The organism is Calditrichota bacterium (genome assembly GCA_013112635.1).
Classification (GTDB): domain Bacteria; phylum Calditrichota; class Calditrichia; order Calditrichales; family J004; genus JABFGF01.
The window spans coordinates 115,344-173,014 of record JABFGF010000006.1 but is presented as its reverse complement, the minus strand read 5'-3'; the positions used below and the strand labels follow the sequence as shown (position 1 = coordinate 173,014).

Annotated in this window: 54 protein-coding genes and 1 pseudogene (2 of these 55 cut by a window edge); 20 read left to right on the top strand and 35 right to left on the bottom strand. The window is 36.7% G+C overall.

Going from position 1 to position 57,671, the window contains the following annotated elements:
• From ccsA (HND50_16005) to HND50_15975, 7 genes are all read right to left on the bottom strand, one after another.
• Positions 1-2,189 carry the 5' portion of a cytochrome c biogenesis protein CcsA gene (ccsA, locus tag HND50_16005; protein ID NOG46746.1) on the bottom strand. The gene continues 37 nt to the left of window position 1, outside the view, so only the first 2,189 of its 2,226 coding nucleotides appear in the window; its start codon is at positions 2,187-2,189; its stop codon lies off the left edge, out of view.
• On the bottom strand, positions 2,186-2,587 hold the full coding sequence (locus HND50_16000) for a cytochrome c maturation protein CcmE (GenBank protein ID NOG46745.1): 402 nt from the start codon (positions 2,585-2,587) through the stop codon (positions 2,186-2,188). The genes ccsA (HND50_16005) and HND50_16000 overlap by 4 nt, the downstream gene beginning before the upstream one ends.
• Positions 2,588-2,664: 77 nt before the next feature.
• A complete protein-coding gene (locus HND50_15995) occupies positions 2,665-2,793 on the bottom strand; it encodes a CcmD family protein (protein ID NOG46744.1) in 129 nt (42 codons plus the stop codon).
• Positions 2,794-3,438: a cytochrome c biogenesis protein CcsA gene (gene ccsA / locus HND50_15990; protein ID NOG46743.1), complete on the bottom strand. Its 645-nt coding sequence runs from the start codon at positions 3,436-3,438 to the stop codon at positions 2,794-2,796. It abuts the gene before it with no gap.
• Positions 3,439-3,606: 168 nt separating this feature from the next.
• Complete coding sequence (locus tag HND50_15985) at positions 3,607-4,266, bottom strand: ABC transporter permease (protein ID NOG46742.1); 660 nt, start codon at positions 4,264-4,266, stop codon at positions 3,607-3,609.
• Complete coding sequence (locus HND50_15980) at positions 4,259-4,873, bottom strand: ABC transporter ATP-binding protein (protein ID NOG46741.1); 615 nt, start codon at positions 4,871-4,873, stop codon at positions 4,259-4,261. The genes HND50_15985 and HND50_15980 overlap by 8 nt, the downstream gene beginning before the upstream one ends.
• Before the next feature lie 217 nt (positions 4,874-5,090).
• Positions 5,091-7,457 carry a T9SS type A sorting domain-containing protein gene (locus HND50_15975; GenBank protein NOG46740.1) on the bottom strand — a complete coding sequence of 789 codons (2,367 nt, stop codon included), beginning with the start codon at positions 7,455-7,457 and terminating at the stop codon, positions 5,091-5,093.
• Between the two features lie 126 nt (positions 7,458-7,583).
• On the opposite strand from HND50_15975, the gene HND50_15970 reads away from it, so the two are divergent.
• The 9 genes from HND50_15970 to HND50_15930 all read left to right on the top strand — a co-directional run bounded on the left by HND50_15970 (position 7,584) and on the right by HND50_15930 (position 14,435).
• Positions 7,584-8,174, top strand: coding sequence for an RNA polymerase sigma factor (locus HND50_15970; GenBank protein ID NOG46739.1), 591 nt, complete (start codon positions 7,584-7,586; stop codon positions 8,172-8,174).
• Complete coding sequence (locus tag HND50_15965; GenBank protein ID NOG46738.1) at positions 8,167-8,319, top strand: hypothetical protein; 153 nt, start codon at positions 8,167-8,169, stop codon at positions 8,317-8,319. The genes HND50_15970 and HND50_15965 overlap by 8 nt, the downstream gene beginning before the upstream one ends.
• Positions 8,312-9,079 (top strand): hypothetical protein, encoded by a 768-nt coding sequence (locus tag HND50_15960; protein NOG46737.1) that lies wholly within the window; start codon positions 8,312-8,314, stop codon positions 9,077-9,079. Before HND50_15965 ends, HND50_15960 begins: the two co-directional genes overlap by 8 nt.
• Positions 9,080-9,089: 10 nt before the next feature.
• Positions 9,090-10,364 carry a tetratricopeptide repeat protein gene (locus HND50_15955; GenBank protein NOG46736.1) on the top strand — a complete coding sequence of 425 codons (1,275 nt, stop codon included), beginning with the start codon at positions 9,090-9,092 and terminating at the stop codon, positions 10,362-10,364.
• A gap of 97 nt (positions 10,365-10,461) precedes the next feature.
• Positions 10,462-11,532, top strand: coding sequence for a HEAT repeat domain-containing protein (locus HND50_15950; GenBank protein ID NOG46735.1), 1,071 nt, complete (start codon positions 10,462-10,464; stop codon positions 11,530-11,532).
• A gap of 187 nt (positions 11,533-11,719) precedes the next feature.
• Positions 11,720-12,805 carry a CDP-glycerol glycerophosphotransferase gene (locus HND50_15945; protein NOG46734.1) on the top strand — a complete coding sequence of 362 codons (1,086 nt, stop codon included), beginning with the start codon at positions 11,720-11,722 and terminating at the stop codon, positions 12,803-12,805.
• An 88-nt stretch (positions 12,806-12,893) separates the two neighbouring features.
• Complete coding sequence (locus HND50_15940; protein ID NOG46733.1) at positions 12,894-13,517, top strand: hypothetical protein; 624 nt, start codon at positions 12,894-12,896, stop codon at positions 13,515-13,517.
• Positions 13,518-13,687: 170 nt separating this feature from the next.
• A complete protein-coding gene (locus HND50_15935) occupies positions 13,688-14,077 on the top strand; it encodes a hypothetical protein (protein NOG46732.1) in 390 nt (129 codons plus the stop codon).
• Complete coding sequence (locus HND50_15930; GenBank protein ID NOG46731.1) at positions 14,070-14,435, top strand: hypothetical protein; 366 nt, start codon at positions 14,070-14,072, stop codon at positions 14,433-14,435. The genes HND50_15935 and HND50_15930 overlap by 8 nt, the downstream gene beginning before the upstream one ends.
• Before the next feature lie 26 nt (positions 14,436-14,461).
• On the opposite strand, the gene HND50_15925 is transcribed toward HND50_15930, so the two are convergent.
• The 12 genes from HND50_15925 to HND50_15870 all read right to left on the bottom strand — a co-directional run bounded on the left by HND50_15925 (position 14,462) and on the right by HND50_15870 (position 24,250).
• Positions 14,462-15,532, bottom strand: a complete 1,071-nt coding sequence (locus HND50_15925; protein ID NOG46730.1) for a hypothetical protein — start codon at positions 15,530-15,532, stop codon at positions 14,462-14,464.
• Between the two features lie 165 nt (positions 15,533-15,697).
• On the bottom strand, positions 15,698-16,117 hold the full coding sequence (locus HND50_15920) for a hypothetical protein (GenBank protein NOG46729.1): 420 nt from the start codon (positions 16,115-16,117) through the stop codon (positions 15,698-15,700).
• A gap of 31 nt (positions 16,118-16,148) precedes the next feature.
• On the bottom strand, positions 16,149-16,343 hold the full coding sequence (locus HND50_15915) for a hypothetical protein (GenBank protein ID NOG46728.1): 195 nt from the start codon (positions 16,341-16,343) through the stop codon (positions 16,149-16,151).
• Complete coding sequence (gene speD, locus HND50_15910; protein NOG46727.1) at positions 16,343-16,693, bottom strand: adenosylmethionine decarboxylase; 351 nt, start codon at positions 16,691-16,693, stop codon at positions 16,343-16,345. Before speD ends, HND50_15915 begins: the two co-directional genes overlap by 1 nt.
• A gap of 144 nt (positions 16,694-16,837) precedes the next feature.
• A complete protein-coding gene (locus HND50_15905) occupies positions 16,838-17,527 on the bottom strand; it encodes a PspA/IM30 family protein (protein ID NOG46726.1) in 690 nt (229 codons plus the stop codon).
• 111 nt (positions 17,528-17,638) lie between these two features.
• A complete protein-coding gene (locus HND50_15900; GenBank protein NOG46725.1) occupies positions 17,639-18,049 on the bottom strand; it encodes a hypothetical protein in 411 nt (136 codons plus the stop codon).
• Between the two features lie 96 nt (positions 18,050-18,145).
• Entirely contained in the window at positions 18,146-19,234 is a 1,089-nt protein-coding gene (locus HND50_15895) for a hypothetical protein (protein ID NOG46724.1), read from the bottom strand.
• A gap of 110 nt (positions 19,235-19,344) precedes the next feature.
• Positions 19,345-20,139 carry a hypothetical protein gene (locus HND50_15890; GenBank protein ID NOG46723.1) on the bottom strand — a complete coding sequence of 265 codons (795 nt, stop codon included), beginning with the start codon at positions 20,137-20,139 and terminating at the stop codon, positions 19,345-19,347.
• Between the two features lie 59 nt (positions 20,140-20,198).
• Positions 20,199-20,570, bottom strand: a complete 372-nt coding sequence (locus tag HND50_15885) for a GxxExxY protein (protein ID NOG46722.1) — start codon at positions 20,568-20,570, stop codon at positions 20,199-20,201.
• Positions 20,571-20,681: 111 nt separating this feature from the next.
• Positions 20,682-21,587 (bottom strand): DUF350 domain-containing protein, encoded by a 906-nt coding sequence (locus tag HND50_15880; GenBank protein ID NOG46721.1) that lies wholly within the window; start codon positions 21,585-21,587, stop codon positions 20,682-20,684.
• A gap of 63 nt (positions 21,588-21,650) precedes the next feature.
• On the bottom strand, positions 21,651-22,496 hold the full coding sequence (locus HND50_15875) for a hypothetical protein (GenBank protein ID NOG46720.1): 846 nt from the start codon (positions 22,494-22,496) through the stop codon (positions 21,651-21,653).
• A gap of 68 nt (positions 22,497-22,564) precedes the next feature.
• A complete protein-coding gene (locus HND50_15870) occupies positions 22,565-24,250 on the bottom strand; it encodes a polyamine aminopropyltransferase (GenBank protein ID NOG46719.1) in 1,686 nt (561 codons plus the stop codon).
• A 188-nt stretch (positions 24,251-24,438) separates the two neighbouring features.
• On the opposite strand from HND50_15870, the gene HND50_15865 reads away from it, so the two are divergent.
• The 3 genes from HND50_15865 to HND50_15855 are packed head-to-tail and all read left to right on the top strand — an operon-like array spanning position 24,439 to position 29,206.
• The gene (locus tag HND50_15865; protein ID NOG46718.1) at positions 24,439-28,347 is read left to right on the top strand and encodes a hypothetical protein; all 3,909 of its coding nucleotides are present in this window, start codon (positions 24,439-24,441) and stop codon (positions 28,345-28,347) included.
• Between the two features lie 39 nt (positions 28,348-28,386).
• Positions 28,387-28,749 carry a response regulator gene (locus HND50_15860; GenBank protein NOG46717.1) on the top strand — a complete coding sequence of 121 codons (363 nt, stop codon included), beginning with the start codon at positions 28,387-28,389 and terminating at the stop codon, positions 28,747-28,749.
• A gap of 10 nt (positions 28,750-28,759) precedes the next feature.
• Positions 28,760-29,206 carry a chemotaxis protein CheX gene (locus tag HND50_15855; protein ID NOG46716.1) on the top strand — a complete coding sequence of 149 codons (447 nt, stop codon included), beginning with the start codon at positions 28,760-28,762 and terminating at the stop codon, positions 29,204-29,206.
• A 2-nt stretch (positions 29,207-29,208) separates the two neighbouring features.
• Here the strand turns inward: HND50_15855 and HND50_15850 are convergent, their stop codons facing one another.
• On the bottom strand, positions 29,209-29,766 hold the full coding sequence (locus HND50_15850; GenBank protein NOG46715.1) for a rhomboid family intramembrane serine protease: 558 nt from the start codon (positions 29,764-29,766) through the stop codon (positions 29,209-29,211).
• The gene (locus HND50_15845; protein ID NOG46714.1) at positions 29,759-30,592 is read right to left on the bottom strand and encodes an NAD(P)-dependent oxidoreductase; all 834 of its coding nucleotides are present in this window, start codon (positions 30,590-30,592) and stop codon (positions 29,759-29,761) included. The genes HND50_15850 and HND50_15845 overlap by 8 nt, the downstream gene beginning before the upstream one ends.
• Positions 30,593-30,942: 350 nt before the next feature.
• On the opposite strand from HND50_15845, the gene HND50_15840 reads away from it, so the two are divergent.
• The 8 genes from HND50_15840 to HND50_15805 all read left to right on the top strand — a co-directional run bounded on the left by HND50_15840 (position 30,943) and on the right by HND50_15805 (position 45,520).
• A complete protein-coding gene (locus tag HND50_15840) occupies positions 30,943-32,109 on the top strand; it encodes a hydrogenase small subunit (protein NOG46713.1) in 1,167 nt (388 codons plus the stop codon).
• Positions 32,106-33,092: a hydrogenase 2 operon protein HybA gene (gene hybA, locus HND50_15835; GenBank protein NOG46712.1), complete on the top strand. Its 987-nt coding sequence runs from the start codon at positions 32,106-32,108 to the stop codon at positions 33,090-33,092. Before HND50_15840 ends, hybA begins: the two co-directional genes overlap by 4 nt.
• Positions 33,085-34,224 carry a Ni/Fe-hydrogenase cytochrome b subunit gene (gene hybB, locus HND50_15830; GenBank protein NOG46711.1) on the top strand — a complete coding sequence of 380 codons (1,140 nt, stop codon included), beginning with the start codon at positions 33,085-33,087 and terminating at the stop codon, positions 34,222-34,224. The genes hybA and hybB overlap by 8 nt, the downstream gene beginning before the upstream one ends.
• A 205-nt stretch (positions 34,225-34,429) precedes the next feature.
• Positions 34,430-36,127 (top strand): nickel-dependent hydrogenase large subunit, encoded by a 1,698-nt coding sequence (locus tag HND50_15825; protein ID NOG46710.1) that lies wholly within the window; start codon positions 34,430-34,432, stop codon positions 36,125-36,127.
• Between the two features lie 29 nt (positions 36,128-36,156).
• Positions 36,157-36,723 (top strand): HyaD/HybD family hydrogenase maturation endopeptidase, encoded by a 567-nt coding sequence (locus HND50_15820; GenBank protein NOG46709.1) that lies wholly within the window; start codon positions 36,157-36,159, stop codon positions 36,721-36,723.
• Between the two features lie 320 nt (positions 36,724-37,043).
• The gene (locus HND50_15815) at positions 37,044-44,177 is read left to right on the top strand and encodes a T9SS type A sorting domain-containing protein (GenBank protein NOG46708.1); all 7,134 of its coding nucleotides are present in this window, start codon (positions 37,044-37,046) and stop codon (positions 44,175-44,177) included.
• A 221-nt stretch (positions 44,178-44,398) separates the two neighbouring features.
• Positions 44,399-44,638 carry a hypothetical protein gene (locus tag HND50_15810; GenBank protein ID NOG46707.1) on the top strand — a complete coding sequence of 80 codons (240 nt, stop codon included), beginning with the start codon at positions 44,399-44,401 and terminating at the stop codon, positions 44,636-44,638.
• Between the two features lie 315 nt (positions 44,639-44,953).
• Positions 44,954-45,520 carry a GPP34 family phosphoprotein gene (locus tag HND50_15805; GenBank protein ID NOG46706.1) on the top strand — a complete coding sequence of 189 codons (567 nt, stop codon included), beginning with the start codon at positions 44,954-44,956 and terminating at the stop codon, positions 45,518-45,520.
• Positions 45,521-45,559: 39 nt separating this feature from the next.
• On the opposite strand, the gene hypE is transcribed toward HND50_15805, so the two are convergent.
• The 14 genes and pseudogenes from hypE to HND50_15735 all read right to left on the bottom strand — a co-directional run.
• Positions 45,560-46,618 (bottom strand): hydrogenase expression/formation protein HypE, encoded by a 1,059-nt coding sequence (gene hypE, locus HND50_15800; protein NOG46705.1) that lies wholly within the window; start codon positions 46,616-46,618, stop codon positions 45,560-45,562.
• A gap of 56 nt (positions 46,619-46,674) precedes the next feature.
• A pseudogene (locus HND50_15795) lies at positions 46,675-47,028 on the bottom strand (four helix bundle protein).
• A gap of 25 nt (positions 47,029-47,053) precedes the next feature.
• Positions 47,054-48,154: a hydrogenase formation protein HypD gene (hypD, locus tag HND50_15790; GenBank protein NOG46704.1), complete on the bottom strand. Its 1,101-nt coding sequence runs from the start codon at positions 48,152-48,154 to the stop codon at positions 47,054-47,056.
• Positions 48,155-48,261: 107 nt separating this feature from the next.
• Positions 48,262-48,576: a HypC/HybG/HupF family hydrogenase formation chaperone gene (locus HND50_15785; protein NOG46703.1), complete on the bottom strand. Its 315-nt coding sequence runs from the start codon at positions 48,574-48,576 to the stop codon at positions 48,262-48,264.
• Between the two features lie 60 nt (positions 48,577-48,636).
• Positions 48,637-50,913, bottom strand: coding sequence for a carbamoyltransferase HypF (gene hypF / locus HND50_15780; GenBank protein NOG46702.1), 2,277 nt, complete (start codon positions 50,911-50,913; stop codon positions 48,637-48,639).
• 11 nt (positions 50,914-50,924) lie between these two features.
• On the bottom strand, positions 50,925-51,593 hold the full coding sequence (hypB, locus tag HND50_15775) for a hydrogenase nickel incorporation protein HypB (protein NOG46701.1): 669 nt from the start codon (positions 51,591-51,593) through the stop codon (positions 50,925-50,927).
• 9 nt (positions 51,594-51,602) lie between these two features.
• Positions 51,603-52,241, bottom strand: coding sequence for a hypothetical protein (locus tag HND50_15770; GenBank protein ID NOG46700.1), 639 nt, complete (start codon positions 52,239-52,241; stop codon positions 51,603-51,605).
• Positions 52,242-52,943, bottom strand: a complete 702-nt coding sequence (locus tag HND50_15765) for a hypothetical protein (GenBank protein NOG46699.1) — start codon at positions 52,941-52,943, stop codon at positions 52,242-52,244.
• Positions 52,936-53,301, bottom strand: a complete 366-nt coding sequence (hypA, locus tag HND50_15760) for a hydrogenase maturation nickel metallochaperone HypA (GenBank protein ID NOG46698.1) — start codon at positions 53,299-53,301, stop codon at positions 52,936-52,938. The genes HND50_15765 and hypA overlap by 8 nt, the downstream gene beginning before the upstream one ends.
• Positions 53,302-53,498: 197 nt before the next feature.
• Entirely contained in the window at positions 53,499-53,963 is a 465-nt protein-coding gene (locus HND50_15755; protein ID NOG46697.1) for a hypothetical protein, read from the bottom strand.
• Between the two features lie 2 nt (positions 53,964-53,965).
• Positions 53,966-55,309 (bottom strand): HAMP domain-containing histidine kinase, encoded by a 1,344-nt coding sequence (locus tag HND50_15750; GenBank protein NOG46696.1) that lies wholly within the window; start codon positions 55,307-55,309, stop codon positions 53,966-53,968.
• Between the two features lie 203 nt (positions 55,310-55,512).
• The gene (locus HND50_15745; GenBank protein NOG46695.1) at positions 55,513-55,899 is read right to left on the bottom strand and encodes a response regulator; all 387 of its coding nucleotides are present in this window, start codon (positions 55,897-55,899) and stop codon (positions 55,513-55,515) included.
• The gene (locus HND50_15740) at positions 55,892-56,344 is read right to left on the bottom strand and encodes a hydrogenase maturation protease (protein NOG46694.1); all 453 of its coding nucleotides are present in this window, start codon (positions 56,342-56,344) and stop codon (positions 55,892-55,894) included. The genes HND50_15745 and HND50_15740 overlap by 8 nt, the downstream gene beginning before the upstream one ends.
• Positions 56,345-56,438: 94 nt before the next feature.
• Positions 56,439-57,671, bottom strand: the 3' portion of a protein-coding gene (locus HND50_15735) for a Ni/Fe hydrogenase subunit alpha (GenBank protein ID NOG46693.1). The gene runs 72 nt beyond the window's last position; the window shows 1,233 of its 1,305 coding nt (coding positions 73-1,305); its start codon lies beyond the right edge, outside the window; its stop codon occupies positions 56,439-56,441.

Genomic DNA, 57,671 nt, shown 5'->3' with positions numbered 1-57,671 from the left:
GTAATAAATCCTATAAACAAGAGACCAGTTCCCAACCACAAAATATTAATTAAAGGCTTTTTAGAAACCTCAACGGCTAGCATTTCTTTCTTGCCGGCTGAAGTCTCATTTTGGTCAGTGTTAGAAACTGCCAAAACTAGAATCTGCTCTTCAACTGATAAGCCATCAATAGTAACTTGCCGGTTTGTCCCGGGAAAAGTGGCTGGCAAATCTTCTTTTTCTTTCCCTTTCATTCTGATTCCAGGCTTAATACTTTCAATAATTTGACCGTTTTTATCCAAAACATCAATCTTGGCAAGAATGGTCATATCACCGGCGCCCATTTCATGCATGTTCATTTCATATTCATTGAAACGAATGCCATATTCTTCGAAAGAGACAGTGCTTGCTTTTTTTATTTGAAATTTATCGCCACTCTGTTGTTTTGCATCTCCTTCAATAATCTGAATTGGAGAGATATACAAATCTTCCAACAAAGAATTTGTAACGGACGGTGCAATCATATACGCGCGGCTGTACTCACTCCAGTAAAAACGGGCAAATGATTCCTGATCCTGGTTAATGGTAAGCAAAACTTTATCTTTGCCATTTGCTGCCGTTTCCTTGCCATTATATCGTAATTCATACCCCAAAACGGATGTGTGTTCATGCATTGGCAATGTAATTTTTTGAGACTCATCATATACAGATGATGTAATAATTCCAATAAACATTAAACCAATACCAACATGAGCCAAATACCCACCAAAAGCATATGATTTTTTTGATGCCATTTGAAAAACGATTTGACCATTTATTATAATCACAAAAACAGCCGCAATAGAAATAATTAGAGGTAAAATATCGCGCATACCTAAAAAGAAAATAACCACACCAGTTGTCAACGCTAAAACAAAATGAATTAAAACACTTTTTATTTTGGCAAGATTGTCTCTCTTCCAGCTAAACACCGGAGCCAAGGCAATTAATAATCCTAGGGCAATAGCCAACGGTCCTCCAATACGGTTGTAGGCATCCGGGCCAACACTGCTGGCATTATCCTGGAACCATGCTGATAAAAGCGGCCAAGATGTTCCTACGAAAGTAAAAATTGCCAATAGTAAAATAAGCATCATTCCAAAAGCAATAAAAAGTTCTCGGGTAAAAAAGCCTGTATCAAGATTGGCCCCTTTTACACCCCGAACCCTGAAAATGTATGTTATAAAACCAATCCCTGTAAACAAAAACAAGAAAGCAATCAGATATAATTCAAGTTCAGACTCTCCGAATGAATGCACGGAAAAATCAGTTAAAACGCCACTTCTGGTAAGGAAACTGCCATATAACACTAAAATAAAAGTACTGATAGCCAGGAACAGATTTAAGCGCTTCATACCTCCCTGTCTTCGCTGAATTACAATTCCATGGAAAAGGGCTAATGATACAAGCCAGGGAATTAATGAACTGTTTTCTACAGGATCCCAGCCCCAGTAACCGCCCCAACCAAGTGTTGTATAAGCCCAATATCCACCAAGTATAATCCCCGTTCCAAGTGAAAGGGCCACATAGAGTGCATAAGGGTAAGCGGTTTTGATCCAATCGTCATGCTTGTTGCGAATAAGGGCCGCCATGGCAAATGAAAAAAGAATCATTGTTGAAGAATATCCGGAAAACAAAATGGGGGGGTGAATTACCATAAATGGATCCTGCAATAGCGGATTTAGTCCATTTCCATCAAATGGAATTGCGCCTTGCTGAAAACCAAGAGGATTGACATCCCAGACATACATAAATGGGTTTTTTTTGATCAATATTAAAACGATAAAAGCCTGGATCAAACCCATAAAGCTCATCACCAAAGGCTCTTCTTCATTGCGATTGCGGATAATGATTATTCCATAAATAGCTCCAAAGAGGAGCCATAATAAAAATGTGCCTTCCTGACCGGCCCAGAATGTAGATATCAAATAAAAGATTGATAAATCTTTTGATGAGTATGAAAATACATAAATCCACTCAAAGTGATGATTAAGAATTCCATACATTAAAATTATAACCTGAAGCAAAATTAAAGCCGATGCTCCGAAGTACCCGGAACGTGCAATTTTTAGCATTGGCTCTTCCTGGCGCAGATAATATAAATAATTAGCCGCGATACTGATTAGGAGAAGTACAAAAGTGAGAGATGTTAACGTTATTCCAAAAATCATACCTGGCTCTCCTTTGTAGGAATGCTCTCAGGATGAGCACCTTCTTCTTCATATTTGGATGGACATTTTACAAGTATGTTTGTTGCATGGAATTTCCCATTTTTAAAAGAGCCCTGGCACACAACTTCGATTGCCTGATCAAAATTACCCGGTTTAGCTCCGTCATAAATTACATCTATTTGTTTACCGGCCTCGTCCTTTAATGTAAATTTGAACAGGTTCTCTTCGATATCAAAATTTGCATCGCCAACCCGTTGGCCTTTTACCTGCACAGATTCGCCGGATTCAATGGCTTCTGCGATAGAAACATATGGCGTAATAGTTCCTTCAAACGAACTAATTGCCAGAAATGCAAAGGCAACTATTATTACAGTTCCTATTATATATTTTGTTTTCATTTTTTACCTCTGATATTGGTTTTGTCTTTTTTTGTTTAAAAACTATAAAACTAATAATTACATTTTTAATAAAACTACTATTCCGATAACTTTTCGTCCAACCGTTTTTTTAGTTGAGAAATTTTACTTTGTAATGAGAGTAAATATCCAAAAATACCCACCCATACAATTAAAATTATACCCAATACAACGTAAATATCCGACATTTAATTCTCCTGATTAACTAATTTTTCAAAATTTCGTGAAATCTGTATCAAAGATTTTTTAAGGTGCATCATCCAGAAAAAAAGCATTGTAAAACCACCCAGCGATGAAAGGAAAACGGTAAGCATTTGTCCATTCATTTTCATCTTTGCTTCCTGGTTTATCAATGGGTCCGGATGTAATGATTCATAAATTCTTGGAATTATAAAAACAAAAAACGGCACGGTTACAAATGCCAAAATTGAATATACAGCCGATAAACGCGCGCGGGTTTCTTCCTGTTCCACAGCAGAACGCAGTGAGAAATATGCGCCGTAAATAAGTAATAAAATAAAAATGGAGGTCTGGCGTGGATCCCAATTCCAATAAGCACCCCAGCTTTCCTTTGCCCATAAAGCCCCGGTTACCGTGGCCAACAAACAGAAAATAACACCAAGCTGGCTTGCTGCTTCTGCATACAAATCAAACATTATATTGCGTTTCCGTAGATACAATACGCTGTAAAAAGCCCCGATAAAAAAAGCAACTACCGTTACCCAGGCAGCCGGCACATGGAAATACATTACACGTGTAAATTCGCCTAACCCCTTCGCCAATGGTGCATATAAATATGCGGCCACAATTACCAGGCTAAGTAAAACAAACAGAAATCCCTGCCAGGCGTATGTTAGATATTTTTTGTTCAATTTATTGATCCTGTTTTTCTATTTTTTTCACAACTAATTTTAATATTTAAAGACTTTAACATTGTAAGAATAAAACCCTGGAGCCCCGTTCTTTCCAGCATCAATATTACAATTATCAATCGTAAATTGTCAGTCGTTCCAAATAAAATCAAATAACATAATGGCTGCTGTTGATACAATTACACAATATGCAAACAAAGCTTCAATTTCCGGGATCATGATCCCAACATCCATTTTTTTAAAAGCTATCCGTGTTGCGCTTATTCCTAAAATCAATACCGGTAATAAAATTGGAAAGGCAAGCACGCTAAACAAAGCCCCGCGCGATGAAGCTTTTGCAATCAATGCCGCAACAATTGTCCCGCCGGCCGTTAAACCAAAGGCGCCTAAAAAGACAGTCACCAAAAATAATGGAAAACTTTTAACCTCAAAATTAAAGACACCAATATAAAGCGGTATAATCAAAATTAAGACAGCCGTTAATAAAACAATGTTAAACAAAAATTTACCAAGCAAAATTTCCGTTGGGCCGGCAATTAATTTCAAAGTATCTGCCGTGTGCGATTCTTCTTCTTTTAGAAAAACATGCGAAAAACCGGACATCGCCGAAAACAGAATAATTATCCACAATAATGCGGCCAAAATATCGATAGAAATTGTAAAGTTACCAATTGAAAAAGATACCGCCGTCAAAGTTACAACCGCAAATAGCAAGATTGAATTAATGGCAGCTTTAGAGCGGATTTCCTGCTGAAAATCTTTTAAAAAAATTGTTAAACTATTACGCATCTACTTGTACCACCTGGTCTGCCAGTTTCAAATCGTTTTCATCATTTGTGGCAAAAATTAAAATTTTTTCCTGCTTTTGATTCTTCATAATCTCGTAAACTTTATTAATGCCATCCTTATCAAGATTTGAGGTCGGCTCATCAAGAAACAGAACATCCGGTGATGAAAGCAATGCAAAGGCATATTTCAAACGCTGCTTCATTCCTGAAGAATAGGTTTTTACAGGATCGTGCGCCCTGCCTTTTAAGCCAACCTGGTTGATTAAAGAAAAAGCGGAATCATCACCATTTTTTATTGATTTTAGCCGTGCTAAAAATTTCAGATTTTCAAAAGCAGTCAGTTCTTCATACAATTGCAGATAGGGGCCAACCAATGAAAAATGATCTTTAAAAAATTCCGGTTTTATAGTTTTATCATTTTTGCTAAATACAATCTCACCTTTATCCTGCCGGGATAATGCACACAAAATTCGGATTAAGGTTGTTTTTCCGGAACCATTATGTCCGGTAAAAGCAAGGCTTTGCCCTTGGCTAATTTCAAAAGAAATATCTTTTAGAATTCTTTTGCCGGAAAACGATTTTTGTATACCCTGTACAGCAAGTTTCATTGATTTATTCGTTATTTTTGATTTTCTAATATACGAAATGGATCAATCGAATTCATATTTAATTTGGGAAGGTACAAACACAAAAGCTGGATTTTTAGAGGATGTGGAATTGTAATTTTACAAGAATCTCTACGGCGAAACAGAATTATTATTTCACAAAAAAGATTTCTATGGAATAACATCTTGTTATGAATAAACTTAAATTTAATTCATCTGTTCACTTGATCAAAAGAATCTTTCGAGATTGATTGTATTTTGCAGATTTCAATTGGATAAAGTATTGCCCGGAGCTAACACTGCTTCCATTTTGCGAACCTCCATACCATTTAAAACTGTGTTCACCGGCCTGGTTGTTTTTAATTACTTCATACCAGACTTTTCTGCCCATCATATCAAAAATAGTTAGAACCACATCCTGCTTTTGAGGCAGGTTATATTTTATAATTAACTCTCCGTTAAAAGGATTCGGGTAGGCAACAATTTTGAAACCTTGTGGCAAAAAATCATCATGGGTTATTGCTGTCGGCGAATTTGACAATCCCGGCGTAGGTGATAAAAATTTCAAGTTATCTGAAGCATCCGGGTGTCTTCCATAAGAGATGTCAGCAGTCTGTGCGCCAAAAGAAAATGAATCCACGATGGTTACGCCATCCGGGGCAACAAGGGCAACAAATTCTCCGGCGGAACTCAATTTGAAATTTGTGTGAAATACGCCTTGCTGCTGGTCTTCGTCGCACCAGGCAATTAAAAAACCGTTGCCGGGAATTGTTGATGAATCAACCGGGAAGGCCCATTTTGTAAGATTATCTTTTTTATCGGTCAGGAAATAACCGGAGAGATCAACATCACTTGGCGATGTGTTATATAGTTCGAGCCAATCATCCGCCTCACCAGCTTCATCCTGCAATCCTGTTTGGTTTACAGCCAGAATTTCATTGATAAAAATATTTTCATTACCAGATGTGAAAGTTGAAACATTGATCGTCTCTAATTGGGGATAAAATTGAATATTGCCGTTATTATCTTTGGCAAAAATAACAAAATCAATACTACCGTTTTCACCAAGTGGTGGCAAAATAACCTGCCAGCGATCGAAGTCTTCTACTTTTTTAGAATTTTGCACGGGACTTGCTTTAAATGCTGATTTTATAAATTCGTCAGCACCATTTAATTTGTAATGAAGTTCAACCAATTCAAATCCGGGATGTGCAAAAATCGATGCAGATATTTTAATGCTGTCGCTTGGTAAAACCGCTACTTTACTGTACTTAACATTGTAAATATTTGGGTTTGCATCTTTATATGAAATCTGAGCAGGCAAAGATTGATTACGCATATTTACAAACTCACGAATTCCCCGTTTTACATGCAACGATGAAAAATGGCTCGCAGTAAATGAATTCGTAAAATCATCCGTTGTGAATCCATAATCTTTTGTTCGGAAAGTATCCTCCGTTGCCGGTTGAAGAATCTGGTTATACAAACCCGAAAGTCTGTCTTCCCAAAGAGACAAAGCGTAAACGTTTTCAGAAAAGAAAGAAATAAAATGGGAATAAAGGTTTCGGTATTGATCATTGACCAGCAATCGATCTGTTAAAGGCCGGGACCTATCATTAATTTTGGGCCAATTGTAAATATCCACAGTTGCCCAATCAATATTGAACCAATCTATTCCCATCGTATTATCATAATCATAGGGAATCCAGTAAAACTTATCGATAGAAGGCTGATGATAAAGATAAATATTATTCACATTAGACCAATAATCATCCCAACTGCCAAGCAAAACATTCATAGCCATATATTTTAAAACCGAAGGCACATCCAAAACTTGTTCCAACTCCCTGGCAAAATTGCTATCTGTGCTATTATTTATAACATCGATCAAATTTGCCAGTTTAGAATAATCATCTAATTCTTCATTTGTTTTAAGGTCATAAACCTGCCGGCTGCCCTGGTAAAACTTATATGAGTCCGGATCATCTCCTTTATAAACTAAATCTACCGGCCATAAACATTTCCATAAATTGCCAGTATCATCGGAAAAATTCTTCTTTAAAAACTCTTTATCATAGTGCTCCACTGAGATATATAAACCATAATATGAACCGTTAATATAAACCTTTGCATGTGAAGCTCGTGATGATTTTACGCCAATCTCCTGAAAGAAATCCCATGCCAGTTTGGCCCTGATAATTGATGGATCATTATGTTCGCCGTTGAGATTCATTTTATCCACATTATAAAATTCACGTCCGGATTTAAAGTGTTCAAAATCCAGCTTAAATGATTTTTTTTGTGAATTACGTGATGTGTTTCCACGGATGCGAATACCAACGGAATCAATTGTTTCATCAATTAAAGCATTTTTAAAATGGAGAGAAGCATAATGCAGTGAATCGCTCGAGGGATTGTCAAACATATAATCAACAGCATCTTGCGATGTTGTAATATTTACAACAGCCATTTCAGTGTCGTCGTATAATTTCCAGCTTTCATCCTGGTCACCCGAGTAGGCGGATTCGACTATTGGCGAAGCAAATATTGTAGATAAAAATAAAAAGAATAAAATTGAATATTTCATAACCACCTAAGAATTCTCGTTTCAGTTAATAGAAATTTACTACTTTATTAAAAGATTGCCTAAAATATTTGTAAACCCTTTTATCATTCCCCCGTCATGTAGGGCAAGGGAGCAAACACAGGTCTTATGAACGAAGAACAAATACTGATCAGTAAGATACAATCCGGAGATAGAAACGCCTTTAGAACGTTTGTAGATAATTACAAACAGGATGTTTACTGGATGGCATATCGCCTTACCGGAAACCATGTTGATGCGGATGATTTATCACAGATTGTATTTATTAAGTTTTTCAAAAGTATTGAATCCTACAGGCAGGAGTCTGCTGTGAAAAAGTGGTTGTACAAAATTGCTGTAAACAGTTTTATCGATAAGAAAAGAAAAAAGGTTGATCAAATTATGTTTCGATTTTCTCAAAATGAAGATGAAGATACTTATGAAGAAACCATCATTTCAGATAAGGCCAATCCCGAGCAAAAAACTGAAGCCGTTATAATAAATAAACATATAAATGAAGCAATGGAAAAATTATCTCCAAAAGAAAAAAGTGCTTTCGTGCTAAAACATTTACAGGGCCACAGTTTAAAAGAAATTGCGGAGTTAATAAATACAAGCGAAGGAACGGTAAAAAGTCTGCTTTTTCGGGGAGTAAAAAAACTACAAACCGCCCTGGCCTTTTACAAACCGGAGCTTGGATTGGAGGAAAGCAATGGGTGAATTAAGAAACAAAACATCCTTCGTCTTTGCTCAGAGTGAGGCGACAAAATGCAGCAAAACAGAAAATTATCTACTTCATGGTGAGCGGAGCCGAACCATACGCCTTTCTTTGGTTGGATTTTGGATGGAGGAAAGTAATGGATAAATGCCAAAAATTCCTTGAAGCCTTGAGCGACGGCAGCTATGACAACATGAATGCTGGTGACAGAGAGAAATTTGAGAACCAGCTAAAAAAAGATGCCGGCTGTAAGAAAGAGTTTGAAAAAATGAAAAAGACCCTTGATATCCTTAAAGAAAATAAAACACCTGATCCCGGGGCTGAATATTGGGATTCTTTTTATGACCGTGTTGAGAGCAAGCTAGGTTCCTCCCAGACCAAACGCAACTACTGGCCTGTTCTTTTGCAGGCTGCCGCATTTATTATTGGTGGAATTTTTATCGGATACATGCTTTTTAACAAACCTGCAAGTGAAGCTATCACAAGCCATATTTCAAATGCTGACATCAAACAAGCTGCTTTAAATGAGGAAACAGCAAACATGCTGGAAGAATCAAAAGTTTTACTGTTGGGCATTGCTAATTTCAGTGATTTACGGAACAGCAACGAAAAAATAGATTTTAGTTTTCAGAAAGAAAAATCAAGCACATTGCTTTTACAAACGGCCGATTTGAAAAAGAAACTGGCCAAATCTAAAAACAGGCGTGTAATCAGCCTTATAAATGATCTGGAACTAATTCTGATGCAGATTGCAAATCTTGAAGATGAGTTTGATTTACCGGCAATTGAAATGATCCGGGATGGAGCTAATAAACAATCTTTACTTTTTAAAATAAACATGGAAAACCTGCTAATTGAAGCGCGCAAAGAGCAGCCACAAAATACAAACAATACAAAGGAAATTTAGGAGAAAACAAATGAAAAAAATTATATATAGCTTAATAGTTTTGTTTTTATTTGCCCAATCAAATTACGCTTTAGATGCCCTTGATGATGAAGCTAACAAATTATATCAGGATGGCTATAAACTCATATTAGATAAAGATTGGAACAGCGCCATCGAAACTTTTGAAAAGCTTTTAGATAAATATTCTGATAGTTCCTGGGAGGATGATGCAACTTTCTGGATTTGCTATGCTCACGAGAAAAAAGGCCGCAAAAAAGAGAATTCCTTTGAATGCTATGAAGATTTTATTAAGGACTTTGAAGACAGCAAATGGCGTGATGATGCTTTACAAAATATGGCAAAAATTGCTCAAGAAATTGGCAATAGTGATTACACTACAAGGGTTAAAAACCTGGAGAATGAATTAGATGACGAGCTTTCCCTCGCAGCAATCAGGGCCCTTTCGTCTCGTGGCGATACAAAAGCATTCGAATCAATAATCAGAATTTTTAATTCCAATAAAAAACCGGGTCTTCGCAAAAAGATGGTTTATATAATCGGCAGCTTTGAAACAAGCGCTTCTGCTAAGAAGCTTATGGAAATAGCTGAAGATGATGCCGACAAAGATGTAAGGCGCGAAGCTATTTTTTGGTTGAGCAATAATGAGCCTACCGAAGAGATTGCAGATTTTCTGGTAAATAGCGCCTTAAACGATAAAGACCGTGATGTTCAGAAAAAAGCACTCTTTTCATTAAGTAATATGGACAATCAGTTTGGAATTCCATATCTGTATAAAATTGCTGAAAAACATTCAAATGATGATTTGAGAGCGGATGCAATTTTTTGGATAGGCCAAAACTCTGAAGATTTAGAAAGTTTAAAAAAGCTCTCCAATTTTGCCCGCGAAGACAAAGCTTTTGCAGTACAGAAAAAAGCGATATTTGCCATTTCACAAATTGAGACATCAACAGCTCTTGATGAATTGGTAATTTTGTCCAAAGAACTTAAGAACAAAGAACTTAGAGCAAATGCACTCTTTTGGCTTTCGCAAAATGCAACATCAAAAAAACATATAGGCGCCATAAGAGACGCTGCATATAATGACAAAGACGGGCACGTTCAGGAGAAGGCAGTATTTGCCCTGCACCAGTTAGAAAAGAATAAAGGTTTGGATGATTTGATAAAAATTGCCAAAGATCATCCTTCCAGCCGGATTCGCAAAAAAGCCATTTTCTGGCTTGGCCAGAGCGATGATGACCGGGCAATCGATGCGCTTGAAGATATATTGATGGCCCCAAAAAAATAGGTTTAACAAATAAATCCGTCAACCTGAACTTGGTTCAGGTTCCAGTATAGGATCCCGAAATAAACTCGGAATGACGTTACCTAAAGGAGTGAGTATTATGAAAACATTATTAATAATTATTACAGCCGTTTTACTTTGTACAAATGTTTCTGCACAGGAAATCATTCCTTATTCCGGTGCAGAAAAGAATCTCGAAAACCGTTGGCAATGGGCAAGTGAAAAAGCAAATCAGACAAATGAAAATAAATATTGGATTGTTTATACTTTTGAACGGCTAATGAATCAGAATAGCTATATTGGAAGTTTTAACCGGCACTATAAAGATGAAACAAAACTTGGAGAGTTGTTATATCCAAATGCGCCAAAAGATTATTTTGAATCTTTGAATTATTTAGATCATAATACAAGTAAGGCTAAAGTAAAAAAAGAACTGGCCCTCTTGTTTAGAATCCGTAAAGGTAAAATTATTGATACACAAATAAGTACAATAGACTTACCATTCCAGTTTGAAAAATTGCCGATATATTGGCTTGGTATTGCCGAAGAGCAAGAAAGTATAAAGCTGATTATTCGAAAATATGATCAAATAAAAGATCCGGAAGCAAAAGAGTCTCTGGTTTCTGCAGCCGGAATGCACAAAAATGCTCCGCAAAGTTTTGATTTTTTAAAAGAAATAATCGAAAACGAAAAAGACAGCGAATTACGCGAAGATGCTGTTTTCTGGATTGGTCACCTGGATGATAAAAAAGCTATCCCGTTATTAATAAATATTGCAAAGAATGACCGCAGCGAAGATGTTGCAGAAAAGGCTGTTTTTTCTTTACACAACATCGAATCTGACACGGCTGTTGATGCTTTGATAGACCTTGCCAAAAATCTTAGAAACGGCGATGTCCGTGAAAAAGCCATTTTTTGGGTAGGACAATTGGCAAGTAAAAAAGCTGAAGCAGCACTAAATGATATTGTTTATTCTGATGAGGAAACCGAAATCCAGGAAAAAGCAGTTTTTGCCCTTTCGCAATTGGATGATGGCAGAGGTGTTACAAAACTAATCAAAATTGCTAAAACTCACCCCAATAAAGCAGTAAGAAAAAAGGCCATTTTCTGGCTTGGACAAAGTGAAGATGACCGTGCGCTTGATGCATTGATTGAAATGGTTCAGAAGTGAACTAATTGAAGCATTAGAAATAAATCAACACGGTTGAAAATGTTACGGGTTACAAGTTGCGAGTTGAAAAAACAGGCCTTGCAACTTGCGACCTGCAACAATCTTTTTATTTTATTCTTAATCCCCCACCCTTTAAATTCTCGCCCATAAGAAGATTGTAATTAATCACCCGAACGAAAGCCTATAAATGATTAAGGTATTATTTGATCTGAAAAAGGAATATTATTTTAATTCCCTTTATCCAATCTATAAAGAATTAAAAAAAGACCCGGACTATGATATTTACTTTAATATCGGAAAAGACCAAAAACGATTTCTTGGCCTTTTTCTGATTGAACAAAAAAACGAAATTGAAGAGCGACTTAAGGAACATAATCTAAAATTTACGGATGATGTTTCAGGATTTGATTTGGTTGTTTGCGGTGATGCATTAAAAAAACCCGAACGTTATGGCGATACAATCCGCGCCCATATGGATCATGGCGTTGGCATTAAAACTTTACGTATCCGCAACATTGCCCGTCAAAAAAACTACCATTACCATGTTTTTCTGGAAGGCAAATATTGGTATGATTATATAAAAAGTATCAATCTTGAAAACTGCGCAGATTTTTATATTCAGGGAATCCCAAAGCTGGATCCATTTTTCTGGGATGGTTTTTATGATAATGCAAAATTATATCAGCAAACTGGTTTAAACCCTGAAAAGAAAACGGTTCTTTTTGCGCCATCTTATAAGCCAAGTTGTATAAAATATGTTCAGGGTCGGATAACAGATCTTCTGCCCAAATATAATCTGCTGATAAAATTACATCCTTATAGTTGGGGTGGAAAATATGCTCCACATTCGCAGCATAAATTTTATCAAAAGCTGGCAAAAAACAATAATGATGTCTGCCTTATCGCAGAAGAGGATTTTGACATCTACCCGTATCTCAATCTCGCGGATACAATTATCAGCGACACCTCCAGCGTGATAAATGAATTTTTGGCCCTGGGCAAGCACGGCATTATTTATGTGCTTCCTCATGAAAAGCTAAATCACAGTGATGGAATGCCCGTACTTTCAATTGATCCGGCGGAATGGCTGAAAGGTGCTTTTCCACAAATGCATAAACCGGAAGATTTACTGCCGGCTGTGGAAAGCGCGCTAAATCCAACGACAGAAATGAAGCAAAAACTAGAAGAATATAAAAACTACTTTTTCACAGGATTGGATGGCCGCTCCGGTGAACGGGTAAAAGCTGAAATTGACAAACTGATGAAGAAGTAAAGTTGAAAATTTAGTACCACTGAGACACAGAGAGCGCTGAGAATTTAAAACCATTTTCTAAATAAATGGTAGGAAAGGTAAAACATATATGGCTGGTGTTACAAAACTTGAAGGCAAAGATTTAGTCATCGCGTTAAAGATGCTTAAAAAAGTCTCCAATTTTTTAGAAAAAAATAATATTCCTTATCTGCTTGAAGCCGGCACACTTTTAGGTGTTGTCCGCGAGAATCGTTTGCTGCCTTGGGATACGGATATGGATGTAACTGTCACCGATAAGAATGAAAAACGCCTTCTCTCAAAATTATGGAAGCTTAACCTTTTTAGCCGTCTCCGTGTAAGTGTGCGCCACTATAAACAAGATGCCGGGCCTTTTAAAAAAGGGCAAATCAGGATTATTAAAATCCATAATTACAAATGGCTGCTTTTTAAGGGGAGCATGCAACTTGATATTTTTTTAAAACGCGAAATCGATGACGAATATTACTGGACCATCGATGTGCGAAACCCTGTTTTAAAATCGGTGCCTAAAACTTTTTATGACAACCTGGGAACGATTCCTTTTGATGGTAAAGAATATTCTGTGCCTAAAGATTATGAGGGTTATTTAGAATGCCATTATGGCCCCGATTGGCGCACGCCTGTTAAAAAATGGGAAACCCGTACCGGAGATCAAAATGTAAGGGAAGTTTTGAAGGTTGATGGGAAGGTTTAGTTATATTTCAAGTTCTTCACTGGCCAAATTGTATATAAAAAAACCTGTTTGTATTAATGCTCAATGCTAATTTCTTTTTGTTTATCCTTAATTATTACAATATATTCATAACGTAATTAGATGATGCTTTATATTTACTGCATATTTAGAATATACCTATTGGAGGATGAATGCCTAATTCAATAACAAAAATAAGTATTGGAGATGCGGAACTAATCGACTCAGTTTCATTCTCTCCGTTGACTGAAGAGCCTATAAAGCTAGAACTAAATGTTGATGGTGAAGAACTTACAATGGTTATCGAGCATATTTCAGATCAAAATGATCCCAAGAAACGATGGGAAGTTTCATTCGAAGATGATACACCAGAAATAATAATATTTCGGCTAGTAAATATTAAAATAAATGAAAAAGGATATACAATAGAACCAGTTCCTTTATGGAAGAGTGATTACTCAAAAGTTTTTCTAAAATTTGATAAGTCCTATAATCAATCTAATACCCCATCTAATATTAACCTTTCATTCTATTTGATAAGACAAGGGGAAAAAAATGGCTGATTTTAAACCAACTATCTCTAAAGGGGACATAGAACACATTTCAAACTTAGGTCAAATTATCATTACAACAACTGAAGATAAATTAAAGAATAATCTTAATGAATTTATACCTATTATTGGTCTTCGAAAAGCGTGGTTAACTCCTTTTGCACTCTGTGTGAGTGTTTTGGGAACTTTGTTAACAGCAAACTTTGCTGATAAATTCGGACAAACAGGAGATTTTTGGAATGCTTCTTTTACGATAATTTTTATTTTCAGTGCTATTTGGACAATATATAGCCTTTTTAAACTTGCCAAAAGATGGAAAGACACACAGATTGAAAAATTACTAAAAACAATTAAAAATGAGAATTGCTAATTTTTATTTAAAAATTTAACACCTTCTCAGTCTCCGCCACAAGAACTGCAAGAAGAACAAGACGCATCACTGCCACTATCAAAATCACCACCTGATGAATCACCAAACCAGGAATCTCCATCAGATGAACTGCTTGTATCAACTTCCGATTCATCAATAAATTCATTGCCACCAATAACCTCAACATCTTCCCCTTCAGGTACTGAAAAATCCTCATCGGGATTTAGTGCGGCTTCTTCCCCGGCCATAAAACCTTCTTCACCAACATCAAGAACAGCATCTCCTGCCGCATCGACAATCATTACATCATGACAATGGATATTATGCATATGCATCGATTCCGCCCAATACCAGGAATAAAGATAATAATCGTCATAACCATAATAGCCATAATGAACGGGTCTGCCATCATGGTTATGCTGAATTTCTTTTACATTTTTAATTTTTTGATTAGGGCGGATTATACTTGGTTTGGAAGTCACATTTATTTGATCAACCTTGATAAACTTGCGGGTTTCCATATCCAACTTGTCAATGAAGCGGTTAAAGCTTGCTTTTTGTCCTTCAACAAATGAATCATAGCTCTGCTGGTTTTTAAAGACTTCATTTAAAGCACTTTTCGGATCTTCATTCTTTGAATTAAATTTTGCCATCAGTCCGTCAATTGCGATCTCAATTGGGAAATCGGCCACTGCGTGCGTGCGGTTTATTTTAATTTCGATCAGGTATTTTATCTCTTCTTCTTCGTGCTCCAAAACCAGGATAAGTTGATTAAAAAGCTCCGATTCAATATTATTCATATCGAGGGAAAAATTATCCATGGCCTCTTTTAGGTCATCTTTTTTACCTTCGGTATCGAGGTAAAAATCAATCCCGTCCTTGGAAATCCGTACAATATTATTGATCCCCATTGAAACAAAAACCCTGTTTATTTCCTGCAAAATAGAAATGGCCGTAAAAGATTCCACTTCTTCTTTTTCTGACAAAGTTCCGAGAGTGAGTTTATATAAAAGTTTTCCAAAAACTTTTGTCGGTTTTTTGGCTTCAATGTTTGTTAATTGGCTTGGATCAATTGTCATTGTTCCGGATAATATCATATTTCCTCCAAATGTTTTTAAGAAATTTCATTAAAATAGTTAAATCTGTTTTAACTTCTAAAATCAACATTCTGCATTCACCACTCAACAATCATGTCAGATTAATACTTATAAAACTTTTGATTTACGAGTGTCGACTGATGATTAACGATTTTTGAAGTATTGTCAAACTGCTTCACAAGAGCCACAGTTTTCGAAATTGTTATCAGTTCCCCAGAAAAAATATGGCGGCTCCCCAAAATATTCGTTGTATGCCTTTAGGGTGTTTTTGAATTGCTGTCGGTTTTCTTCATCTTTGCCACCGGGGTGATGATGAATAAATCGATCGAAATGCGTTTTGCAAATTTGATCATACATTTTTGTGCAAAGAATGAGTTCGTGCCAAACTAAATCTACTTTTTGAGAAGGTGTAAGTTTTTGATTTGTGTGTGAAATAAGAAATAAAAATTTTAGTACTTCGAGTAGGCCTTGACTGGCTATTTCAGAATCTGCATTCAGGGTATTTTCTATGCGCTGTCTAAGGATTGGTATTTCGGAATTGATTTCTTCTACAATTTTATTTAACTCAATCCCAGATTTACTCATATATTTTTCCACTTAATGGGAATAAGAACAATTATTCAGATTTATCTTTATTCTTTTGTGATCTCGATAATCCTATTGCTGCGCCTATGGCTACACCAACTCCAATACCAAGTGCAAGATTTCCCAATGCGACACCAATCCCGGCACCAATTGCTATTCCGATTCCCATTCCCCGGGCGAGATCTTTGTTCGAATTTTTCTTTTGCGGGTTTTGATTAGTTTCCATTAAACTTCACCTCTTTTTATTGTTTGAGCCTGGTGCTTCTTTGATTTGAATTTCTCAACCATCAAATCTTCCACAAGTTTATAGTCAATCGACTCATCGCATGTAAAAACATCAATAGCGGCATAATTATGTTCCGGCCAGCTGTGAATGGTGATATGGCTTTCTGCAATCACAACAACACCGCTAACACCGTGTGGTGAAAAATGATGAAATGATTTACTTACAAATGTGGCATTTATTTTATCAACAATGTCTAAAAGATTTTTTTCAATTGCAGGAATTGAATCCAGAATATTATCCGGACATTGATATAGCTCCAGCAGCATGTGCCGGCCTAAAGGTGAATTCATTTATTTTCTTTCAAGAAAAGATTAAAGAAGCAAGATTAAAGACGCAAAAAAGAAAAACTAAAAACACTGTACTTTAGAAGTTGATAAACTAAATCATTAACCTCGTTCTTTCTTTTATCTTTAATCTTTTTTCTTTCTTCTTAATTATTTCCCAGTTCCTAATTGTTTTTTCATTGCTTCAAGCTTAGCGGTAACTTCCGATGAAGTGCTGGATGTACCCAAAGCTGAAAATTCTTTTTCCAAAGAATCACCCGTTACCGATTCTGCCATTTCTTCAGCAGCATCAGCTTCAAAGCCTGCACGTTCGGCCTTTGCGGTCATACGCGCCATTAAATCATCTGCGCTCTTATCATTAGACATTTTAGCCTTGGCCTGGTAAATCTGTTTTTTAACTTCTGCTGTTTTCGATTGGGCAATAATAAAATCTTTATTGCGTTTAAACTCTGCCAGTTCATCTTCCATTTTTACAATTTCAACTTTCAATTGGTCAACGCTGGCCTTTTGTGTTTTCCAGGTCGCTTCTAAATTAGTTGTTTTAGATTCGTGTTCCTGGGAGCGGTTTAATGCTTTTATGGCCAATTCTTCATTGCCTGCTTTTAGGGCTTGCTGAGCTTTGCCTTCCCAGTTCGCTTTTTCATTTTGTTCCTTCAACAATAAAGCTTTTGTCTGGCGCTCTGTTGCAATCACAGACATGACAGATTTCTTCGCTTCACCAATTTGCTTGGCTTTGTCTTTGATGGCTTGTTCAAGCATCAATTCCGGTTTTTCCATTCCATCAACAATTTGATTGGCTTTTGCTTCGCCGATTTTAAACATTCTTTTGAAAATACTCATTTTTTACTCCTGCTTTTAATATTCTTTATTTAATGAAACGTCATGCCGAATTTATTTCGGCATCCTTTTCAAGGACTGGATCCTGAATTGAATTCAGGATGACGGGTTCTATTACTTCATAAAACCGGAAAGCAAACCTTCGGCTTTATCAACGGCCAGTTCCAAAGCATCAAAAACAGCTAAAAGTTCCTGATCATTCAAATCGCCTGTTTCGCGGCTTTCCACTAAAACCAATCTCGGATCTTCCGGATTGCTGTTATTGATTCCAAAGCTAACCGGTAAAACTTCTGTGTTCATATCTAAAAGCTGGAAATACATATCCTGGCTGGCAAAAGAGCTTACATTCCCAAGATCAACCTCAAAATACATATTAGCATTATTTATGCTTATATAAACAGGTAATTCTTCTTCTTTTTGAACTCGGATAATATTGTCACCAATTGACTCGACCTCATAGTCATTTAATTCAAGAAAAGGTACAAGATCGGCTTCTCTTCTTGAAGCGATTTTTACATTACTCATCTTTGTTTCTCCTTTTTTTTATTCTTCATTATATTTTAACAAAACTCAAAATTTGATTTTCTCATTACGTTATATTTTGCTGTCAGGTTTCAGCAATCAGGAAGAGAGAGCTTCTGTTTCAAAATGCTCAAAATCTGTCCGTGAATTTGCTAAAACAATCAATTTATCTCTTTCTTCTATGGAAAATGTTTTTTCAGGATTCATAATCGATTGACCGTTTCTGTTTAAGCCCACAACCTGAACAGGCTTATTAAAATCAATCGCTTTGCGTTGTAAATCCCCAAATATTCTACCGCTTAAATCTGTATCTAAAATATAAAACTGGCTGCCGGATGCATTGCTTAAAATCTCATGAAACACATCATGCAAGCCCGGATACATAAATTCCTGGGCAATTAAAACATCCATAATTCCATCGGCGCTGACAATAGCATCCACTTTAGAACGTTTCATCATTTTTAGATTATTCTGGCTGACCATTTCCACAACAACTTTTATCGGCCTTTTTTCTTCTCGTTCCATCATTTCTATTTGCGTTCCGATGGCAAAAGTTTTTGTATCAGAACCAGGGTCTTCTGTGTCTTCGGCCAAAATAAAAACTCCTGCACATTCTAAAATATTGGCCTTTATTAAGATATCTTCCCGGACAGGATCACCCTTAACAAAATTTATTTTTTGTTCGATTAGAGCCTCTGGCAATTCGTTTATTTTATCAGTAATCAGTACAAATTCGCTTTCATTATAGCGCCGGCTCCGTTTTAACTCGTTTTTTAAGCGAAGGATTTTTTGATCGCCCGGATAATTACATACAATTATATGATTGGTCATTTTTATCTCCAATAATCCTTTTCTCTTTCGTGATCCGCGTTCCAGCATATTCTCTGCAACAACACCAACAAGATATCCTATTATGCCAATTCCTAATAGCATACATGGGTATGAAATCAAAAAACGCCCGGTAAAAGTTTGCGCAAAATGATCTCCATATCCAACTGTGGTCATTGTTACCATGGCCCACCATAAGGAATCTAAAAACGTTAATTCCGGCTGGACATCCCGTTCAGCAAAATAGTATAATACACCAAAAACAAGGTTTAGGATTAATGCAAAACCAATAACACGAGTCACGTTTTGATTGGTTGTGTTGGCAAATATTTTTTTAAAAATTTTTATAAATATAGTCATATTAAAAATATAATTATTTGGATAAAATAAATCGTCATTCCGAACTTGTTTCGGAATCCCTAATTTGATGAAGCTGAATCAAGTTCAGGTTAACGATAACGCTCTGAATTTTAGTTTTTCCAGTTTTTACTTTTATACTTTGGATCCAGATAGTTTTTATAATGGTCCGAATCAAACTCAGGTGGCTCTACTTCGTCCACATAATAAACGGCGTCCACTACAGTACTTTTACCATTAATCTCTTCAACAGAACGTTCACCCAACAGATCCAGCATTATTTCTGTGCCCTGTGTGATAATATCCTCAACTACTGATTCAGCAGGAACTGTGCCCTGCTCATCTTCAAAACCAAGCTCCTGCCATTGGATTGATTCTTCACAAATAACAAGGATTTCATCCCAAACCGATCCGAGGAGTAAATCAAATTGCCAACCGGAGGCATCACGTCCAAAACGGTGTTCATTGATAAAATTCATAAATACAATTTCAACCGCATTCATACCTTTATACTCAGCAACGGCAACTCTTAAGTCATCCCAGCGTTCATCTTCGAGAAACTTGTGAAATTCCTCATCCGTTTCATAATCTTCCCAGCTTTCGAATGCAAATTCACCTTTTTCAAGATCGACCGCACAAAAGATATCAAACATGGTTAGATATTCACTATACCTGGCCATAAATTTCTTAAGATGATCGCGTCCCTTTTGGGTCGGGATATAATTCTCATCACTTTTTATTTCAATCAAACCATTGGCCATTAGCCATTCCAGAACTGTTTCCAGATCCTGATCATTTCCCTGTAAAAATATAGGCGGCGAATATGGCGTATTGATCATATATTCCAAAAGATAAATCCCGGCAAATTCTTTTTTTTGTTCATCCGAGATAGTATATTTTTTTGACATAATTATTCCTTTTACCACCATGTACACAAAGATTCCACAAAGTGCACAAAGTACATTCTTTAATTGATAACCCTTTTAATTCCATCTTTTAAAAGCGCGACGTTAAAATTTATTAGCAGACCTAATTTGAAATGTCCTAATTTTAAGTAAGTCAAAACTTGTGCTAAATGTACATTATTTAATTTTTCAACAGCTTTTAATTCAATTACTAATTTATTTTCTACTAATAAATCTAACCTGTATCCAACATCAAGATTCACTTCTTCAAAAGCAAGTGGCATGGGTTTTTCCTTCTCAACTTTTAACCCGGCTTTATCTAATTTATAAAATAAACTTTCCTTATAAGCAGATTCTAACAATCCAGGACCAAGCACTTTGTGAACTTCTATTGCCATTCCAATCGTTTTCTTTGCTATCTCGTTTTCAACCATATTTCTATCTCATTTATTAACACAATGAAACCTGAATTCAATACAAAATAATTGTTATTAAGTATTCTTTGTGGACTTTGTGGCTTCTCTGTGTCCTTTGTGGTAAGTCTCTTACCCTAAAAATGCAGGGACCATCAAAAGAGCTATTCCAACCGCAACTGTGCCTTCTACAAGAGCTGCACCCCAGTTATGGTCTTTGCTGATTTCCTCATCTAAAAGTGATCCAGGCAGCATCATTTTATCAACGATATAGCGGCTAACCATAAGAACAAAAAGCCCCATCACAAACCAAACTGCAAATCCCGGTAATGAGCTGTAAGAAATTATATAACCTGACAGTAGAATTGAAATTGCTACAAGGCTTAAGCCAAATGCAACACCGGCAGAAATATTATCTTTTTCAATCTCTTCATGGACATCATACCTGCTGATTAATTGATAAACCCAGCCAAAAATGATAAACCCAATCTGCCCCATAATAAAATAAATTAATGTAGTAAGAATATCTTCTGTCCAACCTGTTGACTCTCCGTAGATAGCAGCGCGAATTATTAACCCTGAACCAACATAGCTGCCAAACAATGCTGCACCAGTACCAACATTTTTATCTTTCACAAGCTCCTTCATATTATCAAACTTGCTTAGAAGAAGTTTATCATTTATTACGCGGGAAATATTAAGTAATAATATACCTATAATCCCCCAGATAATTGTTGCCAACAGATCCTTTAATAAATCAACCTGTGAATTAATGCCCCCTTCTATGGCAGTTCCTGAGTGGAATATGCTTAGCAGGATTATCATCACACCAAGAACATAGCCGGAAAATGAAACCGCAATAGCCTTATTATCTTCATTCGTCAATTGTTCATTCAGGCTAAAAGGTGTAAACAAATCATAGACCAACTTAGCTGCATACAAAACAATAAAAACTGTTATGAGATATGCGGCTCCTTCAAATTTCAATAACCAAAAAACCGGTTCTATACTTAATAATTCTTCAATATATGTACTCATTTTTTACTCCTGGATTCTTTATGCCGGATAAAACTTTCAAATCCTTCAATAGTCAATGTGTTATTATTTGCCCGATCTAAACCCGCCGCTACGGCTAGATGAACTGCGCCGTGAAGATGATGATGATCTTCCAAATCCTCCACTACGAGAGCGGCTGCTTGTTTTGTTTTTTGCCTGAAAACTTTTTTGAGAAGATGTCGGGTTTCTCAGAGGTGCTTTTACACTTTTAGCGGATTTACCGGCATTGGGTGATTTGGCAGTTGAACTTAGATTTGAAGAATTGCTGCTTCGGAAACTGCTTCCTGAAGTATTTGTTCTTGTCCTGTTTGAATAATCTGAACGGGACATTGTGTTATAAGAAGAATAATAGCCCGGATATCGGCCATATCCATAAGGTGATCCCCAAAAGCCGTGTGGCCGGAAAAGATAACCCATTATAAGCATATCAGTAAGACCAAAAGATGAATGATGATAGTGGTTTCGGCCATATATTTGTTCGTTACCCTGAATTTGCATTTGGGCCTGACTGTCTGAAGTTTTTTCAACTTCGATTGTTGCCAGTTCCTGAACTTCGCCTGCCGCTGGTTCTGTAGAGAGAGAGAAACCCTTAATTTTTTCAGTTCCATACTCCGTCACATTTATATAGTCCACTTTGCCATCAGCATTTAAATCAAGATTGTTAACACCTTGTGCAGGAGAATTTAGCAGCTGTTCCAAATCCTCAGCTGTTTCTGCTTTTTTTAGTAACCCACCTACAGCTTTTAAATCCAATCCCTCTGCAGCTGGTACCATTGTTTGAACATTGACATCATAATACTCGTCTTGTCGTTCGTTCGAATCACTGCAAAACGACCATATTACTATCACAAAAAAGAAGATCGCTAAATATTTAAAAATATTTTCATTCATTGAAATACCTCCCATGTTTTATAATTAATAATGATGCTAAATCGGTAATTGCTACCACGCTATCAGCATCACTCTTGCCATGATTCCAGATAATACCAATATGCCAAATTATTTGCCAGCGTATTTATATCTTTTTCATCAGAATTTAATTGATCCTTGCCAAAAACCAATGCCCCTTTTAATACTTCCGGTGTTAAATATTGTGTATCAACATCCAACATTTCAATACTACTAATTCTTTTTGTCAAAGTTGCAGTAGAATAGTATTCATCCCTACCACCAATCCACCAACCCCATTCTCCAAATGAAGGAACATTGTCTTTATATGGGATAACACTAAACCCGGATGCTGTTAATGTCCTTCCAATACTTAAAAATACTTCCTTTGCATGATATGGAGACGTTGATTGCTGAACAATTATTCCATTGGCTGCCAATTTTTTCTTTAAAGTCTGATAAAACTGTTCTGAATACAATTTTGCTAAATCGGGTGAATTGGGATCTGGAAAATCCATAATAATAATATCATAAATCCCCGATATTTGTTCAATAAATGCAACTGCATCTAAATTTATGATTTCGACCCGTGCAGTTTTATCATATTTTCTTCCGTGAAAACTATTCTGGCTAACAGTAATCACATCAATACTATCTGCTGCCGATAAAACATTGTTTTTTAGAATCGTCACGTTTGCAGATGCCAGGCTGTTGTTATTTATTGTATTAAAATAGTAATCTTCTTTTGCAAGCCTTGTCATTTCCGGATCAATATCACACAATACAACACTTTCAACATCCGGGTATTTTAATATTTCACGTAAGGCCAGCCCGTCACCACCTCCAAGCACAAGAATATTCTTCCTGATTGGAGCTATCTCAAATGCAGCGTGAACAAGGTTTTCATGATAAATAAATTCATCAACACTTTTAAACTGTAGATGTCCGTTTATATAACAAGATATATCTCCGGAACGTGATTCTGTTAAAACTATATGCTGATAACGCGTTGTTTTTGAAAGTACAATCTGATCACGATATAAATATTGCTCTGAAAATACACGCCAATCTGTTGCTTTTGAATATCCGAATATTATAGCCAGAAAGGAAATTATCGCAAAAAGTGAAAGTAATAGTTTTTTTACAACCATTTTTCTGAAAAAGTAAAGCGTAAACCCGGCAACAAGCAGGTTTAAAATTCCCAAAACAAAGGCTGATTGAACCTGTTCAAAAAATAAAGGCAGTAAAAATACCCATCCCAACGCACCTGCAAGTGATCCAATATAATCCATTTTTAATACCGCAGCCAAGTTCAGTTTTAACTGCTGGATAAATTGCTCATTTATACGGGTTATAAGAGGAATTTCAAAACCAATTATCAGTCCAATCAACACAATAAAAAAATACTGAACCAATACAAACTGCATTGGAAAGTGGCCATAAACATAAATGTAGAGTATTGGCCCGAAAGCACCGGCCAAGCCAATCAGGATTTCAAAGAATATAAAATAATCAACTATAAATTTATCAGAAAAATACTTTTGTAAGTCTGCTCCAATTCCCATAAAAAACATCATTACACCAATAATTACAGCCCACTGCCGTACCGAGTTGCCTAAAATATCAGAAGCAATTTTGCTAAGGGTGTATTCATAGGCCAAACCACAGGCGCCCATTAAAAACATTGCAATGTAAAGCACCCAGCTTTCTTTATTACGCAAATTAAAATAAACAAATGGAAATTGTGATTTAATCATTGCTACAATTCATATTATTGGACGGTTCAAAATTAGCACATACACAAAACTGTTGGTAAGTATTAATATTAAGTATTTAAGCTAAATGTAAGAAAATCCTACAATACACAACACATCTTAAGTTTACAGTTTTAATGGTCGAAGAAGTTAAAAGCTACCGCAACAACAACCAAAAAAATAGTATAATCATGAAAAAACTTCTCTTCCCTCTTTTGCTAAGTTTTTCCCTCAATTTTGCTAACAGTTTAAACTTAAAATTTGAGCATCTGACTACAAAAAATGGCTTAAGCCAAAATACAATCACAACCATCTTGCAAGACAAAACCGGTTTTTTGTGGATTGGTACTCAAAACGGTCTTAACCGCTATGACGGGTATTCATTTAAAATTTATAATGATCTAATGAATACAAGTGATAAATATAATTCATATAATATCACCTCAATCGCTCAAGACGCAAATCGAAATATTTGGATTGGAACTACCAGCAATGGCGTAAGTATTTATTACACGCAAAAAAGTAAATTTAAAGCACTTAAGATTGATGAAGAAGCAGCAAAATCGATAAGTTTTATACTTACAAATGATACTAAAAGTGTCTGGGTAGCAACCGAAGGAGCCGGGTTAAAGGAATATTCTTTAAATCTCGAACTGCTTAATACCTATAAATCAAAGAATAATGACAGCACAACTTTAAGTTCAAATCGTATTTCAACAATTTTCCAGGATTCAAGTGATAATTTGTGGATAGGAACCAAAGATGCTGGTTTGAATTTTTTTGATTTAAAAACAAAAAAAATCTCGAGGATAACACTTGAGAACAACAGCACCTCCATAACTTCAATAAATCAGGATCAAAATGGTGTTATATGGGTAGGAACCGCGCTTAAGGGAATAATTACAATTGATTCCAAGACGAAGAAGATAAATAACTCCGTATTCAAATCAGAAAGCAAAACCAAACTTTCCCAAAATTCAATAAACTATATCTATAAAGATAGTGAAAGAAACTTATGGATTGGTTCGGGAAATGGTTTGATTTTTTACAATCAAAATGAAAAGAAGTTTTCTAAGTACAATAACGATCCCAAAGATCCAACCAGCTTAAGCAGTGACCAGATACTAAATATTTTTGAAGATCGTTCAGGGATTGTATGGTTGGGAACCTCAAACAACGGATTAAACCGCTTTAATAAAACCCACTCTGTGTTTAATAATTATTATCGTAATCCAAATGAAAAGCACTCTTTAAATGCTGATGAAATATGGTCAATAAATGAAACTGATCCTGGTAAAATTTGGATTGGTACAAACAAAGGCATTAGCTTCTGGGATTTCAAAAAACATAAATTTAAACATTATGTAGCAAATGATTATAAAAATGCAATCAACCAAAATATTGTTCGTGCAATCCATAAATACAAAGATGGAAAACTGCTAATTGGGACTAATGGAGGTGGATTAAATATATTTGATCCCCAAACCGGCCTTTGCTCATTTCATACATTTGAAAAAGGTAAAAACAGTTTAAGTGACAATTTTGTACGAGATATTGAAAAAGCAGCCAATGGTACTTATTGGATTGCAACAATGGGTGGCCTAAACATTTTTTTTCCTGATAATGAAACTTTTAAGAGCTACACAAATATAGCCGGTGACAAAAATTCAATAGCAGATAACCGGATATTGAAAATCTTTATTGATAAATCCGATGTTTTATGGCTGGCCACATATAATGGTTTAAGTAAATTTGATCCTGTTAATGAGGTTTTCACAAATTTCAATTATGATGCACAAGACTCTGAAAGTATTAGCAACAATCTGGTTATCAGTATTTACGAATCAGAAAAAACCCCAGGCTATTTGTGGATCGGAACCCTTTTAGGTTTGAATAAATTCAACATCAAGACCGGCAAGTTTACTCGTTATCTTCAAGATGAACGACTTGCGAATAATGTCATTTATTCAATCACTGAAGACGATGAAAATTTTTTATGGCTTGGAACTAATAAGGGAATTTCCCGATTTGATCCGGATAACCATTCCTTCAAAAATTTTAGTACAAAAGATGGTATTCAAAATGTAGAGTTTAATGCCGGGAGCGTTTTTAAACTTAGTGATGGCCGCCTGTTTTTTGGTGGTGTAAAAGGAATTACAGGTTTTGTACCTTCAGCGATAAAACAAAATGAGAATATCCCCAATATTGTAATCACATCATTTAAGAAATATGAAAAAGTTTTCCCAATTGACAGCGTCCTCGCATTCAACGAAGTATTAGAATTAACCTATGAAGATAAATATATTTCTTTTGATTTTGCCGCTTTGGATTTTACAAATTCAAGTAAAAACCAATATAGGTTTATGTTGGAAGGTTTTGATACAGAATGGATTGATGCTGGAAACAGAAGATATGCCAGCTACACGAATATCGATGGTGGTGAATATACTTTTCGTGTAAAAGGTTCCAATAATGATGGAATTTGGAATTTAGAAGGTACTCAACTAAGAATAAATATAGAACCGCCTATCTGGGAAACACTTTGGTTTCAGGTTTCGTCCGGACTTGTGATAATTCTCTTATCTATTTCTTTTTACAAAAAACGTGTTTCGCGGATTAAAACTCAAAGGGAATTATTAAAAAAAGAGGTGAAAGAGAGAACAAAAGAGCTGATTGGAAAAAACCGGGATTTACAGCTTGCTCAAAAAGAAAAAGACAGTATTTTGCAAAATGTCCAAGAAGGATTCTTTTTACTCAATGATGAGCTAATTATTCAATCACAATATTCTTCCGCACTGCTTAAGATCCTTCATACGGATTCCCCTTCAGGAAAAAACTTTCTGAAGTTTATTTCTTACTATTTATCAGAAAAACAGGTGAACCTTACAAGGGAATATCTAGATTTAATTTTTGATCCGGGCCTTGAAGAAGAATTAATCACCGAATTAAACCCAATACAGAAACTGGAATTTCATTTTCAAACTAAGGATCATAAATCTTCGAAGTTTCTCACATTTCGTTTTAAAAGAATTTTACATAACAGTCTGATTAAAGGCTTGATTGTTACAGTTTTTGATGAAACTGAAGAACATAAATTGTCTCAAAAATTAGCAGATACCGAAGCGAAATCTAAGAAGCAGATTGAATGGTTAATGGGCATTCTTCACCTCGATCCTAAACTGCTTAATGAGTTTATTAAATCCACAAATGATGAACTGGATTCAATTGAAAAATTGTTTCAAAATGAAACTAAAGATGAAGACTATCAAAACATCCTTGAAAAGATGGCTCGTTCATTGCATCTACTAAAAGGAAATGCCAATTTGTTGGATTTAAACTTTTTTGGACAACAGGTTCATGATTTAGAAAGCAATGTTTTACAGGTATCTTCAAAAGGAAAATCAATTAAAGGACCGGATTTCCTTCCTCTTATAATGGAGCTTTCAGCGCTTAAAAATAACCTGAATGAGTTAAACAGTTTAATTGACAGATTAGCAAATTTCAGTACTCAAAGCCCTGAAAAACATATGATGGAAAACCGTTCGCTAACTCAGTCTATAGAAAACCTAATTAAACGTCTTTCAAAAGAACTCGGGAAAAATATTAAATTTAATTACGAAAACTTTAAGGGAGAGTTGATCCCCCCTCAATACAGACTTTTATTAAAAAATGTACTTATTCAACTGGTAAGGAACAGTATAGCCCATGGAATTGAAGAACCTCAGGAAAGAGAAGATCAATCGAAACCGGCTGCTGGTTTAATCTCGCTGGAAAATAAAATAAATCATGACAGTTTCGAAATAACATTTAGAGATGATGGACGGGGCCTACAAATTGAAAAGTTAAAAGAGAGTGCTTTAGATTCTAATATTTGGACCGAAAATGAAATACACTCGTGGAATAAAAAGCAAATTGCAAACGTTATTTTTGCACCTGGTATTTCTTCTTCTGCTGAGTCAGATTTAATTTCGGGACGCGGCATAGGAATGGATCTTATTAATGAAGAACTTAAAAAACATAATGGTAAAATTGATGTGACTTTTTCAGAGTCGCAATACTGTGAGTTTAAAATCACATTGCCACTAGTATATACAAATTAAAAATAATGTCTTATTAGAGGGGGAAATTTGTCTGGCCGAATTAAGATTCTAATTGTAGATGACTCTTCGATCATCCGCAAAATTATAAAGAGAAGCATAGTTGAAGATAAATTTGAGCTCGTTGGTATTGCTGGTAATGGGTTAAAAGCTTTAGAACTATTTAAAGAGCATTTACCGTCTATTGTTACACTCGATATCACAATGCCCGAAATGGATGGATTAACTGTTTTAGAAGAAATGCTTAAAATAAAAGCTGATGTAAAGGTTATAGTTATAAGCGCACTTACTGACAAAGCAACTGGAATTAAAGCAATAAAAAATGGTGCTAAATCCTTTATCCCTAAGCCGTTCTCAACAGAAGATGTACAAAATAAAATAATTAAATTAGCCGAAACTGTATAAGTGAAAAAGAATGAAAAAAGAAGAATTGACCCATTTTATTGAAACAACATTACAATTTTTTAAGGAAGTGTCCGGAAAGAGTGCAGAATGTGGAATTCCTTTTCTTAAAAAAGAAGAACCCATTGTTCTTGAGTATACAGGAATAATTGGAATATCGGGAGAACGAAAAGGAAGTATTTATTTTACAACAGAGAAAATACAACTCTCTTCTCTGGCAAAAATAATGTTAGGAATTGACGATGTTACATCGGAAGATTTGAAAGACCTTGCTGGTGAAATAGCAAACACTATTTCTGGAAATTTACGTCAAATTTTTGGAGACGAATTCTTAATTTCGATTCCTGTGATTGTTGAGGGCCAAGCCCGTGATATAAGACTGCCTGAAGATATTGAGTCTTATGTAATTCCAATAAATTGGCAGAATTCAAAATCATACCTCGTTGTTTGCCTCGAGTAAAATCAGGCGTTGCTACCAGGTTTTGTCAACCTGGCTCCAAAAACACCTGCTATTAAACCAAAAAGATGCCCCTCCCACGATACCTGGTTATCCATCGGGACAATACCATAAATTAATCCACCATACATGAAAATCGTCACACCGGCAATTACTATTGAGCTAATTGTTTTCTTATAAAAAGCCAGAGAAAGCAGAAAACCAAAATACCCAAAAATGAGTAAGCTGGCTCCAACATGGTAAGAAGATCGCCCAAATAGCCAGAGTAATAATCCTCCAATCAAAACAATTTGTACTGTTATTTTAATGAAGGCTGCCTTACCTTCCAGCGCAACAAAAGAGCCAAGTACAATAAAGGGGATTGTATTTAATATGGTATGTTGCAAACTTCCATGAATAAAAGGATGTAAAATAATTCCGGGTAAACTATCAAAATCCCTTGGCAAGATTCCCCATACATAAAACTGGTGACCTAAAATTAAATTTACGATCTCAATTAGCCAGATAGCTAAAGCCGCAAAAAGAACAATCTTAACCGCCTGAAAGAATGATTCCTTATTCATCTAAAAACAAATCCGGATAAAGTTTGCCTTTAAATTCAGGATTATTAAGATATTTATCAAAATCCTGAACACCCTTTTCTCTCAAAATATCCTCATCAATAAATAAATTACCTGTCAAAGACATGTCATTTGTTGAGATTATCTCAAAAGCAGCATCTGCCATAATATCTGTTGTACGACAAACATTTAGCATATTTTTATCCCCAACAGCAAACTCAATAGCCGCTGTGGCAATAATTGTTTTGGGCCAAAGGCTGTTTACGGCAATTTTATCTTCTTTTAATTCTTCAGCCATACCAATTGTCAGCATGGACATACTATATTTACTTGCTGTGTACGGACTATAATCTTTTAACCATTTCGGATTAAGGTTTATAGGAGGTGACAAAGTTAAAATATGACCCTGGTCTGAATTTTTTAAATATGGCAGCACCGCTTGTGAACACAAAAAGACAGCCCTGTCATTCACATAATGCATCCGGTCATATAGTTTTAAACTTGTTTTCTCTACAGATGTTAAGCTGATTGCACCTGCATTATTAACCAACATATCAACACCGCCAAATGTTTCCACCGCTGACTCAACCATATTGTTTACCTGATCGGGATGTCGCACGTCTACCTGAACCGCAATAGCTTGTCCGCCGGATTTTTTAACATCAGCAACTGTTTCCTCAAGCGACCCCGGTAATTTTGGATGAGCCGTTAATGATTTAGAAGCTGCAACTATATTGGCTCCATTTTTCGCAAATTTAATTGCCATTGCTTTGCCAATTCCCCGGCTAGCGCCTGTTATAATAATTGTCTTGTTTTTAAGTCCTGCCATATTGCTGTCCCCGTTTTAAAATTTTAGTATTAAAAATAACAGATTTTATAATTAAATAAAGAAAAAAATTGATATCAGAATTTTATATTAATATATTACTTGTGAATTAATGCACAAACATAATAATCATTGAAACATGAGGTTTATTTGATAATAACATTGTGTCCAAATACAGGACCCTGACTATGTTTTTATTATATGATGAAACCAAAGATTATTTTGCGATTATATTCAAACTCATACAATTCTAAAGACCGAATACTCTTCTATACTTCCACTCTGCAATCTTAAAATTGAGACTCCATTAACACCTCTTTGGACACTAAACTCTTGTTTAGGAGGAAAAAGAAATGGCTAATTTATTGGACTCATATCCATCACCCGGAAGAAATAATCAAAGCAGTATTATAAACGGTGTTTCACGAAGACATTTCCTTAAATTTTGCGCAGCAATTACTGCATCACTTGGACTCCCTTTAAGTACGACCCAGCTACTTGCACAGACAATTGAAAAAACCCGTAGAACACCTGTAATCTGGCTGCATTTCCAGGAATGTACCGGTTGCACCGAATCTTTGCTTCGGGCAACTCATCCAACGATAGAACACCTTATCCTGGATTTGATTTCGCTGGATTATAATGAAACATTAAATACAGGATCGGGCCATCAGGCAGAAAAGGCTTTATATCAATCGATCGAGGAAAACACTGGTAAATTTATTTTAATTGTTGAAGGCTCCATTCCGGTAAAAGAAAATGGTATCTATTGCAAGATTGGAGACCGGACCGCTTTAGATATTTTGAGAGATATTGGACCAAAAGCCGCAGCTGTTGTTGCAATCGGATCTTGTGCATCCTGGGGTGGTGTTCAGTCCGCAGAACCAAATCCAACAGGTGCGACACCGGTTAATAAAATTTTAACAATCCCTGTGATAAACCTTCCCGGATGCCCGGCAAGCCCATATAACCTACTTTCAACAGTCCTCTATTATTTAACCCTAAAAAAACTGCCTAAACTGGATGATTTCGGTCGCCCCGTTTTTGCTTATGGTCGATTAATCCATGAGCATTGCGAACGACGTCCACACTTTGACTCAGGCCGTTTTGCCAACGAATATGGTGACGATGGCCATAGACGTGGCTGGTGTTTGTATAAAATCGGTTGTAAAGGACCGGAAACATTTGGCAATTGTTCAACACAACGTTTCGGGGATGTTGGAAATGCAACTTGGCCTGTAGGTACAGGCCACCCTTGTTATGGGTGTACCGAAGAAGGTGTCGGCTTTAACAAACCATTACATCAGCAAGCGAGCGTATTCCCTTTTACTCCACCTGCATCATACCCAAATATAAATGATGACAAAGGAAGCGGAGTAAGTGTAGGAGCCGCCGCCCTGGTTGGGGCTATGGCCGGTGGTGCCATCGGTGCCGGTGTAAAAATATCGCATTCCTTAAAAAAGGCAGATGAAGAAACTGCTACTGAACAAAATAAAGAAAACAATCAGGAGGCGTTATGAACATTGATCGAAGGGATTTTTTTAAGATCTTCTCGGCGGGTGTTGTAACTGCTTCTTCAACTACAAATGTCATCGCCAGGGAACCAAAAAATCGTTTAAAAGATGCAGTAGGGATTTTGTACGATGCAACACTCTGTATCGGCTGTAAAGCATGTGAAGTTGGGTGTAAAATCCTAAATAATAAAACTGCTGAACATAAAATTGAAAAAGAACTTGGCGTTCCCAAAAGCTGGGATTCTGCATCAGATCTGTCAGTAGACACTTTAAATAAAATTAAAGTCTATAAAAACGGCAATGACTTTTCATTTGTAAAAAAAGCTTGCATGCACTGTGTTGATCCGGATTGTGTTTCTGTATGTCCGACAACCGCGCTTACAAAAAACCAAACTAATGGAATAGTATCTTGGGATATAGATGCCTGTTGTGGTTGCCGTTATTGCCAAATGGCCTGCCCTTTTAATATTCCAAAATTTGAATTTGGAAAAGCCTTCCCAGAACTAAAGAAATGCGAAATGTGCCAGCATTTAATTGCAGATGGAGGAATTCCCGGTTGTTGTGAATCTTGCCCGTGTGGTGCTTCCATTTTTGGCAATGTAGAAGACTTGTTGCAGGAGGCCCACCGAAGGTTGAATTCGGGCATCGGGGAAGAGTACAATTTTCCAATATCAGAATTGGAATCACAATACAGAACAACAAAACCAATCTCAAAATATGTGAATTATGTATATGGTGAACATGAAAATGGTGGGACACAATACATTATGCTTTCAGCTATTCCATTTGAAAAATTAGGGATGCCGATTTTGCCCGGTCAGTCCGAGGCTGTGCTATCTGAAGGCATTCAGCATACCTTATATAAAGGATTAATTGCCCCATTTGTGCTATTTGCCTGGTTGGCATTCGGTGCTCACCGTTCATTAAAAAATGAATCAACCGAACTGGACACTGAAAGCGATGAAAAGAAAGGGGGTAACAATGAATAAGCCAAAAGAACTCGGCGGGAAAATTATGACTACACCCTTCAAAATTTTAATGATCTTCGCCGGTATTGCAGCTGTCCTCATGTTAAAAAGATTCATTTTTGGATTAGGATCTGTAACCAATCTTAATGACGGTTATCCCTGGGGATTATGGATCACTTACGATGTTGTAACCGGGACTGCAATTGCCTGCGGCGGCTACTCTATGGCTATGTTGGTGTACATGCTCAACGGCGGTAAATATCATCCTTTGGTCCGTTCTGCTTTGATGGCCGGGATGTTTGGTTATACTTTAGCCGGTGTTTCCATTTATTTGGATGTGGGAAGATGGTGGCAATTGCACAATATTTTTCTGCCATGGTATGCAAACACCAATTCTGTAATGTTCGAAGTAGCTGTTTGTGTGGCCTCTTATGTAGCGGTAATGTGGATTGAGTTTTCTCCTGCTTTTCTGGAAAAACTCAACAAGACCAATGCCTTGCGCAAACTAAAAAAAGTAATGTTTATTTTTATAGCCCTGGGAATTTTACTACCAACTATGCACCAATCATCACTGGGAACAATGATGATAATGGCGGGATCAAAGCTTTCACCCTTATGGCAAACTCCCTGGCTTCCACTGCTCTTTCTAATGTCGGCTATATCCATGGGTTTCGCGATTGTTGTTTTTGAATCATTATTTGTTTCAACAACAATGAACAGACCTTTTGAAACACCACTACTATCTAAAATTGGAAAAATTATCGCCTATCTGATTGTTGCGTACCTGGCAATCAGGCTAACCGATTTAATTTGGCGGGGCACTTTGGGCTCTGTTTTAAATTGTGATTTAAAAAGCTTTATGTTTCTTTTCGAAAATGCGCTTTATATCTATCCGGTTGTTATCCTCACTTCTAGCAAAAAAAGGCAGAGCAGGCAATTTCTTTTTCTATCGGCCTCTTCCATGGTATTTGCGGGGGTAATATATCGTTTTAATACATACTTGATTGGATTTGATCCAGGCGGTGGATATCACTATTTCCCGGCAGTACAAGAAATATTAATCACAGTAGGAATTATCTCAATGGAAATTATTTTGTACCTGATTTTTATAAAGCGGCTACCTGTTTTACCAGAAGTGAAAACTGCCACTTGATACAAAATCAAAAGTAAAAATTGTTTTTATTGCAAAGAATTGGAAAATAACAAATGACAAATCATAAATATCAAATAAAAAAACAAAATTCAAATTCCCAAACAAACGTTTACCAGGCTTTATTTGATTATTGTTCGTTATCATTTGGAATTTATTTGTCTTTTGTTTTTTAAAATTTTGTGATTTAAAAACATTGGAGAAAAAAATGGCACGAATAACAATAGATCCCATAACCCGGATTGAAGGCCACTTGAGAATTGACTGCGAAATTAATAATGGTAAAGTCACCAAGGCCTGGTCATCCGGCCAGATGTGGCGAGGCATTGAAACTATTTTAAAGGGGCGTGATCCACGGGACGCCTGGCTTTTTACACAACGGATCTGTGGGGTTTGCACAACGGTGCATGCCATCGTTTCCGTCCGGGCAGTAGAAAATGCTCTTAAAATGGAAATACCTTTAAATGCCCAATATATCCGCAACATTATTATGGCGGCCCATGCCCTTCATGATAAGCTTGTACATTTTTACCACCTCTCTGCCTTGGATTGGGTGGACATTGTATCCGCATTAAAAGGTAATCCTGCGAAAGCGGCAAAACTGGCACAAAGCCTTTCGCCCTGGTTCCGCAACAGCAAACAGGAAATGAAAGCGGTTCAGCAAAAACTAAAAGGATTTGTTGATTCCGGCCAGCTGGGAATTTTTAGCAGTGGTTATTGGGGGCATCCGGCCATGAAACTTTCGCCCGATGTGAACCTGATCGCAGCGACACATTATATGCAGGCCTTTGAATATCAAAGAAAGGCAAACCAAATCGTCTCAATTTTGGGTAGCAAAACACCTCATATTCAAAATCTGGCAGTTGGGGGCGTTGCCAACCCAATCAATCCTGATAACCAGGCAGCCTTAAACATGGAACGGCTTTACAATATAAAAACCGTTATTGATGAACTTGGCGATTTTATCAAACAGGTTTATGTAGAAGATGTCTGCACAGTAGCGGCTTTTTACAAGGATTGGCTCAATTACGGGAAAGGAATCGTAAACTATCTCAGCGTTCCGGAATTTCCAATTGATACTAAAGGTACTCAGTTTATGCATCCCGGAGGTTACATCCCAAATGCCAATCTTGGAAAGTTTAAAGCAATCAACAGTTTTGATGATCAATATTTTAAGGATGGAGTCCAGGAGAGTATAAAACATTCCTGGTACGATGGTGAATGGACCAGGCACCCCTGGCAGGAAGAAACTGAACCGAAATACACAAATTTTAATGATAATGAAAAATACTCATGGGTAAAATCGCCTACATTTTTTGGCGAACCGGCTCAGGTTGGACCGTTGGCAAATGTTTTGGCTATGTATAAAGCAGGCCACGAACCAACGCAAAGATATACAAACTATGTACTTTCCAAGATTGGTACAATTGCGGGTCATAAAATTCCGGTTTCTGCATTGCATTCAACCTTGGGGCGGCATGCTGCACGCGCGGTAAGTTGTGCCGTTTTCTATGAAACACTGCAAGAAAATTATAAACTGCTGATGGCCAATATCGCAAAGGGTGATTTTGCTACTTTCAATAAACCCGAGTTCCCGGAAGGCATACAAAAAGGATTTGGTTTTCACGAAGCACCCCGTGGGACACTTTCGCATTGGATTATTATTGAGAATGGGAAAATCAAAAATTACCAGTGTGTAGTTCCTTCCACCTGGAACTCCAGCCCACGTAACCAAAATGATGAACCGGGCCCTTATGAAGCTTCACTTGTCGGCAATCCGGTAGCCCAGAAGGAGAAACCTTTGGAAGTTTTAAGGACAATTCACTCGTTTGATCCATGCCTGGCCTGTGCCATCCATCTGCATGATAATAATGGCAGCGATATTGTAAAAGTAAAAGCCCTTTAATTTTAAGAGCGAAAAGCATAGGGCGTAATATGCGCTCTACCCGCTTTTCCAAAGTTCTTATTTCTATGAATAAAACTCAATCGCAAACAGCCATAATTGGTCTTGGTAATATCCTGTTAAGGGATGAAGGTATAGGTATCCATGTTATTAACAATATGAACCGCAAATATACGTTTAGCCCACACGTAAACCTTATAGATGGTGGAACAAGCAGTTATGATCTACTTCCCTATTTTGAAGAAAACAAAAAAATAATAATTGTTGATGCAATAGATTTCGAAAAAGAACCGGGATATATCAACTCTTTTGAGAATGATGAAATACTGATGGGTTTAAATAAGAAATTATCATTACATCATCTTGGACTTACCGACCTTTTAACGGACCTGAAAATTCATGGCCTTTTACCTCAGGAAATTTTTCTTGTAGGAATGCAACCTGCCAAAATAGAAATGGGTTTAGATCTTTCAAAAACAGCCTTAACTAAGGTTAATATTTTGATAGACACCGTGATTGACAAATTGAAACAATGGAGTATTAAACCCATTTCTTTAGGAAAAAATAAAGTCCACGCGGATGGAAGAACTTATTTGTAACTTATTACAGATTAATAAAATCTTTCTAAGACAACTGCCTTTACAAACACTTTTTTAGATTATTTAACTCAATCCAAAAATTCTTTTCTATTTTATTTTTCTTGCTGGTTTAATTTAGTATATTTAGCCAGAATTATAGATGTATGTCTGATTCATTATTTTCGAGGATAATGACTTTTGGGAGTTCCTTTCCCTGATCATGATTACAAGCAAATTTCAAGAATGTAATCCAGACTATATCATATTTTAAAAACTTTACTCCCCGTTATCTTTTCTTCAGTGTCAGGAAAATATCCTATTTTATTTACCGGAGGTTTACTATGAGTCCCCTCTTTTCAAGTAGAATTTTAAATGCAAAAATTTTCAACTTAATATTCTATTGTTTTGCTTTTATATTTTTTATAAGCACGCTAAATGCACAACCTTATGCACAGCAAACCATTTTAAATGCAACAGATGCTACTGCTGCTGACAGATTTGGTTCATCTGTTTCAATGGATGGCTTTTGGGCACTCGTTGGTGCTCCTGGTGAGGGCGGAGAAAATGAAATACACAGCCATGGTTCCTCTTATTTTTATCAATACGGAATAAATGGCTGGCTTGAGTTTCAAAAAATCACAAGTAGTACTGATTTGCCACAATACCAATACTTTGGAACTTCTGTTGCGCTAAGCAAAAACACTGCTATAATTGGTGCGCCAGGCATTTTTGGCGAAGTTGGTAATGTATCCGGAAAAGCATTTGTTTTTGAGTTTGACGGTGAGAGCTGGAACGAGGAACAAGTTTTTACAGCAGATGCGGACTCACTCTTGTTTGGAGAAGCTGTGGATATTGATGGTGACTTTATGGCTGTTGGTGCACCCGCCACATTCACAGCAGACTCCGGATCTGTATACATTTATCAAAATGATGGAAACAATTGGGTATTGCGGGACAGGCTAAGGGCCAGCGATGCATCAGCAGGAGATGGATTTGGTATTGATGTCAGCATTAGTGGCAACAAAATAATCGTTGGTTCAAATAATCGTGGAGCATACATTTTTAGGTATGATGGTATATCTGATTCATGGATTGAAGAACAGCACATCAGGTATATAAATGAAAATACATTTACGCTTAGCGGCACATCCGTTGCGATACACAAAAGCAGGATTTTAGTAGGTACTTTTGATAATGATGGCCGGGACCACGTGGCTGTATTTAGTTTTAGTGATAGCACATGGTTACAGGAAACAGAACTTATGGGCTGGGGCCTTGACGGTTTTGGACATTCTTTGGCATTAAATGACAATATTCTGGTTGTCGGGGCATATCTTGGTGGGCATGACTTCCCTCAGGGAGTTGTAATTGCATATCGTTATAATGATGGTTTTTGGGACGGTGTAGAAAACTGGTTAAATGAAGGCGAAGCTGACCAATATTATGGTTATTCAGTTGATGTACATAATTCAACAATTATAAGTGGTGCGCCACGTAAAAGTAGCTGGACCGGAGCCGCTTACATTCATGAACTGACATACAGGCCTTATATCACCAACATTTCAAATGGTACATATAGCAACAGAAATAAAATATCCTGGAGTCTTGGGGATGTACCTACTCCTTTAGGCTTTAAAATATATCGCGAACAGGAATTGATTGACTCTACTTCTGTTTCAACAATGGCTTATTATGATTATGATGCGATTCCCGGGAAATTACAACATTATGGAGTTTCTTCCATCGGTAGCTATTGGGGCGAATCATTGCCAGATTATTCACTGGGTTGGCAACAGGCAAATGGCAAACTGGAAGGCCGGGTTAAAACACCTTATGGAGCCGGTGTTGACAGTGTGGAAATAAATATTGAGTCATCCGGCAGTTCCATTTTTAGTTGTCTGGAGTTTGATGGTGAAAACGATGTAGTTCAAGTTGATCATGATAATTCACTAAATATTATCTCTGACGAATTTACCATTGAGGCCTGGATTAAAAATACAAATACTCCCGGATCAAATTGGAAAAGAATTATCACAAAAAGAGGTGATTCACACTATTGGTATTCTCTCTGCCTACTAAATGATAAGCTTACGCTGGAACTAGGCAATACCGAAGTTGCCTACGAAACATTCAGTATAAATGAAAAAATTCAAGGTGATGATAAATGGCATCATATTGCAGCCAAGCGTAATTCTTCCAATGAAATATCTCTGTTTCTCGATGGGCGTGAATATTATGCCGGTGTTTTTACTTATGATTTTAACAATACAGAAATCCTCGAGATTGGTAAATGGGAAAACGAGGCTTATGATGGGGAATCTTTTAAAGGGAAAATTGATGAAGTTCGCATTTGGAATGTAGAGCGCACTGAAGAAGAAATTTTGGCCAATATGAACCGGTCTTTGAAAGGTGATGAAACCGGTTTAGTGGCCTATTGGACTTTTGATGATTTGCCCACTCGAACCCCTGAGGGTATTGTTGGCGAATATTCCAAGAACTCCGGTCTTCATGGCAAGTTATTTGGTGCAGAATACAGCCCTGTATCCAATTCTGCTTTTGGGACTATTTTAACTGATGAGAATGGAAATTACGATGTAGCTAACATCTATTACGGCAACTCTTCTTTGTTAGACCTTACACCGAATAAATTGGGCCATGCCTTTGATCCAGGTATCAAGACGATTGAAATGAACCAGACCCGCTATGAGCTTGAATCCGTCGATTTTATTGATACCACATCTCTTACAATCGCCGGAACAATTTTGATGGACGGAACCAGGTGTACCGTTCCTGGAGTAGAAATAATTTTAGACGATGCACCTACCGGAATTATTACAGATTTAGCCGGCAAGTTTAGCCTGTCAGTAGACAGGCCCGGGTATTATAATCTTAAATTTGATTATTCAGACTCAGCTTCTGCACACGCCTTTAATCCAAACAGCCTTGGTTTAGATTTGCAGGATGACAAACTGGGCCTGACAATAATCGATACAACAAAACATAAACTAAGCGGAATGCTACGCGGTGCTTGCGATGGTCATATCGGCAGAGCAGAGATTTTGGTTACAACAATGGGCGATGCTGCCGGATGTTTTCAAGACACTATTATAACAGATTCAAACGGTAATTTTAGTGTTATACTGCCTGCACAGATTTATATGTTGGATGTAATTAACGTCTATCCGGATGACCCGGAATTGCCTGCCCAGAGAGTTTTGCAATATTTTAGTGCAGATACCATAAATTTGAAATGGCATGATCAACGACATGATTTTATTTACAGGGAAACGCCGCGAATTGTTATAAACAACTGGCCGGATTTTGGTGAAGGTGATTATAATGTCCCCATTCTTGAGCAAGATTTTACTTATGATCTGGAAATATTAATAGAAGATGTTTGGGGTGATGAATCCTGCCCGGTTAACCAGGGCAGCATCACAATTTATGATGATCTTTCCGGCAATTCAGATCCTGTTACAATAGATTTGGTTGATGGAGTGGCCACTTACCAATTTATTCCGGGCGAACCAAATATCTTTGCAACGGTTGGTCATCCATATCAAAAATTATTTGAAGTAGTGGCAAATATTGGTGAAGAAACTACAAGCTTACAGCAATGGGCACTAATTACCGGACATCATCCACGCTCACAAACATTCACAGCTACAACACCGGAAATGCCCTTTCTTATTTTGCGTGATCCTCCAGGTGACAAAAGTTTTTCATTTTTAGAAAAGGATGAAACCATTGCCTGGTCCACCGTTCATTCGTATCAACCATCTTTTGCTGCCGGTGCCTGGTGGGATGTAAGGGTTGGGGCTATTGCAGATGTTTCGGTTGGAATAGGCGTTGTAAGTATTGGCTCATCGGCCGGGGCGTATGTTATTGCCAGCGGTTCTGTACTTGTTGGTACGGAACATAATATTAAAACCGGAAAACTACACCAAATGACTTTTGCCGAAAAATTTAGTACTGCCGATAATGATAATTTCATAGGAGAAAGCGGGGATGTGTTTGTGGGTGCTTCGTACGTAAACCTATATGCCCTAACAGATGTTATTGGATACGACTGGACTTCTCATGAGGTAGTTATAGACACAACACTTGCCTGGGAACCAAAGGCTATAGAATCAACTTTTACATATACAGAATCACATATTAGAAATACTCTGCTGCCGCAGTTACGTGAATTGAAATTTGTTGCCAGATCAGAAGAATCAGACAGCCTTGTTGTAAAATATGAAAACTCCATAAATACCTGGGAAAGTATTCTTGCCCGCAATGATAGTCTGAAAAATATTTCCGTATTTGAAAAAAATATTTCTTTTAGCGCAGGAGCACCATACAGCTCCACGCATACTATCGAAAATGCCAGCTATTATTCTTATGATTATTCAATATTTGTTGAAGCAGAATTGGCCCTTGGAATAGGCATTGTAGATAGAGGTGTGCCAGCTGAAGGAGGCGTAATTATTAAGGCAGGATTCCGCTATCAAAGAGTAGATGAAAGCACGACCACAACAAAAATCACGACAGGTTATACACTTGATGATGATGATGCCGGAGACTTCTTTAGTGTTAATTTAAAAAATGATACCCAATTTGGTACGCCGGTATTCGATGTTGTTGGCGGTACAAGCAGTAATCCATGGGAAAAAGGAAGTCAGCCGAGAGATGGTGTTGATATCAGCATGAACAAATATGAAGCTTACAATATTCAACCCGAAGATCCGGCACCTTTTATTTTATATTTAGGGAATAAAAGTGAAAGCGGCGAAGAAAGAGAATATCATGTTTCGGTTATCCAGTCCAGCAACCTGGATGGAGCCATTATCCGGATTGGAGGTGTAGTCATAGAAGATCACCTTTCTTACACCATTCCTGCCGGAGAACAATTAACCGCAACTCTCTCTGTAGACCGCGGACCAATCGCATACGATTATGAGAACCTTAAAGTTAAAATGTATGCACCGGGTGATGAGCAGGCAATTGCCGATACAGTTACGTTTTCTGTCCACTATATTAGCCCTTGTAGTGATGTAAATCTTTTAATCCCCGAAAACAACTGGGTACTCAACTCCTCCGATAATGATACGTTGCAATTTGTAATTAATGAATACGATACTGACAACCAGCATTTAAAAAGTGTTAAGTTTCAATACCGCCGGCGTGGTGAGGGATGGAATACGCCGTTTATATATGCCAAAGACAATATTGCTTCTGAGTTTATAATGAAAGATTGGAACATAAGCTTTTTAATGGATGGTGAATATGAACTGCGTGCTGTTAGCGATTGTGGCCAGCAGGGTGTAAAATATTCTGCTATTGCCGAGGGAGTTATCGACCGTAGCGCATTAATTGTTTTTGGAACACCGGAACCATCCGATGGTGTTTTAAATCTTGGAGAGGATATTACTTTTGCTTTTTCCGGGGAAATTGATCCTGCCTTTTTAAATGAGAATAGCGCTTCACTTTTTGTAACTGAAGACAGTACAGAAATTGAAATTGTTACAGCCGTTTTCGAAAACACATTGATCATTACGCCACAAGAAGACCTTGCACTATTTGAAGACAAGTTACTAACTGCAACTGTTTCCGGTATCCGAGATAAAAATGGGAACAGGTTGCGCAAAAAAGTAAGCCATATATTTAGAGTAAATCAAAGTCCTGTCTATTGGTCCGTACCAAACGTGGTTTATACAATTTACCAGGATGCTGATGAAAGTTTTACACGCACGCTTAAGAACGCCGGCGGGTTGGATGAAAGTTTTACAATAATGTCTCATCCACAATGGCTTACACCAAGTATTATGAATGGCTCTATCCCGCCATCAGGTGAACAGGAAATAACCTTTAATGTAAACTCACAATTAAACGTAGCATCTTATCGTGATACAGTTGTCGTTGTCACATCATCAGGCGAAGAGCGGCTTTTGGTAACATTAAATGTTCTTCACGAAGCTCCATTGTGGCAAGTCAATCCTGCCATATATTCTTTTAGCATGAATCTTACCGCACAGGTTGTTTTTGATGATACGCTTTCCCGGGACGTTTTTGATAAAGTTGGGGTCTACAATGGAGATGAATTGCGCGGAGTAGCACAGATTGAACATGTAGCGGCCATCGATAAATATGTTGCCTTTATTACAGTTTACAGTAATCAGGCCTCTGGAGAAATACTTACGTTCCGCTTGTGGGATGCCTCAAAAGGAAGGGAATATGCTTTTTTTGGAAGTGATTATACATTTACCAGCAATAGCACTCTTGGAACTGTTTCTGCACCACTTATCATAGAACCCGATGCCCATGTGCAAGTTATAGATTTAAATGCAGGCTGGACCTGGTTTGGCTTAAATGTTTATGCAGGATCTGTGCCGTTGGATTTTGCTTTGAGCAGCCTTAATCCATCTGAAGGCGATCTAATTAAAAGTCAAAATCGTTTCAGCCAATACAGTAAAGAATTAGGATGGCGTGGCGGGCTTCGTTCGCTGGAAATTGGATCTTGCTATCAAATTTATCTAAAAGGTGGCGGCTCTTTTCAATATACAGGGGCGCCCATTGATCCGGTTCAGGCAACCATGAACATCGAAAAAGGCTGGAATTGGATTGCACATATGAATCCAAAAATTCTGGACTTAAATGAGACTTTGAATTTATTCCCGGCTGCTGCAGGTGATCGTATTAAAAGCCAAACGGAATTTGCGGATTTTATTGCGGCCACCCAAACCTGGGAAGGCAGCTTAAAGAAAATGGTTCCTGGCCAGGGCTACTTGTTTAAATCCAACACAGAAACACAATTTCAGTATCCTGTCCTTGGAAAAGTTTCCTTTTCATATCCCGCGATTCCGGAATGGGAAATTGATATCAATGCTTATGAGTACAATATGAGCATGACATCTGTAATTGAATTTGATGATAAAGAAATGCAAGACAGCACATTGATCCTTGCTGCTTTTTCAGATTATGAATGTCGGGGTTTAACACAAATCCAGTATATTCCGGAAATGGATAAATATATCGGATTCCTGCCAGTTTACTCGAATAAAGTAACAGGAGATTCAATTAATTTTGAAGTCTTTGAACCTTCATCAGGAAAAAGAAGACCGGTAACAGAAAAAACAATGTTCACAACCGATAACTTAGTCGGCAATCTGGATGAACCATTTGTTCTTTCAGCGGAACCTATCGGGGATGAGCTTGTGCCGTATAAGTTCTACCTGAGACAAAATTATCCAAATCCTTTTAATCCGGAAACAATAATTGAATATGGTCTTTCCCAGGATAGTGATGTTGAGATTACAGTATATAATACACTGGGCCAAAAAGTGGCTACGCTTGTGAACGAATTTCAACAAGCCCATCATTACAAAATAACTTTCAATGCTTCTGATTACTTTTTGGCGACTGGCGTTTATCTGTATCAGATAAAATCAGGTAATTTCGTAAAAAGAAGAAAATTACTATTTATTAAATAGAACCGTTTCCCGACTTGTAAATTAAGTTTTATGAGTCGGGATTTTCATGTTTAATGGTTTAATTTTATTGATAAGGGAATAGCAATCTTCATCATTAAAGAAAGGCAGCCATAATTAGAACTGAATTTCTGAAATAAATTAAAAATTTTTACCAAATTAACTCGAGTTATTAAAACTATCATTCGATGATTATAACCTGAAGGCTAACAAGGAGAGTTAAAATGGTAAAAAATATTGAAGAAACAGACGCTGTGTCATTTGGATTTATGATGCCATTAGGTATTTCGTCAAAAAACCATAGAATATTTTACGATGTGCCGGACTTATATGCCCAAAACATGGAAGGGACTGTTTATAAATTTGAAGACGACAACTTTAATGGAAGCTGGAATCAATTGACAAAAAAGTGCATTGACCGGTGGATTTCCGAAATTCGCTCACATCAGGATAAAAACTTCTAAAACAAATCCAACACGGAATTGTACAAGCCTTATTTTACCGCTAACAGTGCCAAAAGATATCCTGCTAAATTTGATCCTGCACCTGACAGAAGATTTATTTTGCCTGCTTTTAGGAATGAATTAGTAATTTTTAAAATAAAAAGTTGGTTAATAATTTATCTCGTAACCTTAAGTCAGAAGAATCGTCCCTCTAACCTATAGAAACAAATAAAAATTTTACTACAATGGAGCAGGATTTATAATGAACAATAATAGACTTTTTCTACACGAAGAAATATTACTGTTGGCCCTAAAGCAATTGTTGCAGAACTTTTATTGAATAAAACCATTTCTGTTGATAACTCTAACAAGAAAAAATTATTAAATATTCAAGACAACTCAATAATGGGTGAACCGCTATTAGAAGAATGTCGTCAAAAAATTGCAAATGCAAAAAGACGCGCTAGTATCACAACATGGGTATCACGTTTTGCCGGGGTTAAAAATTTAAAACATCGTATTGCGGGAGAATTAGTAAAAAAGGGAATTCTCAGGGCTGATGAAGACAAAGTACTATTAGTATTTTCAAGGAAAATTTATCCTGAATTGAACCCGGAACCTGAAAGAAAAATAATCGACCGTTTACACAAAGCCATTTTTGAAGATAATGAAGATTTTGATGCAAGGACGGTTGTCCTTTTATCGCTTGCAAACAGTGCCGATCTATTACGTTTGAATTTTGATAAGAAGAAATTAAAAAGCAGAAAAAAGAGAATCGAAAAAATTGTGAATGGAGAATTAGCAGGAAAAGCTGCCAAAGAAGCAATTGAAGCTGTGCAGGTCGCAATAATGGTCGCAGCAATTATGCCTACAATAATTACAACAACTGTTGCAACATCGTAAAAACCTTCCAGGCTTTTGAAACCCGGAAGGTTTCACATTTTAACAAATTCTTGGTAACTGTTCACCAACCAACATGTCAACTATTCGCCAGGCACCGATTCGTGTCTGCATAGTAACCATCCCCGGCTTATCTTTTATTACATCTCCGATGATTGCGCTCTCTTTGCCAAGTGGATGAGATTGCATGGCCTTTAAAACTTTATCTGCATTTTTACGAGAAACAGATACAACCATTTTACCTTCATTAGCAACATATAGCGGATCGAGTCCCATTATTTCACAAGCCCCTTTAACTGGTGCATTTATTGGGATTAGTCCTTCTTTTATCCGGAGTGTAACGGCAGAGTCTTCTGCGAATTCATTTAAAATAGCTGCCACACCACCGCGGGTTGCATCGCGCATTGCATGGATATCCGGGCCACCCGCTTCAAGAATTTTTTCTATTAATCCATTTAAAGCAGCTGTGTCACTTTTAATGGGTGCATCAAAAGCCAGCCCTTCTCTTTGCGACATTATTGCCATACCATGATCAGCAATTGTGCCGTTAATAATCAACACATCATCTGGCTGCAAATTGGATGAACCAATTGAAAAATCATGATCAATAATTCCAATTCCTGCAGTATTGATAAAAACTTTATCGCCTTTGCCTTTATTTACAACTTTTGTATCGCCTGTAACAATCATTACGCCTGCTTGTTTTGCGGCATCACGCATAGACTCAACAATTTTCTGCAGCTCTTGCATTGAAAATCCTTCTTCTATAATAAAGCCTGTACTAAGAAACAATGGTCTTGCACCGCTCATACTCACATCATTTACAGTTCCATTTACTGCCAATTCACCAATATTTCCGCCCGGAAAGAAAAGTGGATCGACTACAAACGAATCCGTACTAAAAGCAAACTTCTTGCCGTTCATTTCAATTATAGCCTGGTCATCTTTTTTATTTAGAAGCGGATTATCAAAAGCCCATAAAAATAATTTACTGATCAGGTCATTCATCATTTTTCCGCCACTACCATGGCTAAGTTGAACTTTATCATGTTGTGTAATCGGGAGTGGGCAACTCAGACCTTCAGGGAGAATTGTCGTCATATCTTAATCCTTTTAATCTTAAAATGAAAAACTAAAAAGTAATAGTGAAAAATAAACTATCTATTCCTTTTTGAAGTTTTTACAGTTGCAACAAGCATTGAAATTAATTCGTTACAATCTTCTTTTAAACTCTTAAATAATTCTTCTTTTACATAATCTGATTCTATTAATAAGTCTAACCAATAGTCTGTTTCATTTGCCTCTTTTAAGGCAATACTCATTTTATTAATGAAATCTGCTTTGCTTTGGGCAAATTCTGCTTCCCGAATTTATGCACCAATTGCAGTTCCACTTTTAAGAATTTGTCTGCTTAAAACAAATTCTTTCTTTTCATTTGCTAAAAAGCGAGATAATTTTACAATTCTGACTGAAAAATTAAAACTTTTATCTTTTAATACAGATTTACTCATGCTTTTTATTCTTCACTTTTCAGTCTTAACTTTTAACTGGATTATGTCTGTTATAAGAATAATAAGCCGCGCAAGCTCCTTCGCTGGAAACCATGGTTGCACCAAGCGGATTTTGAGGCATACATAATTTTCCAAAGGCCGGACATTCATGCGGTTTTTTTAGACCTTGCAGAATTACACCACTGATACATTCTGCCGGTTCGTCAACATTTATTTCACCAAGATCAAAAACAAGGTCTGCATCGTGTCTCTCAAATTCTGGGCGCAGACTAAATCCACTTTGTGGAATTTCCCCTATACCGCGCCATTTTCGGCTGGAAACCTGAAATACTTTTCCAATTAAATCTTGTGCCGGGATATTACCTTCCCGTTTTACCAATCTTGCATATTGATTTTCAACTTCGTGTGTTCCTTTTTCCAATTGGCGTATTGTCATCAGAACACCTTCAACAATATCCATCGGTTCAAAACCTGTTACTGTTATGGGCACTTTGTAATTTGCTGCAATCGGGATATATTCTTCCCAGCCCATTATGGTGCATACATGGCCGGCGGCCAAGTATCCCTGGACACGGTTTTGCGGCGAAGAAAGTAAAGCCTCCATTGCTGGTGGAACAAGGACATGCGAAACTAAAATTGAGAAATTGGTCAACCCTTCTTTATGTGCCTGCCAGACAGCCATTGCGTTGTTTGGTGCCGTGGTTTCAAAACCCACTGCAAAAAAGACAACTTTTTTATCCGGATTTTCGCGGGCAATTTTTACAGCATCCAAAGTGGAATAAACCACACGAACATCACCACCTTCTGATTTGACCATAAACAAATCTTTGTTGGAACCTGGAACTCTAAGCATATCGCCAAACGATGTAAAAATCACATCAGGGCGGGAAGCTATTTCCAGAGCTTTGTCGATTTGTTCCAATGGAGTGACGCAAACCGGGCAACCCGGGCCGTGAACCAATTCGATTTTATCCGGTAATAACTGGTCAATACCATTTTTCATGATTGAATGGGTTTGACCGCCGCAAATTTCCATAATTACCCATGGTTTGGTTGTAATGGCATGGATTTCATCCAGCATCTTTTTTACAATTTCAGGATTTCTATATTCATCAAGATATTTCATTTTCCTTCTTTCCAATTTTTTAATAATACCGCGAAGAACGGAAAGTGCGCAAAGAAACTTTTTATGTATAGCGATACGCTCCTCTCCCTACGCAATACGATCACGCTTTATTTGCTCTCTTTTCCCTTTTCACTTCTATCTTTTAACTTTTCCTCTTCAAGCGGCATACCAAAAATATCTGCGCCTTCTTTTTCGGCTGCTTCAATTACTTCATCCCAGGCATCATACGTTTTTTGGGCTTCTTCTTCATCGATTATATTGATGGCAAATCCGGCATGAATTACCGCATACTGACCTATTTCTATTTCAGGAACATACTCCAGACAAGCACTATTTACAGTACCGGCATAGTCAAGTTTACCCATTTTGAGCCCGTGTTCCTCATATATTTCAATTACTTTTCCAGGTATTGCCAGGCACATATTTTTCCCTTTCTGTTATTCTCAAAACTTTTTATAAACTTTGTTATTTTATTGCACTCATCACAAACTCTTCAACATGGAGTTAGCAATTGCAATTTGCCCCAAGGCCAGGCCGCCATCATTTGTTGGAACCTTAGAGTGCGTTATTATTTCAAACTTCTTTTGTCTAAGCAATTTTACTAATCTATTAAAAAAACAGGCGTTTTGGAAAACTCCACCGCTCAATGCCACATGGTTTATTTTAAAATTCTGACGCGCATTCTCTGCAACTTCTGCAAAAAAGAAAGCTAATGAATTATGAAATTTGGCGGAAATAATCGAAACCGGAATTTTATTATGCACATCATCAACTACCTGTTTTATTAATGATTGCACTGACAGGACTCCAAGATCATTCACTGCAAAATCATAATGATCATCAACCGTTTCATCAAGAATCATTTCCATTTTTATAGCCGCTTCTGCTTCAAAAGTTACCTCAGAACAAATCCCAAGCATAGCAGATATTGCATCGAATAAGCGACCACAACTTGATGTTAACGGACTATTTAAATTCTGATTAACCATTTTCTCTATTAATATAATTTGATCGTCTGGGATTTGTTTTAAAAATGGTAATTCAAGTTTAGAAAAACCTTCTCCAAAAGTTTTAAAGAGATAGCTCAAAGCCATTCGCCAAGGTTGCTTAATGGCCATAGAACCGCCGGGCATTGCAACGGGTTCCAGCCAGGCGAAACGCTCAAAGCCATTGAAATCGCCAATAAGCACTTCCCCGCCCCAGATTGTGCCATCTGTTCCAAAGCCGGTTCCATCCAAAATTAAACCGATCGTTGGTGAAGAAATTTTATTTTCAGCCATCACCGATGCCAGGTGTGCATGGTGATGCTGAATTTCCAATATTGGTAAATCCTGCTTTTTTGCCCATTTTGTAGAGAGATATTCCGGGTGCATATCACAAGCAATAACCTGTGGTTTTATCTGTAGAATGTTTTGTAAATGATCAATGCTGTGCTCAAAAAAATTATATGCCGATGGATTATCCAGATCACCTATATGCTGGCTAAAAAAAACAGAATCCTTTCGTGACAAAGCAAAAGTGTTTTTTAACTCTGCTCCAACTGCCAGGATATTTTTTTGAGTCTCATTTTTTATAAAAACCGGTTCAGGCACAAATCCACGCGAGCGTCGTATTAATCTCGCTTTATCATCCACAACACGAATAATAGAATCATCACAACGCTGCAGAATGTCCCTGTCGTGTAAAAGAAAATAATCAGCAATATTTGTTAAGCGTTCTACAGCTTCATCATTTTTTATTGCGATCGGTTCATCGGTAAAATTTGCACTGGTCATCACCAAAGCATTAAACTGCTCCATTAAAAGAAAATGCAATGGCGTGTAAGGAAGCATAAATCCAAGATAATTATTTCCCGGTGCAATGGAATCAGAAATATCGATAGATTTTTTTGCCTTCAATAATACAATTGGACGGGTATGATGATTTAAGAATTTTTCTTCATCAACTGAAACCAGGCAATATTTTTTTATTGATGCGATTGAAGGCGCCATTAAAGCAAATGGTTTTCCCTGGCGACCTTTTCTGATGCGCAGTTCCTGTACGGCCTTCTCATTAAAAGCATCAACAACAAGATGAAATCCACCAAGACCACGGATTGCAACTATTTTGCCTTTTTGTAATAATTGAACCGTTTCAGAGATTGGATCATTCGAAGTTATTTTTTGATTATTTCCGTCAAACAAACTCAGTTGAGGTCCACAATCCGGGCAGGCATTTGGCTGTGCATGGAACCGTCTATCTTCAGGATTGCGATACTCCTTTTCACAAGCCGGGCACATAGGAAATACTGCCATTGATGTAAAGGGCCGGTCATAAGGAATACTTTTTACAATCGTGTAACGGGGTCCGCAATTTGTGCAATTTATAAAAGGATATTTGAAACGGCGGTCATTTGGATCTGTGAGCTCATTCAGACAGTCTTCACAAACTGAAACATCAGGAGAAATTAATGTTGTAGCAGTTACTTTGTTTTTTGTTTCGACGATTTGAAAAATTTTATCAGAATTAGTCGCGATTTCATTTTTTTCAATATTGGTAATTTTAGATAGAGGAGGGGCTTCAGTTTTGATCAAAGTTAAAAATTCATTCAGAGATTCTTTGCTTCCCTGCACTTCAATCAAAACACCGTCACTGTCATTATTTATAAAACCGGCAAGATTGCATTGTTTTGCAATCCGATAAATAAACGGACGAAATCCTACACCTTGTACAATTCCATTTATTTGAACTCTGTTTCGAAAAATGATGCGATCACTCAAAGCATTGAATCCTATGCATCACGTTTTTGAACAACTAATTCTTTTAACCATGAATACCATGCATCCAATCCTTCGCCAGTACGGCAGGACAGTTCAAATATTTTTAGGTCGCCATTTATTTGCAGCGCGTTTTTCTTTACTTCTTCCAAACTGAAATCGCATAATTCAAGCATATCTATTTTATTAATCACCATCACAGAGGAACGTCGGAACATGGATGGGTATTTTAGAGGTTTGTCATCTCCCTCGGTAACACTTATCAGAACAACCTTCATATCTTCACCCAAATCGTAGCTGGACGGGCAAACAAGATTGCCAACATTTTCGATAATGAACAGGTCCAGATCAGAGCTGTCAATTTCCGGTAAAACCTTGCTCACCATTTTTGCATCCAAATGACAAGATCCACCGGTTACCAAAGGTTTAATCTTTTCACCACCGGCGCTTATCAGGCGATTGGCATCATTTTCTGTTTGAACATCTCCGGCAACCATCCCAATTTTCAATTCGCTTCGAAGCTCTTGCAATGTTTTTTCTAGAAGACTCGTTTTTCCGGAACCGGGTGAACTTACAAAATTTAATGAAGCTACCTTATTTTGAGTTAATTCATTTCTAATTTCTGCTGCAAGTTTATCATTTTCTGATAAAACTTTTTTTTCAAGTTTGATTGTTGTTGACATTTTTTTCCTTTATTGATAATAGCGGTCATCATCCCATTTTAATGGATTATCCCGAATATAGGTTTTAATACGGTAAAACTCTTTTTCATTTCTAATAATGTGATCATGGAAATTTCTTTGCCAGACTGGAATTCCAGGAGAATTACGGATTTCATTAATCTTTTTTGAAACGGCAGATTTGAAACCCCGAATAATAGCACCCACAGTTTTAGATGGTGATTTTAATTTTGATTCATTATCACCTAAAATTTGTTTATTTAATAAGGGCGTATTGCAGACATTTGGTTGTTGTTGGTTATTTTGTAGGGGCGTATTGCAATCCATTGATGGTGATAATTTATCAGGTAGGGGCGTATTGCAATACGCCCCTACTGAATCATCAACAATCTGAATTATACCATGAATATGATTTGGCATTACGCCAAATTCATCCAATTTAATATTTTGACGGATTTCTGGTGTCCTAATCCATTCATCTATTACAATTTCGCCATATTTATTTATTATCATTTTGCTGTTTTCTATTTCACCAAATATGTGCTCTTTCTTATATGTACAAATCGTAATAAAATATAAACCCGGTTTGCTATAATCATAATCCATTAAACGATATGATTTTCGATGATGTATATCCGGGTTATACCCCATTTATAATCCTAAAAACACAATTGCCATCCCGGATAAAAATATTGCAAAACCGGAAATTGGGTGAATATATTTTTCCAAAGCACCAAGTTTAATTTTTGTTAACCCCCAAACCGAAGCCATAACAACAGAAAGCATTGTTGCAATTGTAACAACACCAAAAACTATCGTAACATAAACAACATCCATAGTGCTGTTTCTGGCGGCAGGGTACATCAACAGTGGAATTAGAGGCTCGCATGGTCCAAGCACAAAAATTACAAATAACAACCAGGGTGTGGTTTCTTTTTTTGCATGTTTATCATCTTTTGCATGTTCATGGTCATGTTCATGATAATGATGTTTATGGGATCCAAAAAGATGGCTATGCCCTGCTTTTCCTCTATAGACTTTATGAAGGCCCCATACAAAATAACTTAACCCAAAAATGATCAGCAACCAGGCAGCAAAATCACCTCGTAAAGATTCAATCGATTCCAATTTAAAAACAGCAATTGCAAATGTAATCCCAATTATACCCAGCAAAACTGAACTCAAAACATGGCCAACTCCACACACGATTGTTACCCAGGTTGTTTTGAGCATGGACCATTTCCGCGCTTTTGCCATCATTACAAATGGCAGATAATGATCGGGCCCCAATAAAGTATGAAAAAATGCAATTGAAGCCGCAGTTGTTACCAAAACGAGTGTTTCACTACCCATTTACATGTTCCCTTTCTTCATCAATTTCCAGATAAGCAATATCAAGTTCTTGTCCTTTTTCCATTTTTATTGAGGGCGACTGGCAAGAAGGACAAGTAAAAATTAAATCTTTCACTTCAAATGATTCTGAACAGTTTTCACATTTTCCGCAAATTGGAACTTCTTCTATTTCCAATTTAGCCTTTTGAAGTGGCGTATCAAGTTTTAATGCGTCAAATCCAAACTCAAGAGAATCTGCCAAAATCCCGCTCAAGGCCCCAATTTTTAAACCTATTGCTTTTACTTCAGGTAATTTTTTTTCTTTAATTTCGTCCAATACAATATTTAAAATTGAATTGGCTATTGATAGTTCGTGCATATAATTCCATTATATATTCGGCATATAATATAGGCAATTCTAACAACTATCTAAAGCAAAATATTGCCTTATTAACACCAAATATAAACAATAATTCAATTTATTAAAAAATAGGAAAGCCTCTGTTTTCCTGTTTCAGTTAAACAAAATTTAGATTAAAAAAGGTTGGAAGGTGTATGATGAAATAACAATTTTTTTTATGGAAGCTCAAACCTTTTCAAGATTGCACTTTTACCAATCTCTAACTGGCTTGTTTTGATAACGCAGCAAACACTGGAAATACTGCTGGAGATACCAAGAATGTTTACACCTGCGGAACCAAGAAGAGTACAAAAACGTGCCGCTATAGAATGTTTTTCACGAAAATGCGGGCCATAAATTCCGATTGTGCTTACATTGTCTGTCTTGATAATTTTCAATTTTTCAATTGATTCTTTATGCTCAATCATAAAGCGGTCAACTTCTTCTGCAAAACTGTCTTTTATACAAATTGCAATTACTGCCGATCCACTTATGCTATTTGTTTCGGTTATATATTCAAGATTGATATTTCGTTGGGCATAGAATTTTAATATCGAACCTGCAGCGCCCGGCTCATCTTCCAGTGTTGAAACCATATACATGGTCAGGTCCCGGTTTTCAATTATCCCACCAATTTTCATTACTATTTTCCTTTTATTGGCAAATAGATTGTAAATGTCGTTCCAATATCTATTTTAGAAGATACCTCAATCCTGCCAGTATAATTTTCTATAATTTGTTTTACAAGACTAAGCCCTAAACCTGTTCCAAAGTTAACAACTTTTTTTGCATTTTCTGATCGGTAAAACTCTGCAAAAATGTTCTCCAAGTCCTTTGGTGGAATACCAATCCCGGAATCAGTTATAACAATTTTCAGCAAATTATTATTACTTTCAGAGCTAACCTTAACTTCCCCTTTTTCTCTATTATACCTAACCGCATTTCCAATAAGGTTATCAAATATTTTTTCAAAATCACTTATTTTTCCTGTTAGATAAGGATCTCCTTTTTCGATATCTACGGCAAATTTAATATTTTTAACATCTGCATTTTCAGTTTCTCTTTCAATAGCCTGGTTTAGTATTTTGTTTATTTCAACTTTTTCTGTATAAACCTGAGGCGCTAATGTTCTGTTTCTGGAAAGCTCTAATAATTCTTTTAAGATGTTAAGCATTTGTGTAGAACGGATTGATGCCCTTTTTAAAACACTCAATGGCCTTTCATCTATTTTATCTGAGTAGTTTGCTATAACTCCATCTATTGATGATTTAATTGCTACAATTGGTGATTTTAGTTCATGCGAAGAATACTGAAAAAACTGTGTTTTCTGCTGATCTGCTTTTACAAGTTTTCTATTCAGGCTATCAATTTCCCTTTTGCTTTGCCGGAATATTTTCATAAAAGTTGTACAAATGTATGTTGTAATAAAAACAGTTACAGCAAAAATTATCAACACTAAAATTATCAGGGCAAGGTTTTCATGTGTATCCGTATTAAAAATACAGTAATGCGGTACAATCATTGTGTATTCGCTATAAACAAGTCCCGAAAACAAAATGATTACAAAAGTTGCAATTACATATGGGTACCATCGTGGCAAAACTATACTGCTTAAAACAACATGAAAGATATAAAAAAGATATACCGGGTTTTCAACTCCGCCCGAAAGATGGATTAATACTGTTAAGATTATCAGGTCGATTACAATATGAAGTGTTAGGAAAATAATTTCATATAAAAAAGTAAATTCTTTAAAAATTTTTAAAACGAATACATAACTTAAATTTATAACGGTAAGAACAACTAATAATTGCCAAATTGTTTCAAAAGGAAGTGCTAATTCAAAAATATATTTTGTGGTTATCGTAGCAAGAAAAAATCCAACAATAGCCAGCCATCGTAACTGGATTGACCATGATAATCGTGATTGCAGAATCCCGATGCTCATAAATGGAAAGCGCTCGGTCAGGATTTGGTTTATCTCCACACAGCTCCTTAATATTCATAATTTTTATCATTAAGTTTTAAAAGAATATCAAACTGCAAAGTTCAATAATCAAATAAAACCAAAACAACATAATAAATAAAAAGAAAATAAATGTCATTCTGTAAGAAACCTTTTCTCTAAAGAATAAGGCAATAATGAAAGATTCTTACAGAATGACGGTAAGAGTATTAGAATATCCGAATCTAAAATCCAAGATTATTTTTTACAATCTCAATCAACGCACCCGGATTCACAGGTTTTTCAATAAATTCATTGACCGGTAAAAAGTCTTCATCTTTATCTTTATCAAAAGTAAAGCCGGTTTCCTGGCCAACAGCAGAGAGCATTACAATCGGTAAGTCTGCTGTTTTTTCATTATTCTTAATTTGATAAGCCACATGAAAACCTTCATCCTGGCTGCCCATCATTACATCTAAAATAACCAGGTCCGGTTGTTCATTTTCAATTTTTGAAAGACCTTTTTCTCCATCCTGTGCATCAATAACCTCAAAACCTGCACTTTCAAGGGTCATTCGCATTGCTTCCACTAAATCAATATCATCATCAATAATTAATATTTTGTTAGGCATAATTCTGTGCCTCCTTATTTATCAAATTCACTATTTCGGGAATGCTGTTTTTTACTTCATCAGAGAGATTTGTATCGAAAGCTATCTCTTTGGGTTCTACACCAAGTATTTTGCATGGAGCAACCTCACCCATTCCCTTAGCCATTTTATATACATCACCAAATCCAAAACCATGCAGAGAAACTATTTTTGCCGCATTGGCGATTGTTGCCTCGGTTACATCAAACATTCTGATTTCACCGGGGTTCATTCCCATCTTTGCACAATCAATAATCAGCAGTGGTTCTTTGTCCATCAGATGTTCCAGCATTGTAAACGCATCAGCTCCGGCATCAATCAGTTTTGCCGGTATACCATTTGGCTTTTTTTCAAGCTCTTCTATTATCAATGGGCCAATAGCATCATCGCCACGTAAAGCATTCCCAATGCCAATTACTTTTAACATTCTTCAACCTCAAATTGTCATGCAGAACGAAAGTGAAGCATCCTATCCGACTTGGGATTCTTCACTCCGCTTCGTTTCATTCAGAATGACACCACTATTCAATAAATTCTACATCCAACATATGCACAGAGCAAGAAATACAAGGATCATAAGCACGGACCAGCATTTCTAATTTATGTGTAATCTTTTCTTTGCCTTCATCAATTATTTCAGGAACAAGTTTTTTCATATCATCATCAATATTGGCCAGGTTTTGCCCTGTTGGAATTATACAATTGGCCTTTTCAATATTGCCCTGCCTGTTATAAGTATAATCATGGAAAAGAATGCCACGCGGTACTTCTGTAATACCATACCCCCTGCCATACTTTGTAGGAGTCTGGTTTGGTTTCTCGTTTTTAATTCCATTTTCAAGTAACTCATCGATTAGCATGATTGTATTGTCAATACAATTTGCTACTTCCACAACTTGGGCAACTGTATTCATATAAGGATTAAAGTTTGGAGCAGACAGCCCAAGTTTAGCAGCAACTTCTTTACCTAATGGCCGAAGTTGATCATAACTATTATTAAATCTTGCCAAAGCACCAACCATATAGGAACTGCGGTTAAATTTTGCATGCTTGCTTGAGGAATGAGGCACAACAAATTCATTGGTTACATCCAGATATTTATCACGGCCATAATTGCCACTGTCCGATGAACAAATTGCCCCATCATAAAAACCATATTCCTGATCACTTTTAACGCTGATGTATTCTGTTTCTCTTTCAAACACAGGAATTTTATCTGCAAGCGAAGCAACAACATCAACTATGAAAGTTGCATCTTTCAAACCTTCAGTTGCCATCGTATCTCTCAGTTTCTTTAAATTTTCTTCAGAAGGAATAGATGTAAAACCACCTGGAACACAACTGATTGGGTGAATTGCCCTGCCACTAATAAGATCGCCAATATCATTTGCAAGACGCTTTAATCTAAGTGCTGCAAGAACTACATCTTTATGAGTATTTACCAGTGGGAAAACTGAACCAACATTTAAGAAATCCGGAGCAGCAAGAAACAAAGAGTGTAATGTATTACTTTGAAATGTCGCGCCATCGACTAAAATGCGGCGTAAAATTTCAGTCTGTTTAGATATTTCCAGACCAAGCGCATCTTCTGTGGCTTTTAATGAGGACATCTGGTGCCCAAGAGAACAAATCCCACAAATGCGCGAAGTAATAATTGCAACTTCATGAAAATTGCGCCCTTTTAACATGGCCTCAAAAAATCGCGGGGCCTCAACAATATCCAATTGGGCTTTTTGAAGAACACCGTTTTTCAT

Coding starts and splice junctions, on each gene's coding strand:
- HND50_15855 (NOG46716.1), top strand. CDS start 28,760: ATGAAAAAAGAAGAATTGACCCATTTTATTGAAACAACATTACAATTT.
- HND50_15755 (NOG46697.1), bottom strand. CDS start 53,963: ATGAAAATTGGTGGGATAATTGAAAACCGGGACCTGACCATGTATATG.
- HND50_15975 (NOG46740.1), bottom strand. CDS start 7,457: ATGAAATATTCAATTTTATTCTTTTTATTTTTATCTACAATATTTGCT.
- HND50_15850 (NOG46715.1), bottom strand. CDS start 29,766: ATGAATAAGGAATCATTCTTTCAGGCGGTTAAGATTGTTCTTTTTGCG.
- HND50_15810 (NOG46707.1), top strand. CDS start 44,399: ATGGTAAAAAATATTGAAGAAACAGACGCTGTGTCATTTGGATTTATG.
- HND50_15895 (NOG46724.1), bottom strand. CDS start 19,234: ATGACTATATTTATAAAAATTTTTAAAAAAATATTTGCCAACACAACC.
- hypB (NOG46701.1), bottom strand. CDS start 51,593: ATGTCAACAACAATCAAACTTGAAAAAAAAGTTTTATCAGAAAATGAT.
- HND50_15870 (NOG46719.1), bottom strand. CDS start 24,250: ATGATTAAATCACAATTTCCATTTGTTTATTTTAATTTGCGTAATAAA.
- HND50_15945 (NOG46734.1), top strand. CDS start 11,720: ATGATTAAGGTATTATTTGATCTGAAAAAGGAATATTATTTTAATTCC.
- HND50_15920 (NOG46729.1), bottom strand. CDS start 16,117: ATGAGTAAATCTGGGATTGAGTTAAATAAAATTGTAGAAGAAATCAAT.
- HND50_15955 (NOG46736.1), top strand. CDS start 9,090: ATGAAAAAAATTATATATAGCTTAATAGTTTTGTTTTTATTTGCCCAA.
- HND50_15815 (NOG46708.1), top strand. CDS start 37,044: ATGAGTCCCCTCTTTTCAAGTAGAATTTTAAATGCAAAAATTTTCAAC.
- HND50_15970 (NOG46739.1), top strand. CDS start 7,584: ATGAACGAAGAACAAATACTGATCAGTAAGATACAATCCGGAGATAGA.
- HND50_15915 (NOG46728.1), bottom strand. CDS start 16,343: ATGGAAACTAATCAAAACCCGCAAAAGAAAAATTCGAACAAAGATCTC.
- HND50_15820 (NOG46709.1), top strand. CDS start 36,157: ATGCGCTCTACCCGCTTTTCCAAAGTTCTTATTTCTATGAATAAAACT.
- hypA (NOG46698.1), bottom strand. CDS start 53,301: ATGCACGAACTATCAATAGCCAATTCAATTTTAAATATTGTATTGGAC.
- HND50_15745 (NOG46695.1), bottom strand. CDS start 55,899: ATGCCTAACAAAATATTAATTATTGATGATGATATTGATTTAGTGGAA.
- HND50_15965 (NOG46738.1), top strand. CDS start 8,167: ATGGGTGAATTAAGAAACAAAACATCCTTCGTCTTTGCTCAGAGTGAG.
- HND50_15940 (NOG46733.1), top strand. CDS start 12,894: ATGGCTGGTGTTACAAAACTTGAAGGCAAAGATTTAGTCATCGCGTTA.
- HND50_15785 (NOG46703.1), bottom strand. CDS start 48,576: ATGTGCCTGGCAATACCTGGAAAAGTAATTGAAATATATGAGGAACAC.
- HND50_15825 (NOG46710.1), top strand. CDS start 34,430: ATGGCACGAATAACAATAGATCCCATAACCCGGATTGAAGGCCACTTG.
- HND50_15885 (NOG46722.1), bottom strand. CDS start 20,570: ATGGTTGAAAACGAGATAGCAAAGAAAACGATTGGAATGGCAATAGAA.
- HND50_16000 (NOG46745.1), bottom strand. CDS start 2,587: ATGAAAACAAAATATATAATAGGAACTGTAATAATAGTTGCCTTTGCA.
- HND50_15935 (NOG46732.1), top strand. CDS start 13,688: ATGCCTAATTCAATAACAAAAATAAGTATTGGAGATGCGGAACTAATC.
- hybA (NOG46712.1), top strand. CDS start 32,106: ATGAACATTGATCGAAGGGATTTTTTTAAGATCTTCTCGGCGGGTGTT.
- HND50_15740 (NOG46694.1), bottom strand. CDS start 56,344: ATGTTAAAAGTAATTGGCATTGGGAATGCTTTACGTGGCGATGATGCT.
- HND50_15900 (NOG46725.1), bottom strand. CDS start 18,049: ATGAGTAATGTAAAAATCGCTTCAAGAAGAGAAGCCGATCTTGTACCT.
- HND50_15905 (NOG46726.1), bottom strand. CDS start 17,527: ATGAGTATTTTCAAAAGAATGTTTAAAATCGGCGAAGCAAAAGCCAAT.
- HND50_15845 (NOG46714.1), bottom strand. CDS start 30,592: ATGGCAGGACTTAAAAACAAGACAATTATTATAACAGGCGCTAGCCGG.
- HND50_15890 (NOG46723.1), bottom strand. CDS start 20,139: ATGTCAAAAAAATATACTATCTCGGATGAACAAAAAAAAGAATTTGCC.
- hypD (NOG46704.1), bottom strand. CDS start 48,154: ATGAAATATCTTGATGAATATAGAAATCCTGAAATTGTAAAAAAGATG.
- HND50_15840 (NOG46713.1), top strand. CDS start 30,943: ATGGCTAATTTATTGGACTCATATCCATCACCCGGAAGAAATAATCAA.
- HND50_15770 (NOG46700.1), bottom strand. CDS start 52,241: ATGGGGTATAACCCGGATATACATCATCGAAAATCATATCGTTTAATG.
- HND50_15980 (NOG46741.1), bottom strand. CDS start 4,873: ATGAAACTTGCTGTACAGGGTATACAAAAATCGTTTTCCGGCAAAAGA.
- HND50_15880 (NOG46721.1), bottom strand. CDS start 21,587: ATGAGTACATATATTGAAGAATTATTAAGTATAGAACCGGTTTTTTGG.
- HND50_15930 (NOG46731.1), top strand. CDS start 14,070: ATGGCTGATTTTAAACCAACTATCTCTAAAGGGGACATAGAACACATT.
- speD (NOG46727.1), bottom strand. CDS start 16,693: ATGAATTCACCTTTAGGCCGGCACATGCTGCTGGAGCTATATCAATGT.
- HND50_15765 (NOG46699.1), bottom strand. CDS start 52,943: ATGGGTAGTGAAACACTCGTTTTGGTAACAACTGCGGCTTCAATTGCA.
- HND50_15950 (NOG46735.1), top strand. CDS start 10,462: ATGAAAACATTATTAATAATTATTACAGCCGTTTTACTTTGTACAAAT.
- HND50_15960 (NOG46737.1), top strand. CDS start 8,312: ATGGATAAATGCCAAAAATTCCTTGAAGCCTTGAGCGACGGCAGCTAT.
- HND50_15925 (NOG46730.1), bottom strand. CDS start 15,532: ATGATATTATCCGGAACAATGACAATTGATCCAAGCCAATTAACAAAC.
- hypE (NOG46705.1), bottom strand. CDS start 46,618: ATGACGACAATTCTCCCTGAAGGTCTGAGTTGCCCACTCCCGATTACA.
- hybB (NOG46711.1), top strand. CDS start 33,085: ATGAATAAGCCAAAAGAACTCGGCGGGAAAATTATGACTACACCCTTC.
- HND50_15985 (NOG46742.1), bottom strand. CDS start 4,266: ATGCGTAATAGTTTAACAATTTTTTTAAAAGATTTTCAGCAGGAAATC.
- HND50_15995 (NOG46744.1), bottom strand. CDS start 2,793: ATGTCGGATATTTACGTTGTATTGGGTATAATTTTAATTGTATGGGTG.
- HND50_15865 (NOG46718.1), top strand. CDS start 24,439: ATGAAAAAACTTCTCTTCCCTCTTTTGCTAAGTTTTTCCCTCAATTTT.
- HND50_15875 (NOG46720.1), bottom strand. CDS start 22,496: ATGAATGAAAATATTTTTAAATATTTAGCGATCTTCTTTTTTGTGATA.